The organism is Deinococcus ficus (genome assembly GCF_003444775.1).
Classification (GTDB): domain Bacteria; phylum Deinococcota; class Deinococci; order Deinococcales; family Deinococcaceae; genus Deinococcus; species Deinococcus ficus.
On record NZ_CP021081.1, the window covers coordinates 1,753,520 to 1,809,309 of the forward strand.

The following is a 55,790-nucleotide window of genomic DNA, read 5'->3' on the forward strand; positions in this document are numbered from 1 at the left end:
GCGGCAGCGACATGCACCCGGACGCCTGCCGGATGTGCGCGCAGGCGTGTGCGGCCTGCGCCGCCGAGTGCGAGCGGCACGCGCACCACCACGAGCACTGCCGGGTGTGCGCGGAAGCCTGCCGGGCGTGCGAGGCCGCCTGCCGGAAACTGGCGGCCTGAGCAGGCCCTGTGCTGTGTCCCCGGCGGCGGTCCGGGGCCAGCGGCTTTGGCGTCCTGTTGCGGGGGCAGCGCCTACACTGGGCGGCATGAGGACATGTCATGAGGGGCTGGACGCCCGTTCCGCTATCGCCTATACTTCCCCCAGGTTGTTATGTTGATAGCAGAAATCATCAGCGTGGGGACGGAACTGCTGCTCGGAGAAATCACCGACAGCAACGCCGCCTTTCTCGCACGTGAACTGGCGGCACGCGGCGTGGTCCTGCACCGCAAAACCGTCGTCGGCGACAACCTGCCCCGGCTTCAGGAAGCCATCCACACCGCCCTGTCCCGCGCGGACCTGGTGATCCTCGGCGGCGGCCTCGGCCCCACCGAGGACGACCTCACCCGCGAAGCCATCGCCGCCGCGCTGAACGAGACCCCCGCCGAAGACCCCGCGCTGCTCGCCTGGCTGGAAGGTCTGTACGCCAGCCGCGGCCGGCCCATGCCGGGCGTGAACCGCAAGCAGGCGTGGCTGATCCCCAGCGCCGAGGCGCTGCCCAACCCCAACGGCACTGCCCCCGGCTGGTTCGCCCGCAGCGGCGGGAAGTTCATAGTCGCGTTGCCCGGCCCGCCCCGCGAGATGCACCGCATGTGGCGTGAACAGGTGCTGCCGCGCCTGCCGCTGCCGGACCATGCGCTGCACACCACCACCATTCACACGCACGGCATCGGGGAGAGCAACGTCGCCGAGCTGCTGGGCGACCTGTGCCTCGCCGCGAACCCCAGCGTCGCCACGTACGCCCGCCGTACCGGCGTGGACGTCCGCGTGGCCGCGAGTGCCCCCGGCGAAGCCGAGGCGCGCACCCTGGCCGCCCCGGTGCTGGAACAGGTCCGCGCGAAACTCGTGCAGTGGACCTGGGGCGAGAACACCGACACCCTGGCCGGCAAACTGAACCAGATGCTGAACGGCCGCACCCTGGGCGTCATCGAGGCCGGCAGCGCCGGAACGCTGTGCACTCTGCTCGCCGACCAGCCGGCCTTCCTGGACGCGGCCGTGACCGTGGACCACCGCCGCCTGATCACCCTGGGCCTCACGCCCGTCACCCTGCGCGACCTGGGCCTGGTGAGCGAGCAGGCCGCGCGGGAACTGGCCGCCGGCGCGCGCGAGCACCTGGGCGCCGACATCGGGCTGGCGGTCGTGGTGCAGACCACCGGCGAGCACGCCGGGCAGGCCTATGCCGCCGTGGACGGGGACGGCAGCGCCCACACGGTCGCCGTGAACTGGGTGGGGGACGCCGCGCAGGCCCGCGACCGGGCCGCGGTGGCCGCGCTGGCCCTGGCGTACCGCGCCACCCGCCTGGGGGGGCAGAACGCATGACGAAAATCCGCCGCGCGAAAAAACCCACCCCCCGCCCCGACACCACGCCCTCCCCTGCTCCGGTCCAGGCGGCCCCGACTCCCGCCCGCTCCGCCCCGGCCAAAGCCAAGGCGCCGGCCCAGAAAGCCAAACCGAAGGCCGACGGCAAGGGCCAGCCCACGGACACCATCAAGGTGTACACCCGGCCCGGCCAGGGCACACGCCCGCAGAACGCCGGAAAGGGCGAGGCGCACACGCCCGGCACCCTGCGCCTCTTCTACGCCCTGAAGGTTCCGGTGAACATCGCCAACCCCCTCGCGGAGCGGCAGCGGCAGCTGCGCGGGAACTGGCGGGCGGTGCGCGCCGACCAGATGCACGTCACCCTGGCGTACCTGCCGAGCGTGCCGCCGGAGAAACTCGCGGACCTCAAGCGCCTCGGCACGCGCCTCACGGAGCACCTGCCGCCCATGGACGTGAAGCTGCGCGGCACCGGGTACTTCCCGAACGAGGGCAGCCCCCGCGTGTGGTTCGTGAAGGTGGAGGCCGAGGGCCTGACGGAACTGGCCGCCGAACTCCGCGCCGGCATTCAGGCGCTCGGCCTGGAGACCGACGAGCAGCCGTTCAAGGCGCACATCACCCTGGCGAGAAAGAAGGGTCCGGCGCCGCGCGTGCCGCCCCTGACCTTCGACGCCGGCTGGCAGGCGGGAGCCGCGGCCCTGTACCGCAGCATCCTCCGTAAGACCGGCCCCATCTACGAGCTGGAGAGCACCTTCCGGTTCCGTGGCACCCCCAGCACCCCCGACCCCGCCACCACACCAGGAACTGAGAAGACGTTGACCCTCGAGGTCACCCAGGAGAAAGCATGAGCAAGAACGACCCGAAGGAAGCCGTGAGTCACGTGACGGACGGCAAGGAACGCATGAAGGCCATCGAGACGGCCATGAGTCAGATCGAGAAGCAGTTCGGCAAGGGCAGCATCATGAAGCTCGGTGCCGAAAGCAAACTCGACGTGCAGGTCGTCTCCACCGGCAGCCTCAGCCTCGACCTCGCGCTCGGCGTGGGCGGCATTCCCCGCGGCCGCATCACCGAGATCTACGGCCCGGAATCCGGCGGTAAGACCACCCTGGCCCTCGCCATCGTCGCGCAGGCCCAGAAGGCCGGCGGCACCTGCGCCTTCATCGACGCCGAACACGCCCTGGACCCCGTGTACGCCCGCGCGCTCGGCGTGAACACCGACGAACTCCTCGTCTCCCAGCCCGACAACGGCGAGCAGGCGCTGGAAATCATGGAACTCCTGGTCCGCAGCGGCGCCATCGACGTGGTCGTCGTGGACAGCGTGGCCGCCCTGACGCCCCGCGCCGAAATCGAAGGGGAAATGGGCGACAGCCTCCCCGGCCTGCAGGCCCGCCTGATGAGCCAGGCGCTGCGCAAACTCACCGCGATCCTCTCTAAGACCGGCACCGCCGCCATCTTCATCAACCAGGTCCGCGAGAAGATCGGCGTGATGTACGGCAACCCGGAAACCACCACCGGCGGCCGCGCCCTGAAGTTCTACGCCAGCGTGCGCCTGGACGTCCGCAAGATCGGCCAGCCCGTGAAGATGGGCAACGACGCCGTGGGCAACACCGTGAAGGTCAAGACCGTGAAGAACAAGGTCGCCCCGCCCTTCAAGGAAGTCGAGTTGACCCTGATGTACGGCAAGGGTTTCGACCAGCTCAGCGACCTCGTGACCCTGGCGTCCGACATGGACATCGTGAAGAAGGCCGGCAGCTTCTACAGTTACGGCGACGAGCGCATCGGCCAGGGCAAGGAAAAAGCCATCGCCTACATCGCCGAACGCCCGGAGATGGAAGACGAGATCCGCCAGAAGGTCATGCAGGCCATCCGCGGCGGCACCGCCCCCGAGATCCCCAGCAACCCCGCCCTGGCGGAGTAATCCCAGAACGTGAAGCGGCCCCGGTCCATGTGTGACCGGGGCCGCTTCACGTTCTGGTGGTCAGTTGCCCGGGTGGCTGCCGGGGAAGGTGGCGACGTGGCCGATCATGTACACGCAGCCGTACATGAACAGCGTGACCACCGGCAGGAGGCGCAGGCCGGTGCGGCGGTCGATCAGGTGGCCCTTGATGAGCACCTCGATGACGTACAGGCTGAGCAGCGTGAACAGGACGTACATCCAGTGCATCTTGTCCTGGCTGGGGTCAGCCGGCAGGCCGTACTTGCTCTGACCGCCGCCCACGTCGATGGCGCTGGGAACCTTCGCGCCGCCGAGCGCGAGGAAGATGCCAGTCACGGCCGGGATCAGGAAGGCGGCCCAGGTAAGGCGCAGCCACACGAGGAACCCGAAGCGGACCTCGCCCTTGATGGCGGGGCCGAGGCTCCAGATGAAGAGGATCAGGCTGAAGAACGCCAGGGGGGTGGGGAAGGGGGATTTGACGGGCAGGAGGTTGGGGAGGACGACGTCGTGAATGGTGCGGAGGAGGTCCATGTGCCCTGTAGCGTAGTGCATGGGCCTCCCAGGCGTCCGGGCGGGGTCAGGGGCTGGTGAGGTGCAGGTCGGTGGGCGTGGCGGGCAGGTGCGTGCCGGGGGTGAGGGGCGCGTCGTCGCCAGGGCGGTACAGGGCGAGGGGGGGGCGGATTTCCACGATGAGGATGCGGGGGCCGCTGGTGCCGAGGCGCAGGCCGTGCAGGGCGGGGCTGCGCAGCGTCTCGCCGAGGTCGGTGACGCCGCCGGGGAGGGTCAGGGCGTGCTGCCCGTAGGGGCCTTTGAGGTGCACGGTGACGCCGTCCGCCTGAATGGTGAGGGGGAGGCCCAGGCCGGCGAGGTCGCCCAGGCTGGCGTGGGGCGCGCGCGCGCGCCGGGCGACGGCGAGGCCGAGGAGGGTGCCGGGCCGGACAATGTCGCCGGCGTGCAGGAGCCGGGCACCCTGGCTGACGTCCAGGTCCGTGGGGATGCGCTGGAGGTGCAGGCCGCCCTGGACCTGCTGCACGCGCAGGCCGCTGAGGTGCGGCACGCGGGCGAGGTGCCCGATGTCGAAGGGGCCGTCCAGGGGGGCGTGCAGGGTCATGCTTTCGCCCTGCGCGGTGACGAGGCTCAGGGCGCGGGTCTCGGTGTACTCCAGGCCCTCGATGGTGGGGGGCGGGGCGGGTGTGGGGCGGGGCGCGGTGCGGGCAGCCTGCCGGGCCTGCCACCAGCGCAGCAGGAAGGGCCGGGCGGCCACGGCAGCGCCGATCAGCGCGAGGGCGCCCAGCAACCAGGGGAGCCACGCGGGCAGGGTGGGGGCGTCCAGGGCGCGGTTGCTGGTGGGCGGGACGGTCAGGCGGGTGGGGCCGGCGTCCCGGCCGGCCGGGGTGACGCCGGGCGTGAGGACGGTGCCGGTGGGCGTGCCGCCGGTGAGGGTGGGCAGGGGCCGGCCCGGGGCTCGGGCAAAACTCAGGGTGCCGGTGGCGGTCTGGCCCTGCCTCAGGCCGGTGTTCTGAAGGCGGACGCTGAACTCCCGGCTGCCGGGCAGGCGCTCCAGGGTGGCGTGCACGCCGGCGGGCAGGCCGGTGACGCGCAGGTCGTCCAGGGCGACGCCGGGCGCGGCTCGGTACCGCAGGATGACGTGCTCGCCGCGGTTCAGGGTGAGGTCCGCGGCGGGGTTCAGCCAGGTCAGGCGGGGCGCCTCGCCGACGTTCAGGCGGACCAGGATGCGGCGGCTGCGGTCGCCCACCCCGCCGGGCAGGGCGGGCAGGTTCTCGGCGCACAGCAGCGCGGGGGTGCCGTATGGGACGCCGCGCAGTGTGAGGGCGGCCTGCGCGCCGCGCACGGTGGGCTGCGCGAGTTGCACGCCGGGGTGGGCGGCGTCCACGCTGAGGCGGGTGCCGTCGGGGAAGGTGACGGGAATGCGGGTCGGGTCGGTGACGGTCCGCACGCCGCCCTCCAGGCCGGCGCCGCTCAGGTCGGGGATGCGGCCCACCGGCAGGGTCAGGCCGTCGGCGAAGGTGGTGCCTTCCAGGGCGCGGCGGGCGTTCACGGGGATGTCGGTGCCCAGGGCGACGTAGTGCAGGCGGTCCAGCGGGCCACGGCCGGTGAAGGCGGCCAGGGCGCCCTGCGCGGTGTGCGTGCGGGGCGTTTCGTTGTCGATACCGTCGGTGAGGACGAATACGGTGGTGATGTACCCGTCGGCGGCGTTCAGGGGGCGCAGGGCGGCGTGCAGGCTGCGGTACAGGTGGGTGTTGCGGCCGTCGGCGCTGAGCGTGCGCAGGTGCGCGGTCCATTCGGGGTTGGTGGCGGGCGCGTCGAAGGTCTTCTGGCTGCGCACGCCGTTGTCGAAGGTGACGAGCACGGCCCGGTCGGGCTGCTGGGCGTGGACGTAGTCGTCGATGGTGGTCTTGACGGCCTGGAAGATGTTGGCCTTGCCGTCGCCGATGCCGCGCATGCTGCCACTGGTGTCCAGCAGGAACACAGCCCGGGTGCGTTCGGGCAGGGGGCCGGGGGGGAACTGGCAGGGGGCGGCGGTGGGGGTGGGTGTGCTGGCCTGCCCGTGCGCGGTGAGTGCCGGGGTGAGCAGGAGGGGGAGGAGAAGGGCCGCTGTGGGGCGCATGCGTGCCCTCCATTGTGCCGCGTGCGGGCAGGGTGCGGTGCGGGGGAAGGTGAGGGAAGCGGGCCGGGCCGTGGTCGCCCCTGGCCGATGTAAGACGGCAAGGCCGTCTGACACGCGGATTTCCGGAGAGGCGAGCCCGGCCTAAACATCTCGCTAGATTACGCAAATGACATAATTTATTTGACCGGTTTCGGCCAAAGGGGTATACTGACAGGGAGAAAAAAGCGCACCCTGCGCCCAAACACGCCACAATCCCCCACCCTCTCCCCTCCCCTGACCCGGCCCCCGCGGCCGGCCAGCGGACCGGAAGGGCGGGAGCCCCCAGGAGCCGCATGACTGACCTCGATCCCAAACCGCAGCCCGACACCGAAGACACCACCCAGACCCAGGAAATCGACGTGAACAGCACCCACGGCAAATCCGAATACACCGCCGCCGACATCCAGGTCCTCGAGGGCATGGACGCCGTGCGCAAACGCCCCGGCATGTACGTGCAGGGCGGCACGGGCATCGACGGCTACCACCAGCTTCTCACCGAGATCATCGACAACGGCATCGACGAGGGCCTCGCCGGCTTCGCCACCGCCGTCACGGTGGTCCTCCACGCCGACGGCAGCACCACTGTGACCGACAACGGCCGCGGCGTGCCCGTGGACATCATGAAAAGCAAGGGCCGCCCCGCCATCGAGGTCATCTACAGCGAGCTGCACGCCGGCGGCAAGTTCGGCGGCGGCGCGTACAAGGTCTCCGGTGGCCTGCACGGCGTGGGCTCCACCGTCGTGAACGCGCTCTCCACCTTCCTGGACGTCACCGTCAACAAGGGCGGCAAGCTGCATCACGTCCGCTTCGAGAAAGGCGTGCTGGTGCAGCCGCTGCAGGTGCTGGGCAGCACGCCCGCCGACGTGGACTGGGCCACCAAGGTCAGCTTCCAGCCCGACCCCACGGTCTTCAAGGAATTCGACAACCAGTTCGACTACACCCGCATCCGCAACCGCCTGCGCGAACTGGCGTACCTGACCGGCCTGAAGATCACCATCCGCGACGAACGCACCGAACTGCACGCCGGCGCCGTGAAGGAAGAGGTCTTCCACGAGAAGGGCGGCATCGCCAACTTCGCCCGCGCCCTGGTCACCGACGACAGCAAGCTGCTGTATGACCAGCCGATCCTGATGGTCGGGCAGCACAGCGGCGTGAACGTGAAAGTCGCCTTTATTCACGCGAACACCTACGCCAGCGACAACATCCTGACGTACGCCAACATGATCCGCACCCGCGACGGCGGCACGCCCCTGACCGGCTTCAAGACCGCGTACACCCGCATCCTGAACAAGTACGCCCGCGACAAGAACCTCATCAAGAACGGTAACCCCGTCCCCAGCGGCGACGACCTGCTCGAAGGCATCTACTGCGTCGTGAGCGTGGAGGTCGAGGACCCGCAGTTCGAATCCCAGGCGAAGGTCAAGCTGCTCAACAGCGAGGCCCAGACCGCCGTGAACGCCGTGGTCGGCGAGAAGTTCGCCGAGTTCCTGGAGGAAAACCCCAAGGTCGGCAAGACCATCGTGGAGAAGGCCGCCGAGGCCGCCCGCGCCCGCGAGGCCGCCCGCAAGGCCCGCGACATCGTCCGGCGCAGCAACCCCCTGGAAAACGACGAACTCCCGGGCAAACTCGCCGACTGCTCCAGCCAGGACCCCAGCGAGAGCGAGCTGTTCATCGTGGAAGGGATCTCCGCAGGCGGCAGCGCCAAGGGCGGCCGTGAACGCCGCTTCCAGGCGATCCTGCCCCTGCGCGGCAAGATCCTGAACGTCGAGAAGGCCGAGCTGAACAAGATCCTGAAAAACGCCGAGATCCGCGCATTGATCGGCGCCATCGGCGCGGGCGTCGAGGGCACCGGGGACCGCATGCACTTCGACCTCTCGAACCTGCGGTACCACAAGATCATCATCATGACCGACGCCGACATGGACGGCGGGCACATCGCCACCCTGCTGCTCACCTTCTTCTACCGCTACATGCGCCCCGTCGTCGAGGCCGGGTACCTGTACATCGCCCAGCCGCCGCTGTACCGCATCATGGTCGGCCGCGAGAAGAAGGGCACGTACCTGTACACCAACGAGGAGCTCAAGGAGCACGTCGCCCGCGCCACGAAGGAAGGCAAGAAGTACGAGATCCAGCGCTTCAAGGGCCTGGGCGAGATGAACGCCGACCAGCTGTGGGACACCACCATGAACCCCGAGACCCGCGCCCTCAAACGCGTGCAGATCGAGGACCTGATCGTCGCCAACGAGGTCTTCGAGGACCTGATGGGCAGCGAGGTTGCGCCCCGCAAGACCTTCATTCAGGAAAACGCCCGGTTCGCCGAAATCAGCGTGTAACACCAAGCTTCTTCATCTCAGGGGACAGGCGCAGGCCTGTCCTTTCTTCTGTTGCCGGGGTCCGGCCGGTGCCCTGTATGAAGGCTGGCTCAACGGCGCCGGTCGGTCCAGCGGTGCGGCTGCTGCATATGCCCTGAGAGGACGGCCGCCCCCACCGGGACCGGACCGGTCCCAGGAGGTCCCCCATGAAGCGAATCACCCTGCCCGCCCTGACCGTTATCGGCGCCCTCATCCTGGCCGCGTGCAGCCAGACGCTCCTCCCAGCCGCGCCCCTGGGCCAGCTCGCCTACGCCCTCAGCGGAGGCGGCACCCTCGCCGCGTTCGGCCTGGACAACGCCCAGGCCAGCCTGACCACGCGCGCCATCACCGGCCTGCCCGCCGGGGAAGCGCTGGTGGACCTGGACGTGCGCAACACCGACAACCGGCTGTACGGCATCAGCGCCACCGGCCGCGTGTACCGCCTGGACCCCGCCACCGGCGCAGCCACCGCCGACGGCAGCGCGGCCTCCCAGAGCGTGATCGCCATGGACTTCAACCCGGTCGCCAACCGCCTGCGCGTGCTGGGCAGCAGTGACCTGGACCTGAACGTCCGCCTGACCCTGAACGCCGCGCCGGTCCCGGCCACCTCCCCGGCCGGCACGCTGACCGCCGACGGCACCTTCACCTACGCGGCGGGCGGCACGAACCCGGAACTGGTGGCCGCCGCCTACACGAACTCCTTCGACAACAGCGCCGCCGGGGCCGTGAACACCGGCACGACCACCACCCTGTACTCCCTGGATGCCGGCACGGACCAGCTCGTGGTGCACAGCGCCGGACCGCAGTTCAGCACCCTGACCGCCGTCGGCGCCCTGGGCGTGGACATCATGGCGGGCCGGACCGGGTTCGACATCGTGGGAGCGTCCGGGGCGTACCTGAGCAGCAGCACGGGCGCCGGCACGAACGTCTACGCCCTGAACCTCACGACGGGGCAGGCCACCCTGAAAACCAGCCTGAGCGGCGTGGCCCTGACCGGCCTGGCGCTGCAACCCGCCGCGCAGTAAGGCGCCGGCCACCCGGGCAGGGCGGGTCCTACACTGGCGCGGTGACCGAAACGCGACGCCAGTTGCTAAGCCGCCTCGCGGCCCGGCTGGACGCACAGCCGGCGGCGCCCGTGCTGCGCGTCGCGGTGGACGGCGTGGACGGCGCCGGGAAGACGACCTTCGCGGACGAACTGTCAGACACCCTGCGTGCCCTGGGACGGGACGTTCTCCGCGCCTCCGTGGACGGCTTTCACCACCCCCGGGAGCGGCGCTACCGCCTGGGGCGGAACTCGCCGGAAGGGTTCTACCGCGACTCGTACGACCATGCGGCGCTGCAGCGGTTGCTGCTGGACCCGCTCGGGCCGGGCGGCAGCGGGCGGTACCGGACGGCGGTGTTCGACGTGGACCGGGACGTGCCGGTGCATGTCCCCGAGCGGCAGGCGCCGGCGGGCAGCGTCCTGATCGTGGACGGCCTGTTCCTGCACCGCCCGGAGCTGCGGGGCGCCTGGGACAATTCGGTCTTCCTGCGCGTCCCGTTCGAAGTGTCCGTGCCGCGCGGGGCCGCCCGCGGGCCGGGGTACGGCTCCCCGGACCCACAGGCGCCGTCCAACCGGCGGTACATCGGCGGGAACCGCCTGTACTTCAGCGAGGCCAACCCGGAACGGCAGGCGGGCGTGGTCGTGGACAACGCGGACCTCACGCGGCCGGTGATCGTCCGGGAGCGGCCGCTGGGCCCCTGACGGCGGGGGCACCTCGCCCCGGTCCGGCGTGCTTCACTGCCGTATGGCCACGAAAAACGGAGTGAACGAGTCGGGTGTGACCGCCGGACTGTACGCGCAGCTGCCCGTCCCGGCCGAGGCGACCACGTCCCGGGTGGTGGTGAGCAACCCGCTGCTGCGCGTGGTGAGTTTCGCCATGGACGCCGGGCAGGAACTCACCGACCACCAGTCGCCGCGGGCCGTGGTGGTGCAGGTGCTGGACGGCGGGCTGACGTTCACCATGGCGGGCCAGTCGTCGGACCTGTCGGCGGGGGACGTGGTGTACCTCGCCCCCGGTGAGCGGCACGCCGTGCTGGCCCGGACCGCCTGCCGGTTCTCGCTGGTGATGGTCGAACCGGGCGCCGCCGGGTAAGGCGCCTCAGGCGCCGGCCGGTCCGGGCGGGGGGTCGTCCCCGGCGGCGCCGTCGGTGGCCGGGTCGGCGCGGCGGCGTTTCTCGCGGGTGACCTCGGTGAGGATCTCGTCGTCCCCGCCGTCCCCGCCGAACAGCAGCGCGCGTTCCTCGGGCGTCAGGGCGGTCATCACGCGGCTCAGGACCACGTTCACGGCCTGATCGGCGCTCTCGTCCAGCGTCTGGCCGTTCAGGAGCGGCACGCCCTCCTGCCGAGCCAGGGTTTCCAGCTGGTCCTGCATGCGGCGGATCTCGTCGAAGTAACGCAGGTAGCGGTGCAGGGGGCGGGTGGCGGCGGTCTCGATGTCGCGGGACTCGAAGTGCCGGCGGTGCTCGTCCGCGCTGGGCAGCGTGACCAGCATGGGCACCACGATGGCGTTGCGGATGTCCCCGGGGCGGATGTACCCGGGCACCAGGTGCACGCCCTCGAGCAGCACGCTGGTGCCTTCCTCCACGCTGCGCTGCACGACCGCCTTGAGGCCCACGCTGACCTGCTGCACCTGATCGCGGAAGCCGGCCATCAGCTGGTCCAGGCTGGCGTGCTCCGGCAGGCGCTCGCCGGGGGGCACCAGGGCCTCCCAGGCGTTGAAGGTGCTGGCGTGCAGGGTGGGCAGCAGCGCCGGGGAGACCATGCTGCGCATCACCTCGCGGATGGAGTCGGTGCCGACCACGCGGGAGATGCCCAGGCGGTAGGCGACCTCGGCCGCCAGGAAGCTCTTGCCGGTGCCGCTCACGCCGCCCAGCAGGATCACCAGGGGGCGCGGGGGGTGGCGGATCACGCGCAGCAGGCGGTAACGGGCGCTGACGTCCGGCCCGACCTCGTCGCGCAGCAGCGCCTCGACCTTCTCGCGCACGTCGCTGCGGCGGACCACGCGGTCGTCCCGGCCGCGCAGGTCCCGCTGGGTGACGCGGGCCACCTTGCGGGCCACGTCCGGGTCCACGCCGGCGGCCAGCAGGGACTGCACGAGCACGCCCTTGCTGAACGGCACGGGCAGGCTGTAGTCGTCGCTGGCGACGCCCAGGCGGCCGCGGTTCAGGCGCACGTACTGGTAGGTGCGGCGCATGTGCTCGCCGTAACGGGCGGCCAGGGTGGCCTCGGTCAGCTGGTCCAGGTCCTCAGCTGTCAGGGTCTGGGTGCCGGCCTGGCGCATGCGGACGTCCACGGCGCTGGCGGTGGCGTACGCGTCGCGGGGCGAGAGCCCGGCGTCTTCCAGGGTGCGGGCCAGCACGCCGCGGCTGAACGGCAGGTGGCCCTTTTTCGCCACGACCAGGATGTCCATGAAGGCCGGGGTCTGTTCGGCCACGCGCGCGGCGACGTCCTCGCCGACGGCCGTGCGGGCGACCTCGGTGACCAGGGCGTGCAGGTCCTCCACGGGAATGTGGCGGCGTTTGCCGTGCCTCAGCTGCTGCTCCACGATGCGCCCGGCAGCGGCGGCCTCGGCGGCGCCCGCGCCGGCGTTCACCAGGGATTCCACGACCAGGCCGCGGCTGAACGGCCAGGCGTGGCGTCCGGTGCCGATCTTCACTTCTGGGATTGCCACGCCTTCACCTCCTGCGCGTTCATGCCCTGAAGTGTAGGCGACGGGGCCCCGGCCGTCCGTGCAGGGGGAACGGGGTGGTGGTCAGGGCCGCGCCGGTTCGCGCTTCAGGGCGCCTTCCAGCAGCAGGTTGAGCGCCAGGCGCATCTCCTCTTGCAGGGTGCGTTCGGTGCCGTAGGCGCTCCAGCGCAGCGCGACCATCAGGTACGTGTCGGCGATCAGGTTGCTGATGCGCTGCAGGCTCAGGTCGGCGCGCAGCTGCCCGGAGTGGTGCAGGGGCCGCAGGATCAGTTCGATCACCTTGCTCAGCGGCAGGGCCTGGTAGGCGGTGCGGGCGCGTTCCGGGTTGGGGTTCATGACCTCGTAGGCCAGCGGGGGGAACAGGTCGCGTTCGCGGGAGTTCTCCTCGGCGAGCATGTCCCACACCTCGAACAGCACGGTCAGGGGCGGGTGGCCGTCGCGCAGGCGGGCCTCGGCGTGGTCGCGCAGGCGGTCCATGACCTCGCTGCCGTAGTCGAGCAGGACGGCTTCCTTGTAGGGGTAGTAGTTGAAGAAGGTGCCGCGTGAGACGTTGCTGGCCCGCGCGATGTCGGTCGCCGTGGTCGCCTGGAACCCGCCGCGTTTGAACAGGTCGATCGCGACGTGGTAGATGCGGGCGCGCCGGCGTTCTTTCTGCCGTTCACGCAGGGAGGAAGAGTCCATGATGACCGTCAGGTTACCGCCCTGGAGTTCAAAATTACACCCCGTCCATCGGGGCGGGCGGGTGCGGCGGGGGCCCCGGATGCTCTAGGCTGCGGGGCATGACTGTGGTGCTGGGGATCGACATCGGCGGCAGCGGCATCAAGGGCGCGCCCGTGGACATCACGACCGGGCAGCTGGTCGGCGAGCGGCTGCGCATCCCCACCCCGGAGGGCGCCCGGCCGGACGAGGTGATCCGGGTGCTGCGGCAGCTGGCCGACCACTTCGGGCTGGACGGCCCGGTCGGCGTGACCTTTCCCGGCATCGTGCAGCACGGCCGGACCCTGAGCGCCGCGAACGTGGACGCCGCCTGGGTCGGCCTGGACGCCGACACCGAGTTCACCCGCGCCCTGGGCCGCGAGGTGCACCTCCTGAACGACGCCGACGCCGCCGGGCTAGCCGAGTCAAAATTCGGCGCGGGGCAGGGCGTGAGCGGCACGGTGCTGGTCCTGACCTTCGGCACCGGCATCGGCAGCGCCCTGATTCACGACGGGGTGCTGATCCCCAACACGGAACTGGGGCACCTGTGGCTGCGCGAACACCACGCCGAGACCTGGGCGTCCGACCGGGCCCGCGAACGCGACGACCTGAACTGGAAGCAGTGGGCCAAACGCGCCAGCGGGTACCTCCGGCACCTGGAACTGCTGTTCAGCCCGGACCTGTTCATCATCGGCGGGGGCGTGAGCAAGAAGGCCGACAAGTGGAGCGAGCACCTGAAACTGGACCGCAGCCGCTTCGTGCCGGCCGCCCTGCTGAACGACGCCGGGATCATCGGCGCGGCCATGAGCGCCGCGCAGCACGAGGACCTGGGCCTCGCGGCGCAGCCCACCCCGGCGGCCCAGCCGTCCCTGACCCTGGCCCGCGACCCCGGCAGCGCGCCCGCCCGCCGGGCCGACAAGACCGGCAAGAAGGCCCGGGCGGGCGGCCCGCCGCTGCCGGCCGGCGGGAAGGCCCGCCGCAAGAAACCCTGAGCCCCGGCCGTGGGGTCTAGCATGGCCGGCATGACTGCCCCCACGCCCGCCGACTCCTTCACGCCCCGCCTGCTGACCTGTGACCTGCTGTACACGGGCCTGGGCGGGGCGCAGTCGCCGGGCGGCGTGGTGGTCGTGGGGGACACGGTGGCCGCCACCGGGCACCCGGACGAGCTGCGGCGCGCGTACCCGCAGGCCCGCGAGACGGCGGTGGGCGGCGTGATCGCGCCGCCGCCCGTGAACGCGCACACGCACCTGGACATGAGCGCGTACGACTTCCGGGCGCTGCCGTACTTCCGCTGGATTCCGGAGGTGGTGGTGGGCCAGCGCGAGCGGCGCGGCGTGGCCGGCGCGCTGGCCGGCGCCCAGGAACTCGCGCGGCTGCGGGTGGGCGGCGTGGGGGACATCGTGTTCGCGCCGGACGTGATGGACGCCCTGCTGGACCGCGCGGACCTGACGGGCGTGCTGTACTTCGAGCTGTTTGCCCCGAAACCCGAACGGGCCGACGAGACCCTCGCGCGGCTGCGGGCCCTGGTGGCCGCGTGGCGCGGGCGGGAGCGGCCGGGCGGCCTGCGCCTGGGCGTGACGCCCCACACGCCGTTCACGGTCAGTGCCCGCCTGATGCGCCTCGCGGCCGAGTTCGCCGCCGGGGAGGGCCTGCCCATGCAGATTCACGTGGCCGAGCACCCCAGCGAGCGGGAGCTGTTCGCCACCGGCGCCGGGCCGCTGTGGGACAACCGCCTGAAGGCCCTGATGCCCGACACCTTCGCGGAGGTGATCGGCCGGGACCCCCATCCGGACCTGACACCGGTGCGTTACCTGGACGAACTGGGCGTGCTGGCCGCCAGGCCCACCCTGGTGCACATGGTGAACGTCACGCCGGACGACGTCGCCCGGGTGGCGCGGGCGGGCTGCGCGGTGGTGACCTGCCCGCGCAGCAACCACCACCTGGAGTGCGGCGTGTTCCCGTGGGCGGCGTTCGCGGCGGCCGGGGTGGAGGTCGCGCTGGGCACCGATTCGGTCGCCAGCGGCGAGAGCCTGGACGTGCGGGAGGAGGTGGCGTTCGCCCGCCAGCTGCACCCGGCCCTGGACCCGCGGGTGATCGTGCGGGCGGCCGTGAAGGGCGGGCACCGCGTGCTGGGCAGCCGCGCGCCCTTCATCCGCCGGGGCGAGGCGTGGCGCGACGAGTACGTCTGGGCGGGTTACGCCGGCGCCTGAGCGGTCACCGGCCGCGTTTCGGGTTCCCGGGCGGGCAGGACGACGTGGTGCACCCGGCAGCGGGCCTCGTAGCTTTCCTGCGCGCCCACCAGCACCACCGGGTCGTCGAAGCGGGCGGGTTCCCCGCCGATCAGCCGCTGCGAGCGGGTGGCGGGCGCGCCGCACTCGGTGCAGATCGCGGTGAGTTTCTCCACGCTCTCGGCGCGGGCGAGCAGGTCGGGCATGCACCCGAACGGCTCGGCGCGGAAGTCCAGGTCCAGGCCGGCCAGGATCACGCGCACGCCCGCGTCCGCGAGATGCAGGGCCAGCGGCACGATCTCCGGCCCGAAGAACTGCACTTCGTCGATGCCGACCACGTCCGGCAGTTCGGTCGGCGCCTCGCTGGCGGTCAGGAGAGGACCTTCCCCGGACAGGTGCGCGCGGATGCCGGCGACGTCCCGGACGGCCAGGGCGCCCACGGTCCGCCCGGCGTGGCTGGCGACGGCGGACTCGTGGTAGCGGTCGTCGATGGCGGGTTTGAACACCTGCACGCGCTGGCGGGCGATCACGGCGCGGGTGACGCGGCGGATCAGTTCCTCGCTTTTCCCGCTGAACATGGGGCCCACGATCACTTCCAGGTGGCCGCCGGAGTAGGGGGACTTGAGCACGTCCGGAAGTATGCCACCCCGCCCGGGGTGAGCGCCGGGACCAAAGAAGGCCGCCCCACCACGGGGGCGGGGCGGCGGAGCCTGACGGCCCTTACTTCTTCTTGGTGCGGTAGCTGTCGCCGAAGCGCTTGTTGAACTTGTCCACGCGGCCTTCGGTGTCCACGAAGCGCTCTTCGCCGGTCCAGAAGGGGTGCACGCCGCTCCAGACGTCCACGTGAATCTCGGGTTTGGTGCTCAGGGTCTCCATGACGACTTTGCCCTGGTAGATGATCTTGCAAGGAACGTTCTTGGGGTGGATGTCTTTCTTCATAGGTGCCTCCGCCGCCACGTCTGCTCCCGGGGTCAGGCACCAGGAATGTGCGTAGCGGACAACCGAGGAAGTGTATCACACCCCGGCCCGCCGCAGGGGGCTCAGGCCGGTGTGGGCAGGCAGGCCAGCAGGCCGGGCAGGTGCTGCGTGGCCGCCCAGTCGCGCTGCCAGCCGAGCCAGCTGTGCCCGATACGCAGGTCCGGCAGCAGGTGGCCGGGGACGCTCAGGCCGCGCGCGCCGAGAATGGCGCCGGTCACGCAGGCGACCGTGTCGCTGTCGTCGCCGAGCAGCACGGCCGGCTGCACGCCGTCCAGCCAGGACCCGGCGCGGGCGTGGGCCAGGGCGGCTTCCAGGGTGTCCAGCACGAACCCGCTCTGCGACGCGACGTGCCCGTCCAGGCCGGACTGCACGCGGGCGCGCACCTCGGCGCGGGCCGCGCGGTCGCGTTCGCGGAAGGCGGCGTTTGCCTCGATGCTGTCCACGCCCAGCAGGCCGGCGTCCAGCAGGGTCCGGCGCGCATCCAGCCGGTCCATCCGACTCATGGCCTGCCGGGCCGCGGCGTCCAGGCCCTCACCGCCCGCCAGCGCCTCCAGCAGGGCCGTGAGCACCACCGAGGCGTACACGCAGCGCGGATCGGCGTGGGTGAAGGCGGTCACGACCGCCGACTCACGGTCCAGCGCGTCCGCGCGGAACCCCGCCAGCCACACCGCCGCCACGCGCATCAGGCCGCCGTTCCCGGCGCTCTGAAACCCGCTGTCGGTCCAGGCCTGCACGCCGCCGTCCGGGGAGGAGTGCCGCAGGGCGGCGCGCGTCAGGCCGCCCACGTCGGGCGGGCCGGTCGCCAGCCAGTCCTGCAGGGCCGCCCACACGCCCGGTCTTCCCTCTCCCCGGGCATAGCCGATCAGGGTGGCCACGGTCATCTGGGTGTCGTCGGTCGCCTCGCCGGGCGCGAAGCCGAACACGCTGCCCGGCTGGTAGGTCGTGACGCTCTGGCCGTACCGGGCTTGGATCACCTCGGGCGTCTTGAATTCGGTGGCGGCGCCCAGGGCGTCGGCGGCCGCCAGGGACAGCAGCACGCTCAGGGGGGTGGGCGGGGAGGCTTCGGGCGTCGGCACGTTCCCGAGGGTAGCGCGGGGGCGTTCTCAGCGCCTGGGCGGGCCGGGGCATTACACTGGGGGCATGGTGCGTGGTGACCTGACCATCTTTCCGCTGCTGTCCGTCATGCAGATGCTGCTTGCCAGCGGCAAGGCCGGGAAACTCAGCGTGACGCACCCCCGCGGCGGCGACTTCTGGGTGGACGCCGGCGACATCGTGCACGCCCAGTACGGGCCCATGAAGGGCGAACCGGCCCTGCAGGTCCTGGCGAGCCTGGACGGCGGGATCTTCACGTTCGAGCCGAACGTCGCCGCGCCGGACCGCACCCTGAGCCTGCGGCGCGAGGTGGCGCTGACGCACATGCTGTTCGACCAGGACGGCTGGGCGGAGGTGCTGAAGGTCTTCCCGGAGTGGACCTCCACCCTGCGCTTCAGCGCCCGCTGGTCCGAGGCGCAGCCGGTCACGCAGCAGCAATACCGCGCGCTGCGCATGGTGACGCCCGGCGTGAGCATCCGCGGCATGCTCGAACGCCTCGCCTTCCGGCCCGCCGGGGACCCCTCGACCCTCAAACCCCGCGAGCTGCTGGACACCCTGCGGCCCTTCGTGCAGGCCGGGCTGGTCGAGGTCGTCCCGGCATGACCCGCGCGGCCCCGAAACGCCGGGGCGCCCCGGCTGGCATGATGGGCGTTCAGGCTGGCATGATGAACGGCCAGGAAGGAGGGTCGCATGAGCGCCATCACCCGCAGCACACCCACCCCGCGTGACACCCGCGACCCCGACGGCAGCGCCGCCCACACCCCCGCGTTCGGCCGCGAGAGCCTGAGCGCGCCCCTGCCCCGCCCGGACGCCCGGGTCGCGCCGCACGCCTCCTGGAAATTCCAGGACCGCTACGAACTGTGGGTGGACTGGCTGCAGCGCGACAGCGCCGGACGCTGGCTGCCATACGAGAACGTGCAGCAGCGCACCTTCCGCACCCGGGAAGACACCCTGCTGCACGCCGAGCGGCTCATCCAGCGCGGGGAATTCCCCATGCAGGGCGGCCGGGCCGCGCCGGTCACGCTGATCCGCAACCGCCGCGAGGCGCTGCTCAGCACCTTCCGGGAAGCCGAGGGGGACGGCGTGACCCTGATCCGCGAGGCGCTCTTCCCGGTCGGGGAGTACGCCCTGAGCCTGAAAGTCACCTGCGAACGCCTCGCCGACGAGATCCGCACGGCGTTCGGGCACGGCGGCAACCCGCTGCGCAGCCTGGCCGGGCAGCCCGTGAAACTCACCGTGCTGATCGAGCACCCCTACGACGTGCTGGGCCGCGCGCGGGGCCTGCTGGACTTCCACGACGGCACCCTGCGGCTGGACGGCGAGACCTTCAGCTTCCCGAACGGCGCGCCCGTGACCGGCGTGCCGTACCGCAACGCGACGGTGGCCGTGTCGCGCGGATTCATGAAACGCCCGAAACTGTACCGGTTCGAGATCGAGGAACCGGCCGGCGAGTAAGCGCCGGGCGTTACCGCCGGACCTCGCGCAGCAGGCTCAGGGGCAGGCTGCCCCGGTACAGCACTTGCGGCACGTCCGCCCACAGGAGGAGCGGCGCGCCCGGCGGCAGGGCCCGCAGGCGCGCCAGGGTGGCCGCGGGCGGCACGCACGCCCCGGCCAGGACATCCCGCGTGAACGGCTGAAGGTCGTCCGGGGAGTGCGGCTGGAACACCCCGCCGGGCCACGGGCGAGGCAGCAGCACCCGGGCGTGCTCGGGGTCCAGGGCGGCCGCCGGCAGGGTCCAGAACCGGACGGGTGCCGCCGCATGCCCGGCCGCCCGCAGGACGTCCAGCAGCGGGCCCGGGTCCACGGGACTGAGGAACAGCACGTCGCCCCAGCCGCACGCCAGGTCAGGCAGCACCGAGTCGCGCAGGGCCTCGCGGCCCTCGTACTTGCGCACCTCGCGCGCGTACACGTCCGGCCACGTCTCCCGCAGGGCGTTCAGGGGCAGCAGCCGGTCGCCGCGCACGTCGCGCCCGGCCCGGTGATACAGGGTGAATCCTTCAAGGTCAGGCATCCGCGCAGTGTGCGGCCTGGAGGGCAGAAAACACACCCGCCCGATGGGCGATGGCGCTTCGCGCCGCCGTCCGGTACAGTCCCGGTACCACGGGGTCGGGCCGGAAATTCCCGTGCCGGAATCCGGTGGCGGCCCGCGCGCCCGGCCCGCACAATGCCCGCATGAGTCTTTCCCGCCAGATCATGCTCCGGGAGATGCTGGCCGCGAACGCCGCCTTCGACGGGCGGTTCATCACGGGCGTGGTCAGCACCGGCATCTACTGCCTGCCGTCCTGCCGGGCGAAAAAACCGAAGCCGGAGAACGTGGTGTTTCACGCCACGCCCGCCTCCGCCCGGTCGGCGGGGCTGCGGCCATGCCTGCGCTGCCACCCGGACCACTACTACGCCGGCATTCACGCGGACGAGACGCGGGTGGCGGCCCTGGCCGACCTGCCGCCCGGGGACCTGCCGGACGTGCCGGCCCTGGCCCGCGCCGCCGGCCTGAGCGTGCGGGCGCTGCACGCGCTGCTGCGCGAGCACCTGGGGCTCACCCCGGCGGACTTCCTGGCCCGCGGCCGGATCGCGCAGGCGCGGCACCTGCTGCTGCACACGGACCGGCCGGTCACGGAGATCGCCTTCGAGGTGGGTTTCGCCAGCCTGTCGGCGTTCGGGGAGCAGTTCCGGAAGCAGGCGGGCCTGAGCGCGCAGGCGTACCGGGACCTGCGCGGCGCGCGGGCCTTCACGCTGCGGCTGCCCGCCGGGTACCCGCTGGCCGCGATGCTCCGCGACCTGGGCCGCGACCGCTGCCAGAGCACCGCCCGGGTGGAGGGCCACACGCTGCACACGGCGCTGCGGCTGCCGGGCGGCGTGCAGGTGGTGCACGTGGCCCTGCGCGCCGGGCAGGCCGAGGTCACCACTGCTGCGCCCCTGAGCCCGGCGGACGCGGCGGCCCTGCACGGCATGCTGCGGCGGATGCTGGGCCTGACCAGCGACCCGGCGCGGTTCGAGCGGCTGGCGCGGCAGGACGCGGCGTTCGGGCCGCTGGTGGCGGGCACGCCCGGGTACCGGGTGCCGCTCACGCCCACCCCGTTCGACGCGCTGGTGTGGGCGGTGGCCGGGCAGCAGGTCACGTTCGCGTTCGCCTGCACCCTGCGCCGCCGGCTGTGTGGCCGCCTGGGCGAGCCGGCCGGCGCGGGGCTTTACGCCCCGCCCAGCGCGGAGGGCATTGCCGCACTGTCCGTCCCCGATCTCACCGCGCTGGGCTTCACCCGGGCCCGCGCGGAGTTGCTCTCCCGCGTCGCGGGGCTGTGCGCCAGCGGCGCCCTGGACCTGGACGCCCTGGCCGGCGGGTCCGTGCGCGCCGCCGAACGCCAGCTGACCGCCGTGCCCGGCATCGGCCCCTGGACGGCACGGTACGTGCTGCTGCGCGGCCTGGGCGCCGCGGACGTGGTCCCGGTCGGGGACAGCGCCCTGGCCGCGGGCCTGCAACAGCTGCACGGCCTGCCCGGCCGGCCGGACGCCCGGCAGGTCACCGCCCTGCTCGCCCCCCTTGCCCCGTACCGCAGCCTCGCCACGCTGCACGTGTGGCGGCACCACGCCGCCCCGAAGGAGACCGCATGACCCCCAGCGAACCTCACCCGGCCTTCCACGCCCTGCACGCCCGGGGTTTTGCCCTCCCGAACGCCTGGGACGCCGCGAGCGCCCGGATCTTCCAGGCGGCAGGTTTCCCGGCCGTCGGCACGACCAGCGCCGGAATCGCGTACGCACGCGGCCTGCCGGACGGCCAGCGGCTCTCCCGCGCCGAGATGCTGGCCGAGATCGCGGTGATCCGCCGCGCGCTGAGCGTACCGCTGAACGCCGACATCGAGGCCGGGTACGGCGACGCGCCGGACGACGTGGCCCGCACAGTGCGGGAGGTCGCGGCCCTGGACGTGGCCGGCGTGAACCTGGAGGACGCCACCGGCCGCCCGGACGCGCCCCTGTACGCCCTGGACGAGCAGGTGCGCCGCGTGGAGGCGGCCCGCGGCGCGTCCGGCGTGTTCCTGAATGTCCGCACCGACACGTACCTGTGCGGGGTGGGCCGGAACGCGCAGGAGCGCCTGGAGGAGACGATCCGCCGCGGCCGGGCGTACCTGCAGGCCGGAGCGGACGGCATGTTCGTGCCGGGCGTGACCGACCCGGCGGTGATCCGCGTGCTGGCGGCCGAACTGCCCGGGCCGCTGAACGTGATGGCCGCGCCCGGCGCGCCGGCCGTGCCGGATCTGCTGGCGGCCGGGGCGCGGCGCGTGAGCCTGGGTCAGGGGGCGATGCTGGGCGCGCTGGGGCACGTGGCGCGCATCGCGGCCGAACTGCGCGGCCCGGGCACGTACGGGGCGATGAGCGAGTCCTTCTACGGCTTCGCTCAGGCCGAGGCGCTGTTCGCCTCCCCCTGAGCCCCGCCTTCTGGCGGATTGAAAGCGGGGCGGGGCGGCGCGTACACTGCGTGGGCGTTGACCGGGAAGAGTACCCGGGAACTGGCCCCGACAGGGAGCCCGGGCCGTGACTGAGAGCCCAGGCCGGAGTGCCGCCCGGAGAACGTCACCCGCGAGCACGGTGGAAGAACGGCCCACGCGGCCCAGTAGACCCGCCCGGGAGCGCCCGTCACAGCGCACCCAGAGCGCCCCGGCATGCAGCCAGGGAACCGCGGTGGTACCACGGGACTGCACGTTCACGTCTCGTCCGCACACGGAGCAATCCGGGCGGACGAGACGTTTTTTCGTGCGGCCCGGCAGGAGGTGACATGACCCAGTTCAGCGAACTTCAGGCCGCCCGCGCGCACGCCCGGGCCCACCGGCTGCGCGAGCGGGCGGTCTGCCAGATCACGCGCCCCGCCGGGCACGGCGCGGCCCTGCTCGTTTTCGACCACGTGCCCACCCAGGACGCCGGCGTGCAGGTCGTGGCCGGCGGGGTAGAGCCCGGAGAGACTCCCGCGCAGGCCGCACTCCGTGAGGCCGCCGAGGAAACCGGGCAGGCCGGCTTCACCCTGCGGGGTTACCTGGGCAGTGCCGAGTGGATCAGTGAGGCGCATGCCAAACGCGAGATGCGGCACTTCCATCACCTGCTGGCCCCGCCGGACCTGCCGGACACCTGGGAGCATGCCGCCGATGGTCACGTGTTCCGCTTCCACTGGGAGCCGCTGCCGGCCCCCCGCCTCGACTGGGACCTGGACCTGTTCCTGCCCTCCCCTGCCCTGACCGACCCTGGCCTGACCCCGCCGCCGATCCCCGGCGTTCCGCACGACAAGGAGACCCGCGCATGACCGACACCCCCGCCGACAGCAAGACCCTGGCCCCGCAATTCGATCCGCAGGCGGTGGAGCCGCAGTGGGCAAACCGCTGGCGCACCGAGCCCTTCCGCGCGGACGCCAGCAGCGGCCGTGAGCCGTTCACCATCGTGATCCCGCCGCCGAACGTGACCGGGAACCTGCACCTGGGGCACGCGCTGGACAACACCCTGATCGACACGCTGATCCGCTTCAAGCGCATGCAGGGCTTCGAGGCGCTGTACCTGCCAGGGATGGACCACGCCGGGATCTCCACGCAGGTGGTCGTGGAAAAGCAGCTGCGCGAGGCCGGTGTGTCGCGGCACGACCTGGGCCGCGAGGCGTTCCTGGAGCGGGTGTGGGCCTGGAAGGCCGAGTCGGGCGGCATGATCCTGAACCAGCTCTCGCGCCTGGGCGTGAGCGCGGACTGGACCCGCGAGCGCTTCACGATGGATGAGGGCCTGTCGCGCGCGGTCCGGCACCAGTTCGTGAAGCTGTACCACGAGGGCTTCGCGTACCGCGGCGAGCGGATCGTGAACTGGGACCCGGCCAGCCAGACCACCCTCAGCGAACTGGAGATCGACCGGGAAGTCCGCAAGGGCAAGATGACCACCCTGTCCTACAAGCTGGAGGACCCGAACGAGGCGGCCAGCAACGGCGAGCCCGGCGAGATCCGCATCGCGACGGTGCGCCCGGAGACGATCTTCGCGGACCAGGCGATCGCCGTGCACCCGGACGACGCGCGCTTCCGTCACCTGGTCGGGAAGAAGGCCCGCATTCCCCTCACGGACCGGCTGGTGCCGATCATCGCGGACGAGGCGGTGGAGATGGAGTTCGGGGTGGGCGCCCTGAAGATCACGCCCGCGCACGACCCCACCGACTTCGAGGTCGGTGAGCGGCACGGTCTGGCGCGGCCCAGCGTGATCGACCTGCACGGGAACCTCACGCAGGACGAGCTGGTGCCCGCCGAATTCCGCGGCATGGAGCGCTTCGCGGCCCGCAAGGCCGTGACCAAGGCCCTGACCGAGGGCGGGCACCTGATCGAGGAAAAGGACCACGACACCGCCATCGGCCTGTCCGAGCGCACGAAGGTGCCGGTGGAGCCCATCGTGAGCACGCAGTGGTTCGTGCGCATGAAACCCTTCGCGGACATGGCCCTGGACGGCCTGGAAAAAGGCGAGATGCGCCTCGTGCCGGACCGCTACGCCAAGGTGAACCGCGACTGGCTGGAGAACATCCGCGACTGGAACATCAGCCGGCAGCTGTGGTGGGGCCACCAGATTCCCGCGTGGTACGACGAGCAGGGCAACATCTACGTGCCTGACCCCGAGAACCCGGACCTGGACTGCGACCAGGACCCCCGCTACGCGCACCTGAACCTGCGCCGCGACCCGGACGTGTTCGACACGTGGTTTTCCAGCAACCTGTGGCCCTTCAGCACGCTGGGCTGGCCCGACACCGACAGCGAGGACTTCCGGAAGTTCTACCCCACCCAGGTCCTGGTGACCGGGTACGACATCCTGTTCTTCTGGGTGGCCCGCATGCAGATGGCCGCCTACGGCCTGACCGGGCAGGCACCGTTCAGCACGGTGATGCTGCACGGCCTGTACCTGGACGCCAAGGGCCAGAAGATGAGCAAGAGCAAGGGCAACGGCGTGGACCCGCTGGAGCTGTTCGAGCAGTACGGCGTGGACGCCGCCCGCTTCGCGTTCGCGTACCTCTCGACCGGCGGGCAGGACATCAAGCACGACCCGCGCCGTTTCGAGCAGGGCCGCAACTTCGCGAACAAACTCTGGAACGCCACCCGCTTCGCCCTGATGCGCCTGGGCGAGGCCGTCCCCCACCTGCAGGGCGACGACGACCTGACCGCGTACGTGCGCCGCGCCCTGATTCCCGGCGACCTGGACCTGCCCCGCAGCCAGGACGTGCTGGCCCTGCTGCGCGGCCGGGACGACCTGACCCTCGCCGACCGCTGGATCATCTCCCGCCTGAACGCCGTGACCGCCGAAGCCACCGCGCAGCTGGAGGCCTTCGACATCGGCGCCGCCACCCGCACGCTGTACTCCTTCACCTGGGACGAGTTCTGCGACTGGTACATCGAGGCCGCCAAACCCGCCCTGGCCGAAGGCAAACTGGGCACGCTGGCGACCCTGAAGGCGGTGCTGGAGCACATCCTGAAACTGCTGCACCCGGTCATGCCTTTCATCACCTCCGAGCTGTACGAGGCGCTCGGGCACCGCCGGCAGCTGGCCCTGCGCGTCTGGCCGGTGGCGAACGCCGACCTGCACGACGCGGAAGCCACCCACGCGTTCGACGCCCTGCGCGCCGCCGTGAACGCCGCCCGCAGCCTGAAGAACGAACTGGGCCTGAGCCCCCAGGACCGCCTGGGCGTGACCGTGGAAGGCGACCTGAGCGGCGTGGTCACCGAGAACGCCCGCGTGGTGGAAAGCATCGCCCGCGTGCAACTGGTGACCAGCCTGGAAGGCCGGACCCTGAGTGCCGTGGAACGCGGCGTGACCATCCGCGCGCCGCTGGAAGGCACCGTGGACCTCGCCGACTGGCTGGGCAAGCAGAAAAAACGCCTCGCGGAATTCGACAAGCAGATCAAACAGGCGCAGGGCAAGCTGGGCAACGAGGGCTTCGTCGCCCGCGCGCCCGCCGAGGTGATCGAGGAAGAGAAACGCCGCGTGGAGGACTTCACCCAGCAGAAAGACCGCCTGGAAGGCGTGCTGAAGCAGTTCGAGTAAGCAACCCCGTTCCTGGCGTCCCCGCGATCCCCATGATCCGGGGACGCCTTCTCTCCCTCTGGGCTGGAGTTCGTGGCGCTCCAGCCTGCCCGATACACTGGAACATGTGAGCAGGAAGCCGGGAAGCAACGTGCGGCGCCTGCCGCGCCTGCAGTTATGGAAAGCCATCAGGCTGCCTCGAGCCCGTGAAAGAAGCTGCCACACATGAAAACAGTCCTGAAATTCTACGGATGGGACGCCGTGAACCCCAGCCGGGAACGCGCCCGGCGCGTCGAGCAGCTCCTGACAGTTCTGGATAACGCGGGACTAGCACCAGATATCTTCCGCTTCGGCGATGGTCCAGAGGCAGATCCCTGTTCCCGGGAGGCGTTCCTGGTGCGGTTGGCGGAGGGCCGCCGCAGTGACCTGCCCACGCTGGGACGCCAAGCGAATCCCGCCTACGACGTGGGCATGGGAATCACTGGGGTTTCGGAGCAGGTGACGCGGCTGGTGTTCGCGGACGTGACGGCCGGGCGTCGGCCCGAGCTGTTCACTCTGGGCTCGGCTCTGGCCGGGGTCCTTCACCCGGCGTTCGGCGGGCTGGGTTACGGCGCGGAACCGGCGCCGCTGGACCGGATGCTGGCCATGACGGGCAGTGAGCTGCGCCGTCACGGCCTGGACGGCCTGGCGGTCCGCAGCTGGTTCGGGCCGGACCTGATGGCGGTTCTCGACCCGGGCCCGCTGGAGGCGGAGGGGGCTGTCCTGACCCCCACCGCCTGGGGTGGCCTGGAAGTGGACCTCGTCCCGGACCCCTGGCTGGCGGCCCCGGGTGTCCTGGCGGACGCGAAGACACAGCTGGATGGCGCGCTGCGCGCCCAGGAGCTGCTCGGCGAGTACGGCCACCCCCTGCTGAAGAAGGCGGCGCCGGGCTGGGACCGGGTCACCAGCCGCCTCTGACAGAAACGCCGGAAGCAAGCCCTTTGCTTGTTGCTCAGCCGACGAGGGCGCGGCTGGTGCGGTCGAGCGCGGCGTACGCGCCGCCCTGTTCGAGCAGCTTCGCAGGGGGGCCGTCTTCCACGATCCGGCCGTCCTGGATCACGAGGACCCGGTCGGCGCCGCGGGCGAGACTGAGGCGGTGCGTGACGATCAATGCGGTGCGGCCGCGCATCAGGTCGTCCAGCGCGGCGACGACCTGGGCCTCGCTTTCGGCGTCCACGGCGCTGGTGGGTTCGTCCAGCAGCAGGACGCGGGGCCGGGCGAGCAGGGTGCGGGCGATGCCGAGGCGCTGGCGCTGCCCGCCGCTGAGTTTCACGCCGCGTTCGCCGACCAGGGTGTCCAGGCCGTCCGGGAGGGCCTGCACGAAGTCGAGGGCGTGGGCGGCACGCAGGGCGTCCTGAATCTCGGTGGGGGTGGCGGCAGGGTGGGCGTAGGTGACGTTGGCGCGGACGGTGTCGTGGAAGAGGAAGGTGTCCTGCGGCATGGTGACCGCGGCGCGGCGCAGGCTGTGCAGGGTGAGGGTGCGGACGTCCAGGCCGTCGATCAGGACCTGTCCAGCCTGCGGGTCGTGGGCGCGGGTGACGAGGCCCAGCAGGGTGCTCTTGCCGGCGCCGGATTCGCCGAGCACGGCGACGCGCTGGCCGGCGGGCACGCGGAAGCTGACGTCGCGCAGCACGGGCCGGGCGGGGTCGTAGCCGTAGGTGACGTTGCGGAATTCGATCTCGCCGCGGGCGGGGTCGGGCAGGGGCCGGGCGTCCGGGTGGTCCTGCACGGTGACGGGCGCGTCGAGGACCTCGAAGACGCGGCGGCCGCTGGCCTCGGCGCGCTGGAGCAGGTCGGCGATGCCGACGAGGTCGTCCAGGGGGCCGTAGAAGTAGCGGCCGTACCCGCGGTAGGCGAGCAGGCCGCCGATGGTGAACTGGCCCTGCATGATCAGCCACGCGCCGCCGCCGAGCATGATGACGTTGCCCATGTTGCCCACGAAGCGCGCGAGCGGGAAGGAGCGGTTGCGCAGGGTGACGGCCCGGACCTGCACGTCGTACAGTTCGCGGCCGAGCGCCTCGACGCGCGCGGTTTCCTGCGCTTCGCGGGCGTGGGTCTGCACGACGCGCATGCCGCCCAGGCGGTCGGTGATCAGGGCGGTCAGGTCCCCCAGTCGGGTGCGGGCGGCGCGGTAGGTGGGCCGGACGGTGCGGGCGTAGCGCCACAGCAGCGCGCCCACGGCCAGCATGGGGAGGGTGGTGGCGGCGCCCAGGACGGGGTTCAGGGCGATGAAGATGCCGATCACGCCGATGAGGCGCAGGGCGTTGGCGAGCACGGAGTCGGTGCCGCGCACGAGAACGTCCTGAATGGCGTCCACGTCGCCGGTGACGCGGGCGATCAGGTCGCCGGTGCGCTGGCTTTCGAAGTAGTCGGCGGACTGCGCCTGGAGTTTGCGGTACACGGCGAGGCGCAGGTCCAGGGTGAGGCGCTGCCCGGCGCGCTCGAGCAGGATGCCGCGTGAGGCGGAGAGGAGCTGCTGTGCGCCGAACACCAGGACGAGCAGGGCGAGCTGCGTGGCGATGTACGGCCAGTCGCGCTGGGCGATGCCGTGGTCCACCACGCGGATCCACACCAGGGGGGGGTACAGTTCCGCGATGACGCTGAGGGTCAGGAGCAGCAGGCCCACGCCGACGGTGCGGCGGTAGGGGGTGAGCAGGCCGTACAGGCGCCGGGTGACGCCGGGGGTGGGGTGGGGCACCGCCGCAGCATACGTGGGGGTGGCGGGGAGGTCGGTGGGCTGGGCGGGGATGTGCGTCCTTGCAAAATCATGATAATGAGTTATCATTTTCAGCCATGCGGTTCCCCACCCTGCTCCTGACCCTGCTCCTGACCTCCCTGCCGGCCGCGGCCGCCGCGCCCCTGCCGGTCAGCGCGACCACCTCCCTGATCGCCGACTTCGTGCAGAACGTGGGCGGCACCCGCGTGAAGGTGAACGTCATCGTTCCCGCCGGCGCCGACAGCCACACCTTCCAGCCGTCCACCGCCGCCCTGCGCGGCCTGAGCGGCAGCCGCGCCCTGTTCGCCAACGGCGCCGGCCTGGAACCCTGGCTGCCGAAACTCAAGGCCGCCGCGCCGAAGGTCCCGGTCACCACCCTCACCACCGGCCTGAAGCTCCGCCCCGCGCCCGGTGATGACCACGATCACGGCCATGACCACGCCGAGTCCGACCCGCACGCCTGGTGGGACGCCGACCTCGCCACCGGGTACGTCCGCAACGCCCAGGCCACCCTCACCCGCCTCGACCCGGCCGGGAAGGCCACCTACGCGAAGAACGCTGCGGCATACATCACGAAGATCAAGGCGGCCGACGCCGCCGCGAAGAAACTCTTCGCCACGCTGCCCGCCGGCAAGCGCAAGGTCGTCACCAACCACGACTCCCTGCACTACCTCGCCTCCCGTTACGGCCTGACAGTGGTGGGCACCGTCCTGCCGGGCCTGAGCACCGAACGGGAACCCAGCGCCGGGGAGATCGCGGCCCTGATCCGCACGGTCAAGGCCACGGGCGCCCGGGTGATCTTCACGGAGAACGCCGCGAACCTGCGCCTGGCGCAGACCCTCGCGCGGGAAACCGGCGCGCGCGTCGCCCCGCCGCTGTACACCGACGCGCTCGGCCCGAAGGGGACCGCCGGGGACACCTTCCTGAAGGCCCTGAAGTACAACGCCGAGACGATGGTCAAGGCACTGAAGTAACGCCGGTGCGGCCCGCCCGCCTCCTTTCCGGGGGCGGGTATGCTTTTCCTCATGTCTGTCGTGACCCGTATCGCCCCGAGCCCCACCGGTGACCCGCACGTGGGCACCGCCTACATCGGGCTGTTTAACCGTACTCTTGCCCGTCAGGCGGGCGGAAAGTTCATCCTGCGGATCGAGGACACCGACCGGGGCCGCTACGTCGCCGACAGCGAGACCCGCATCTTCCAGATGATGCAGTGGCTGGGCCTGGAACCCGACGAGTCGCCTTTGCAGGGCGGCCCGAACGGCCCCTACCGGCAGTCCGAGCGCTTTGACCTGTACGGCGATTACGCCCGGCAGCTGGTGGAAAGCGGGCACGCCTACTACGCCTTCGAAACCCCGGAGGAGCTGACCGCCCTGCGCGAGCAGGCGCAGCAGGCGGGGCGCGTGATCGCCATTCCCAGCCGCGACCTGAGCGCCGGGGAAGCGCAGCGGCGCTTGGACGCCGGCGAGGCCGCCGTGATCCGCCTGAAGGTGGACCGCGAGGGCGAAACCGTGGTGAACGACCGCCTGCGCGACCCGATTCACTTCCAGAACCGCGAGATCGACGACAAGGTGCTGCTCAAGGCCGACGGCTTCCCTACCTACCACCTGGCGAACGTGGTGGACGACCGCCTGATGGGCGTGACGCACGTGGTCCGCGCCGAGGAGTGGATCACCAGCACGCCCATTCACGTGCTGCTGTACCGCGCGTTCGGGTGGCCGGAGCCGGTGTGGGCGCACATGCCGCTGCTGCGCAACAGCGACCGCTCCAAGATCAGCAAACGCAAGAACCCCACCAGCGTGGAGTGGTACCAGAAGCAGGGCTTCCTGCCCGAGGCGATGCTGAACTTCCTGGCGACCATGGGCTGGACGCACCCGGACGGCCAGGAGATCTTCGACCTGACCGAGTTCGAGCGCGTCTTCGATCTCTCGGACGTCACCCTGGGCGGCCCGGTGTTCAGCCTGGAGAAACTGCGCTGGTACAACGGCAAATACCTGCGCGAGGTGCTGTCGGAAGACGAGGTGGCCCGCCGCCTGCACGCCTTCCTGGCCGACCAGAAGGTGAGCCTGCCGCTGGACGACTACTTCCGCGCGGTGACGCGCCTGATGACGCCCCGCATCGAGGTGTTCGCGGACTTCATGGACAAGACCGCCTACTTCTGGTCGGAGGACTACCCCACCGACGAGAAGGCGCAGAAGGCGCTGGACGGCAGCCGCGACCTGCTGCCCGACCTGGCCGCCCGCCTGAAGAACCTGCCCACCTTCGACGCCGCCAGCATCAAGGCCGCCTTCCACGCCTACGCCGAGGAGAAGGGCCTGAAACTGGGCAAGGTCATGCCGCCCGTCCGCGCGGCCGTGGCGGGCACCATGGAAAGCCCGGACCTGCCGGACCTGCTGGCCGCCCTGGGCCGTGACCGCGTGGTGGCTCGCGTGGACCGGGTGGCCCGGTGAGCGTCCTGGCGGCCGTGCTGGTGGGCGCCGTTGCCCTGCTGCACGTGTACATCCTGGTGCTGGAGATGTTCCTGTGGACCACGCCCCGCGCCATAGAGGCCTTCGGCACCACCCCGGAACTCGCCGCGCAGACGCGCGTGATGGCCGGCAACCAGGGCCTGTACAACGGCTTCCTGGCGGCGGGCCTGTTCTGGGGCCTGCTGACGGGCGCGCAGGACGTGCAGCTGTTCTTCCTGGCGTGCGTGGCGGTCGCGGGATTGTACGGCGCGGCCACCGCGAACCGCCGGATCCTGTTCGCGCAGACGGTGCCGGCGGTCCTGGCGATCCTGGCCGTACTGCTGGCCTGAGAAAACAGCGTGCGGGGGAGGCCGAGTTCTGGCCTCCCCCACTGCCCTGCCCCGGATCAGGGCTGGCGGGTGAACTCCCAGACCTGCCCGTCCGCCTTCAGGGTCAGGGTCGCGCCCGCCTGGGTCAGGGTGGGGTTCAGCTCGAACAGCGAGAACAGGCGGGGGCCGTCCATGTCCGGGCACATCATCATGGTGCTCACCAGCTGGCCCACCTGCAGCACGCCGCCTTTCAGGGTGTACTGCCCGCCGTAACTGTTGCAGCCGTCGGTGCCGCCGATCTGGCCGTTCTCGAAGGTCATGCTGACCGGTTTGTTCAGCGCGGGGGCCGGCTGGCCGTTCAGGCGGGTCAGGACGAAGGTGCCGGTGGGGGCGGCGGGCGTGGCGACGGCCGGAACGTCCCGCAGCGTCACCTGTCCGGCGGCGCCGCGCCAGGTCTGCGTGTCGCCCTGCACGGTCACGGTGAGCGGCCCGCGCAGCAGGGCCAGGAAGGCGTTCTCGGCGGATGCGGCAGGGCACAGCATCCGGGTGGAGGCCAGGGCGGTCAGGCGCAGCGTGCTGCCGGTCAGCGTGCCCTGGCCGGTCAGGGTGTTGCAGTCCAGGCGGCCGGTGAGGACCACCTTGCCGGCCGTGGTGGTCAGGCGCAGCCGGGCGTCCGCGGGCACGGGCACAGCCTTGCCGTTCAGGGTGAGGGCGGTCACGCTGACCTCGCGGGGGGCGGGTGCCTGCGTCATGGGGCCTCCGGGTGGCACGGGCGTGGGTTTGACGGGGGCGGGCCGGCCCGGGGCCGGGATGGGGGTGGGCGCGGCCTGGAACACCAGCCGGCCGGTGCCGGCGCTCAGGGTGAGCGTGAGGCCCTGGAGCGCGTAGCGGGTGGTGCGGCGCAGCAGGTCCAGGTAGTCGCCGTGCAGGGACAGCTGGGCGTCCGGGCAGGCGCTGCCGCCCTGGCCCAGGCGCGGGAACTTCAGGATGGCGCCGCTGCGGGTCACGGGCACCGTCTGGGTGCCGCAGGCGGTGGTGATGGTGGCGGAGGTGCCGACCAGGCGCAGCGTGGGCCGCTCCAGGCCCGGGTTCAGGGTGATGGGGCCGCGGCCGGTGTCCAGCCGGACCAGCGTCCAGGTGGTGCCGGTCAGGGGCGGCGTGGAGGCCGGCACGGTCCGGGCGGGCGGCAGCTGGGCCATCGTGGTGGGGGGCTGGGCGGGCGCGGCGGCGCTGCTCAGGGCAAGGACGGCAAGCAGGGCGTACATGAGGGTGTTGTACCTCACGGTTCTGAACGGGGGCTGATGGCCAGGGGCCGGTGGGGCGCGCCGGCCGGACAGTGGACGTGCCGGTGCGGGCCGGGCGGGTAGAATGCGGCATCTGCCACCAAACGGTCGTTTGGTTCGTGAGGTGGTCAGCGTGTGCCGCTTCTCTCCCGCTTCGCCGTGCCCGGCGCGCCCGCTGTCTGTCCCGCCCCCGTCCGCCGCTCCGTTTGCCCAGTTCAGTTCAACCGCTCCCCGCCGGGGACGCGCAGGAGGAATGCAGTCATGGAAGATCGCCGTATCAGGGTCCTGATCGCCAAGCCCGGCATGGACGGCCACGACCGGGGCGCGAAGGTGGTGGCCCGCGCGCTGCGCGACGCCGGCATGGAAGTCATCTACACGGGCCTGCGCCAGACCGCCGACATGATCGTGAACGCCGCGCTGCAGGAGGACGTGGACGCCATCGGCCTGAGCGTGCTGTCCGGCGCGCACATGCACTACTTCCGCGAGGTCACGCAGCTCCTGAAGGACAAGGGCGCGTCGGACATCATTCTGTTCGGCGGCGGCATCATCCCGGACCAGGACCTGCCGGAACTGGAGGCGCTGGGTGTGGGGCGCGTGTTCACGCCCGGCGCGAGCACCCAGGACGCCGCCGAGTACCTGAAAGAAGCCGTGCAGCGCCGCTGGGAAGCGCTGGGCGACGCGTAAGCGCCGGCCCTGCCGCTGAATGGCCACTTCCGCTGAGTCCGTCACGGCCGCCGTGACCGAACGCGCCGCCCCGCTGGACGTGGGGCGGCTTCTGCCGCTGTACCTGGCGCAGGCCCTGGCGACCGGGTCCACGAACGTGAGCACCGTGCTGGCCAGCGTGATCATGAGCGGCCTGGGCCGCGAGAGCCTGACGGGCCTGCCCGCCACGGTGATCAGCCTGAGTGCCGCATTGAGTGCGGGGCTGTTCGGGGCGCTGATGCTGCGCCGCGGCCGGCGCCTGGGCCTGAGCGCGGCGTTCTCGCTGGGCGTGCTGGGGGCCGTGGTGGGCTTCCTGGGGGCGCGGGCGGGCAGCGTGCCGGCGTTCCTGCTGGGCGCGGGGCTGTTCGGCGCGGCGCAGGGCGGGTACCAGCAGGCGCGGTACGCCGCGGCCGAGAGCGTGCCCCAGGACCGGCGCGGCGCGGCCCTGGGCGTCCTGATGCTGATGAGCGTGTTGGGGTCTGTGGCGATGACCGCCACCTCCCACCAGATCGAGTGGCTGGCCGGGCGGGTGGGCGCCACGCCGGAAGTCACGGGCTGGCTGGTCGCGGCGGCGCTGATGCTCACGGCCGCGCTGCTGATGCGCGCGTGGACGCCGCTGCGCGCCCCGCAGGCCGCGACGCAGGACCGCCTGAGTCTGCGGGCGGCGTTCGCCATGCCCGGCGTGCGCAGCACCGCCCTGGCGATGGCGATCGGGCAGGGCCTGATGGTCACGCTGATGAGCCTCACGCCGCTGCGCGCGCACCATGCCGGGGTGGACCATGCCGGCGTGGCGGCCCTGATCACGGTGCACGTGGCGGGCATGTTCGCGTTCGGGTGGCTGACCGGGCCGCTGATCGACCGGCTGGGCGTGCGTTTCGGGTACGTCAGCGGCGCGCTGCTGCTGGTGGCCGCCGCCCTGACCGCCCCCCTGTCCGGGTCCTGGCTGGGGTTCAGCATGTTCCTGCTGGGCCTGGGCTGGAACCTCGTGAACATCGCCGGGAGCCGCGCCATGACCCGCTTCCCGGCGGCGCAGGGCGTCACGGACGCGCTCGGGTACGCGGCGTCGGCGTTCGGGACGCTGGCCGGCGGGCTCACCATCGCGCACGCGGGCTTCCCCACCCTGGCGTACGCCTGCGCGGCGCTGGGCTTCCTGCCGCTGTTCAGCGCGTGGCGGGCCGGGCGGCCGCGGCCCGCCGTGCATTCCGCCTGACACGCGCGGGCAACAGTGACATAGTGACCGGACCGCAACCCGCAGTCCGGTCCGTTTCCTGTCCCCCAGCCTGGAAGGAGTTCCGCATGACGCGCCTGGCCCCGCCTGCCCCTTCACCCAATCCGGCCCTGCCCGCCCTGGGGTTCTCCCCCACCGACCGCGTGGTGATCTTCCACGCCGACGACCTCGGCATGACCGAGGCGACCGTCTCCGCGTACCGCGACCTGATGGAGGTCGGGCTGCTGTCCTCGGCGAGCGTGATGCTGCCGTGCGCATGGAGCCCGGCGGCCGTGCAGGCCGCCCGGGACGTGCCGGGGTCGGACGTGGGCGTGCACCTCACCCTGACCAGCGAGTGGGACGCCTGCCGCTGGCGGCCCCTGCTCACCCCGGAGGACCCGCGCCTGGTGGACGGGGCCGGGTTCTTTCACCGCCGGGTGGAGGACGCGAGGCAGGCGGACCCGGGCACCGTGGGCCGGGAGTTGCGGGCGCAGGTGGACGCCGCGCTCGCCTGGGGGCTGGACGTCACGCACCTGGACGCGCACATGGGCGCCGCGGCCGACCCACGCTACGTGCGCGAGGTGGTCGAACTGGCGACCACGCGGGGCATTCCGCTGCTGTACCCGCGCTTCCCGGCGGCCGGGTGGCAGGCGGTGGGCCTGGACGCCGGGCAGGCCGCGCAGGCGGAGGGGCTGGGGCAGGTGCTGGAACAGCGCGGGTTCCCGCTGGTGGATCACCTGCGGATGCTGCCGCTGGACCAGGGCGGGGACCACGCGGCCCTCACGCTGGCGTGGCTGCGGGACCTGCCGGCCGGGATCACGCACTTCATCCTGCATCCGGCGCGGGACACCCCGGAGCTGCGCGCGGTGGCCTCCGACTGGGCGGGCCGGGTGGCGAACTACGAGGCGTTCCGGCGCCCGGAACTGCGGCGGGCGGTGGAGGGCCTGGGCGTGCAGGTGATCGGCTACGGGCCGCTGCGGGACCTGCTGCGCCGGAAGCTGGGGGGCGCGGCGTGACGGCCACGCTGCCGGCCGCCGTGGAGGCGGTCACGCCGGCCGGGGTGCGGTGGCGGTACGCGCTGATGAACCTGGGCATGGTGATTCCGGCGCAGGTGTCCAGCTTCTTCTTTCTGTACTACGTGGATCACCTGAAGGTGGACCCGGTGCGGTTCGCGGCCCTGATGTCGGCGTTCGCGCTGTACAACGCGATCGACAACCCGGTGATCGGGTACCTGTCGGACCGGACACGCAGCCGCTGGGGCCGCCGCCGGCCGTACCTGCTGTTCGCGACGCTGCCCACCATGCTGTTCCTGGCGCTGCTGTTCAACGCGCCCTTCGACGGGGTGAGCAGCCCCGGGGCGCTGCTGCTGTACTTCGGGGTGCTGTGGGTGCTGTGGGAGACGACCGGGACCATGATGGGCTCGGCGTACCTGAGCCTGCTGCCGGAGATGTTCCGCTCCTTTGCGGAGCGCACGGACGTGGCCGTGAAGATGAATGTGGTGCAGGTGGTGGGGCTGCTGATCGGGCTGGCGCTGCCTCCGGTGCTGGCCGCGCAGATCGGCTGGGGGCCGATGGGCCTCCTGTTCGCGCTGATCAGCGCGGCGGCGGTGTACGGCGGGGTGGGCCGGACCTTCGAGCAGCCCCGGCCTGAGCGGCCGGCGCAGGCGCTCGGCGCGGCGCTGCGGGCCACCTTCACCAACCGCAGCTTCCTGACCGTGGTGCTCGCGCAGACGATGCGGTTCGTGGCGACTGGCACGCTGGCGACCGGCATGGGGTTTTTCGTGAAGTACAGCCTGGGCCTGGACGGTGGCCTGAACACCACGGTCCTGCTTGCCACGGCGTTTGTGACGGCGGGCGTGTTCCTGTGGCCGTGGCGGCAGTTCGTCGCCCGGCGGTTCGGGGCGCGGACCACGCTGCTGCTGGCCTTCGCGCTGTGCGGCGTGGCGGTGCTGCCGCTGCTGGTCATTCAGACCTTCGCGGCGGCGCTGGCGACCACGGTGCTGTTCGGGGTGGGGCTGGCCGGCCTGATCCTGATGGGGGACGTGATCATGGGGGACGTGATCGATGAGGACGAGCTGCGCACCGGGGAGCGGCGCGAGGGCTCGTACTACGGCCTGGCGGGCCTGATCACCACGCTGAGCAGCGCCGTCGTGGCGGCCGCGTTCGGGTGGGTGTCCGCGCGGTACGGGTACGACCCGAAACTCAGCGTGCAGCCGGACTCGGTGGCGCAGGGGTTCCGGCTGTTCATGACGGTGCCGCCCCTGATCGGGTCGGCGCTGGCGGTGGGGCTGATGCTGCTGTACCCGCTGCACGGGCGCCGGCTGGCCGAGGTGCAGGCCGCCCTGGCGCGCAGGCGGGCCGAAGAACGCGCCTGAGCCCCCGCCACGCAGGGGGGATTCAGGCGCCGGGAGGGCTCAGCCCAGGCGGCCGACGGCGCGTTCGGCGAGCACGTCCACAAGGTGCGCGCGGTACTCGGCGCTGGCGTAGCGGTCCCCGAGCAGGTCGCCGGGGTCCACGAGGTCCTTGAACCGGTACTCGGCGCTGCGGATGCCGTCCTCCAGCTTCGTGAGGCGGTGGGCCTTCTCGGCGGCGCCGGTGTACGCCACGCGGATCTCACCGCCGGCGTGCCGGGCGGCGGCCACGCCCACGACGGCGTAGTGGCTGGCGGGGTGGCGGAACTTCTCGTAGGCGCTCGCCTGGATACCCCTCGGCACGCGGATGTGAGTGAGGAGCTCGCCGTGCTGCACGGCGCTCTCGAACATGCCCAGGAACATGTCGTCGGCCTGCACGGTGCGCTCTCCTCCGGGGCCGCGAATCACGAACTGCGCGCCTAGGGCCAGGGCGGCGGCGGGGTAGTCGGCGCTGGGGTCGGCGTGGGCGAGGGACCCGCCGATGGTGCCGCGGTTGCGGACCAGGGGGTCCCCGACCCACCCGGCGACCTCCGGGAACAGCGGCAGGGCGCTGCGCAGCACCTCGGCGTGGGTGGTCATGGCGCCCACCACGAAGAAGTCGCCGTCCTCGCGGATGCCCTTGAGTTCCGGCAGGTCCCAGATGTCGATCAGGGCGGGCGGCTGCGCGAGCCGGAGTTTCATGGCGGGCAGCAGCGAGTGGCCGCCGGCGATGACCTTCGTTTCAGGGTGCTCGGCGAGGGCCTGAAGGGCGTCCTCCACGCTCGTGGCCTTGCGGTAGTCGAAGCTGGCTGGGTACATCGTGTCCCTCCGCGGGCCGGCGCCCGCTGCAAACGAGTGCTCAGTCGTCGGCGGCCTGCGTGCCCGCCTGCCTGCCCCTGGCGTCCTGGATGGCCCGCCAGACCTTCTCGCTGGTGTACGGCATGTCCAGGTGCGTGATGCCGTACTCGTGCCACAGGGCGTCCATCACGGCGTTGGCGACGGCGGCGGTGCTGGCGATGGTGCCGGCCTCCCCGATGCCCTTCACGCCCAGGGGGTTGTGCGGGCTGGGGGTCACGGTGTGGCCGTTCTTGAAGAAGGGCACGTCGTCGGCGCGGGGCATGGCGTACTCCATGTACGTGCCGGACAGGAAGTTCCCCTCGTCGTCGTAGGCGGCTTCCTCCCACAGGGCCTGCCCGGCGCCCTGCACGACGCCGCCGTGCACCTGCCCGTGCACGATCAGGGGGTTGATGAGGGGCCCGCAGTCGTCCACGCTGCCGTACTCGCGCAGCTTCACCTTGCCGGTGTCGGTGTCGATCTCAACCACGGCGATGTGCGTGCCGAAGGGATACACGAAGTTCTTCGGGTCGTAGAAGGCGGTGGCTTCCAGACCGGGCTCCAGGTCCTCGGGGTAGTTGTGGGCCAGGTGGGCCATCAGGGCAATGTCGAAGAAGCTCTTGGCCTTGTCCGGGGCGCCCTTCACGCGGAACTGCCCGTCCTCGTGCTCGATGTCGTCCGGGGAGGCTTCGAGCAGGTGCGCGGCGATCTTCTTCATCTTCGCGGTGACCTTCTGAAGGGCGAGTTTCAGGGCGCTGCCGCCCACCGCTGCCGAGCGGCTGCCGTAGGTGCCCCAGCCGTACGGCATGCGGCCGGTGTCCCCGTGAATGAGTTCGATGTCGTCGATGGGAATCTGGAGCTCGTCCGCGGCGATCTGCGTGAAGGCCGTCTCGTGGCCCTGCCCGTGGCTGTGCGACCCGGTGTACAGCTCGACCTTCCCGGTGGGGTGCACGCGCACCAGGCTGCTCTCCCACTGCCCGGCCTGCGCGCCCAGCTGCCCGACCAGCGCGGACGGCGCCAGCCCGCAGGCTTCCAGGAAGCTGATCAGGCCCACGCCCAGGATGGTCTTTCCACCCTTCATGCGGGCCTGCTCTTCGCGCAACGCCCGGTAGTTCATCAGGCCCATCGCCTGGTCCAGGGCGGGTTCGTAGTTGCCGCTGTCGTACACCAGCGCCACCGGCGTCTGGTACGGGAACTCGTCCGGGCCGATGAAGTTCAGGCGGCGGAACTCGGCCGGGTCCAGGCCCAGTTCGTGGGCCATGACGTCCACGGTGCGTTCCACCAGGTACGTCGCCTCGGGGCGGCCGGCGCCGCGGTAGGCGTCCACCGGCACGGTGTTCGTCATGGCGCCCGTGACCTTCACGTGCACGGCCGGCATCTTATACACGCCGTTGCACAGCGTGCCGTACAGGTAGGTGGGCACAGCGGGCGCGAAGAGGGTCTGGTAGGCGCCCAGGTTGGCGACGGTGTTCACGCGGAAGCCCAGCATGCGGTTCTCGTCGTCCACGGCGAGTTCCACTTCGGTCTCGTGGTCGCGGCCCTGCGCGTCGCTGACGAAGGCCTCGCTGCGCCGGGCGCTCCACTTCACAGGGCGGCCCAGCAGGCGCGCGGCGAGCAGCACGATCACTTCCTCCTGGTACTGGAAGATCTTGGTGCCGAACCCCCCGCCCACGTCCGGACTGACGACCCGCAGCTTGTGTTCGGGGATGTTCATCACGAACGCCGCGAGAATCAGGCGGTGCACGTGCGGGTTCTGGGAGGTGGTGTACAGGGTGTACTCGCCGCTGGCCGGCGCGAACTGCGCCAGCGAGGCGCGCGGCTCGATGGGGTTGGCGACCAGCCGCTGGTTGCGCAGCTTGACCTTCACGGTGTGCTTGGCGCGTTTGAAGGCCTCGTTCAGCGCGGCCTCGTCCCCGATCTCCCAGTGGAAGGCGACGTTCCCGGGAATGTCGTCGTGTACCAGGGGCGCGCCCTCGGCCAGGGCGGCGCTGCCCAGCGCGACGGAGGGCAGGGCTTCGTAGTCCACGTCGAGCTGCGCGGCGGCGTCCTCGGCCTGGGTGCGGGTCTCGGCGATCACCACGGCCACGATGTCGCCCACGTGGTTCGCCTCGCCCTGCGCGATGGCCGGGTGTGCCGGGGTCTTCAGGTCCGGGAGCAGCCAGCCTACCGGGATGCTGCCGATGCCGGCCTCCTTCACGTCGTCGCCGGTCAGGACGCGGACCACGCCGGGCATGCCCTCCACGCTGGCCTTGTCGATGCTGCGGATGCGGGCGTGCGGGTACGGGCTGCGGACCATCGCGGCGTGCAGCGTGCCGTGCAGCTGGATGTCGTCGGTGTAGCGGCCGGTGCCGGTGATGAAGCGCGGGTCCTCGCGGCGCTTCAGGGCCCGCCCGACGTACTTGTCGGAGTTTGCCTCGGTCATGCCTCTTCCCCCTCCTGAGCTGGTGTCGGTCGGCGGTCGCTCGGTTCAGTCATCGGCGGCCTGCGTCTGCGCGCCCTGCTTCATGGCCTGCGCGGCGTGCTGCACGGCCTTCACGATGTTGTGGTAGCCGGTGCAGCGGCAGTAGTTGCCTTCCAGGTGATGGCGGATCTGGTCCTCGGTGGGGTCCGGGTGGTGCTTGAGCAGGTCGGCGGCGCTCATGATCATGCCGGGCGTGCAGTACCCGCACTGCAGGCCGTGCATTTCCCAGAAGCCCTGCTGGAGGGGGTGCAGCTCGGCGGGCGTGCCGAGGCCCTCAATGGTGGTGACCTGCTGGCCGTCGGCCTGCACGGCCAGGACCGTGCAGCTTTTCACGGCGTCGCCGTTGAGGTGCACGGTGCAGGCGCCGCACTGGCTGGTGTCGCAGCCCAGGTGCGTGCCGGTGAGCGCCAGGTCCTCGCGCAGGAAGTGCGCGAGCAGCATGCGGGGTTCGACCTCGCGGGTGTAGGGGGTGCCGTTCACGGTGACGGTGATGTTCATGCGGTCCTCCGTGCGGGACGCCAGGGGCGCGCGCTGGGGCGTGGGGATGAACGGGAGCCGCGCCCGGGCGGGAGCGCCTGGGGGGCCTGTGCACTGTGGAACTCCTGCATTCAATCACAGCCGGGGCCGGATGGCACGCGGTCGGGCCGGCCCGCCGAACGGTTGAACTCGGTTCAGGATTGTGTGGTTTTGCACGGCGAGTACCGCACAGGGAACACCCCTGGGGGTGCCTTGGTGTGTGGTGTACACTCTGGGGGAAGGCGGGAGAAATGTCCCGGGTTGCCTTCCGTTTCCCGGCCCCTGCCTGCCGCTCCCATGTGAATAGATTCACCTGAACCCGAGTCTTCTCACACCCGCCCCCGGATGACCCCCCCCAGGAACCGGCCCGGTTCCCACAGGAGCCACCCATGAACACCCTGATCCTCGGCGCCGGATACGCCGGACTGGCCACCGCCACCAGCCTCAAACCCGACCCGCGCATGACCACCCTGCTGGTCGAACAGAACAACTACCACACCTTCGAAACCCGCCTCCACGAAGCCGCCGCCCACAACACCCGCGTCACCGTGCCCCTGGTCCCGCTGCTGCGCGGCACCGGCGTGCACTGGGAACAGGCCGCCGTGAAAGACGTCAACGTCGACACCCGCGAAGTCACCCTCAAAGACGGCCGCGTGCTCACCTACGACACCCTGGTCGTCGCGCTCGGCAGCACCACCAACTTCTACCGCATCCCCGGCCTCGCCGAGAACGCCGTGGAACTCAAGGACATCCAGGACGCCGACGAGATCTTCCACTACGTCAACCGCGCCTACGCCAGCGACTACCAGGGCCACCGCGACATCGTCGTCGGCGGCGCTGGCCTGACCGGCGTGGAACTCGTCACCGAACTTGCCCGCCGCGCCGAGAAACTCACCAAGGCCCGCGGCCTGCCGCCCATGAACATCTACCTCGTGGAAGCCGGCCCCAAGATCCTCCCCGTCCTGGACGACGCCCTGCGCGCCAAAGCCCAGCGCACCCTCGACGAGTACGGCATCCACACCCTCACCGGGCACCGCCTGATGAAAGCCACCGCCGACAGCGTCACCGTGCAGACGCAGGGCGGCCAGCAGAAGGTCATTCCCGCCGGGAAGATCATCTGGACCGGCGGCATCCAGGCCCGCGACCTCGTCAAAGGCGACCGGCTGGAAAAAGGCCCCGGCGGGCGCATCGCCGTGGACGAATTCCTGCGCGCCCGCGGCTACCCCGAAGTCTTCGTGCTGGGCGACATGGGCCTCGCCCTGAACGAGGAAGGCCACCCCGTCCCCACCACCGCGCAGCACGCCGGACAGCAGGGCCGCGTCACCGCCGGCAACCTCCGCCGCCTCGCCCGCGGCGAAGCCCTCACCCCCTACGTGCCCAGCACCCTGGGGGAATTCGTGAGCCTGGGCGGCCTGATGGCCGTCGGCTGGATGAAACTCCCCTGGAACCAGAAACTCGCCATCACCGGCGGCATGGCCCACGTCATGAAACGCGCCAGCGAATGGAAGTGGCGCCAGAGCATCGACTGAACACGAAGGGAAAAGCGCGGGCCGGGGGAATCCTCCGGCCCGGCGCCTTTGCATTGCCATGAGCGCCAACACGTCTTGCGCTGGTGTGATCTCCCGGGTCAACGGGCCCTTATTCCCCTCAGCAATGATCTCTTCTCATTCCCCGAGGTGCCCGGCCCATTCTTCCAGGAGGTACTGGAGTCGGGTCTGGGCGTTTTCCTGACTGCCGTACACGCTGCGCAGCAGGTCCCCGCCGGGCGCGAAGGCCAGCCAGTGCGGGGTGCCTTCGGTGTGCCAGTGGCGGGCGAACTCGCCGTGCAGGTCCAGGGCGACGGGGAACGGCAGTTTCCCGAAGTCGCGGGCGAACTTCACCAGGGTGGGTTCCACGTCCTCCCGCGGAAGGCGGCGGTGGCCGTGGCTGGTGTGCATGGCGAGCAGGTGCACGCGGTCCCCGAATTCGGCGTGCAGGCGTTTGAGGAACGGGATGCCGCGCGTGACGCACGCGGCGCACTCCAGGTTGAAGGTCATGACCAGCCCGGGCCGGTCCCAGCCGGAGGGCGGCGTGAGGGGGGAGCCGTGCACGAAGTCGTCCGGGGCGGGCCAGTCCATGCCTGCACCGTACGGCACGGGCGGGGGGAGTGGATGGGTGGGCCTTCGCGGCTCGTTACGGGTGGGGCGGGTGCAGGGCGCGGGCGAGTCGCGCCAGGCCCTGCCGCAGCCGGGGGGGCGGGAGGTGCGCGAAGGCGAGCAGGAGGGTGTCTTCCTGGCCGTCCACGCCGCCGAGGGCCACGCCGCCTCGGGCGGCCCGGCCGATCACGTCCGCGGCGCTCTGGTCGGGCGGCAGGGTGACGTGCAGGTGCAGGCCGGCGCGGGCGGGCGTGACCTGCCAGTCCGGGAAGTGCGCGTGCAGGGCGTGGGTGGCTGCCTCGTGCCGTTCGGCGAGGACCGGGCGGGTGCGGCGCACGTGCCGGGCGTACGCGCCGGACCCCAGCAGGTCCGCGAGGGCCAGGGCGTCCAGGGTGCCCGGCGCGCGGTCGGTGAGGGGGCGCGTGCCGGCCAGCACCTGGATCACGGCGGGCGGGCCGGCCAGGAAGCCGCTGCGGGTTACGGGGGCCAGGCTCTTGCTGAAGCTGCCGAGCAGGATCACGCGCGCCGGGTCCAGGGCCTGCATCACGGCGGGGGCCCGGCCGCCCTGGCCGGTGCCGTGCACGAGGTCGGCGGCGTAGTCGTCTTCCAGGATCAGGGTGCCGCGCGGCGCGGCCCAGTCCAGCACCGCCTGCCGGCGCGCGGCGGGCAGGGTGGCGGTCGTGGGGTACTGGCAGGCGGGCGTGGCGTACAGCAGCGTGGCCTGCGCGGGCAGGTGTGCGGGAATCAGGCCGTGGTCGTCCACGGGAACGGGGTGCAGGGTCGCGCCGGTCGCGGAGAGCGCCGCGTGCGCCCCGGCGTACGTGGGCGTCTCGATCGCGGCGGTCCGGCCGGGTTCCAGGAATGCTCGGGCGAGGGCGTCCAGGGCGCCCTGCGTGCCGCCGGTGAGCATGACCATGTCCGGCGTGACCTGCGCGCCCCGTTCGGCGTTCAGGTACGCGGCCAGGGCGCGCCGGGTCTCCAGCGGGCCCAGCGGGTCGGGCAGGGCGTCCCCGGCGGCGTCCCGCCAGTGGTGCACGGCGGCGGCGCGGCGGGCGAGCGCCTGCGTCCACGCGGCCGGGTACAGGTCCGGAACGGGCTGCCCCGGGCGGAAGTCCACGGCGTACGTCCCGGCGACGTCCTGCACCTGCCCGGCCAGCGCGCGGCGCGCCCAGTCGCTCAGTGGCAGCGGGGGCGCGGCGCCCGGCTGTGGGCGGGCGGGCCGCACGACCCGTGTGCCGCTGCGCGGGGCGGCCTGCACGAAGCCCTCCCATGTGAGGGTGTCCAGGGCGTCCACCACGGTGTTGCGGGACACGCCCAGCTGCGCGGCGAGCGCGCGGTGGCCGGGCAGCCGGGTGCCGTCGGGCAGGGTGCCGCGCAGCACGGCGTCCCGCAGGGTGCGGGTCACGCGGGCGCCGACCGTCTCGCCCGGCAGGGCGGGCAGCAGGTCCGGCACGGTCACGCGGGTCAGCGGTCCAGTTCCCGGGTCAGCCACGCGCGGTCGCCGCCCTCCTGTTCCAGGGCCTGTCCGGCGAGGGTCACGTACCGGTCCCGCGCGGCCTGCGCCTCCCCGGGCGTCAGGCCGTACTTGTCGGGTTCGGCCAGCAGCGCGCGGATGAACGGGAACACCGGTTCGTTCGGGTGCACGCGGCCGTTCACGGTGATGTCCGCGGGCCACTTCAGCAGGTACTCCAGCGCGTACGGGCCGGGTTCCAGCACGCAGCCGCCCGGGTAAGGGATGCGTTTCGGGCCGGGGAAGGTCACGGCGGGTTCGGTGGTCATGCCTCAGGATGCCGCAACTCAAAAGGAAAAATGCAGGCGCGCCGGGGGACTGAACCCTGGCGCGCCTGCAAGTTGAAGACTCTCGGAGTTCAGCCGACGGCGGGTGTACCCAGCGCTTCCAGCACGGCGTGCGTGAAGGTGCGGGTGTCGGCCTTGCCGCCCAGGTCGCGGGTGGGGTGCTCGCGCAGCGCAATGGCCACGGCGCGGTCCACGTGGTTCGCGGCGTCCGGACGTTTCAGGCCGTGGCGCAGCAGCATGCCGGCGCTGAGGATCGCGGCGGCGGGGTTGGCGACGCCCTGCCCGGCGATGTCCGGGGCGCTGCCGTGGATGGGTTCGAACAGGCCCGCGCCGTCGCCGAGGGAGGCGCTGGGCATCACGCCCAGACTGCCGGGGATCACGGCAGCGAGGTCGGAGAGGATGTCGCCGAACAGGTTCTCGGTGAGGATCACGTCGTAGCGGCTGGGGTTGGCGACGACCAGCATGGCGACGCTGTCCACGTACTCGTGGTTCAGGTGGATGCTGCGGTAGTCGCGGTCGCGCAGGGCCTGCACGTCCCGGCGCCACAGTTCGGAGACTTCCAGCACGTTGGCCTTGTCCACGCTGGTCACGCGGCCACGGCGCTGCTCGGCCGCCCAGAAGGCCACCTTCGCCACGCGTTCCACCTCGGGGGTGGTGTAGCGCATGGTGTTGTAGGCGGTGTCCCCGTCGATCCTGCGGTCCTGGTCGAAGTAGATGCCGCCCAGGAGTTCACGCACGATCAGGATGTCCACGCCGCGGGCGATCTCGGCCTTCAGTGGCGAGAGGTGTTCCAGGCCCGGCAGGACCCGCACGGGCCGCAGGTTCGCGTAGCAGCCGAGTTCGCGGCGCAGCGCGAGCAGGCCGCTTTCGGGGCGCAGGTGGCGGGGCAGTTTGTTCCAGGCGCTATCGTGCGCGCCGCCGACCGTGCCGAGCAGCGCGGCATCGGCGTCTTTCAGGGCGTCGCGGGTGCGCTGCGGGAAGGGGTCGGCGTGGTCCTCGTAGGCGCCGCCGCCGATGGCGTGTTCCTCGATGGTCACGTCCGGCGCGACCTCGCGCAGCACCTCCACGGCAGCAGCGGTCACTTCAGGGCCGATTCCGTCTCCGGGCAGGGTCACGATCTTGGGCATGGGCGCACCTCCAGTGCGGGAATAGGGGGATGGTAGACGGTCGGCGGGTGGGCGCGGGGCGCGTCGTCTATGCGCGGGGCGTCAGATCTGCACGTGGGTTTTCATGTACTCCAGCCAGCCGCCGGCCTGCTGCACGTCCAGCGCGAACTGCGGGACCGGCACGAAGCGCAGTACCTGCCCGGTGCGGGTGTTGGTGATGGTGCCGCCCGGCAGGTCCAGGTCCGCCTCGTCGCCGTCCTGGAAGGCCTCGACGATGCCGTCGCATTCCAGGGCCAGGAAGCCGTTGTTGATGCTGTTGCGGTAGTAGATCCGCGCGAAGTTCGGCGCGATCACGGCCGACACGCCCGCGCCGCGCAGCGCCCACACGGCGTGCTCGCGGCTGGACCCGCACCCGAAGTCCGCGCCGGCCACGATGATGTCCCCCGGCTGCACGCGCTTCACGAAGCCTTTGTCGTAGTCCTCCATGGCGTACGGGGCGAGTTCGGCCTCCACGTCGGTGGTCAGGTGGCGGGCGGGAATGATCTCGTCGGTGTTGATGTGGTCGCGGGCAAACACGTGCACTTTCGGCATGGGGGCCTCCTTGGGGGGTCAGGGGTTCGGGGCTCCGGGCACAAAGCGCGGCGGGCGGGCCGGGGGGGCCGTTCCGGTCAGTTCGCGCCCTGCCCGGCGGCGTAGGGTTGCAGTTCTTCGGGGAGTTCCTCGCTGTACAGGTCGCGCCAGTCCTGGCCGTTGAAGGTCACCTCGGACTCCATGAACGTCTGCGCGAGGGGGTCCGGGTCGCCCAGGGCGTCTTTGGGAATGTCGAGTTTCACGGCGACCGGCACGGGCAGCGTCTCCCCTTCCGGCACCTCCAGTTCCCCGGCGAAGGTGTCGGTGAACAGGTGGGTCGTCCACTCTGCCCAGGCGGCCGCGTTCCCGGCGCCGGTGGACTGGGTCAGGTCGGCCTTCAGGCTGTCCTGGTGCTCCTCGGGGATGTCGCCATCGGCCCACTGCACGCGGCCGTCGGCGTGCACGGTGACGGTCACGGTGGCGATGTCCAGGAAGTTCTGCAGTTCGGCCATCAGGCCGTCCGGGGCGGGTTCGGCGTCCTCGCCGTCGCCGTAATTGAGCCAGTTCTCGCCGTCCAGGGAGTAGCTGGACTGCGCGGTCACCGGGTGGAATTCCACGTTCCCGCGCGTGGCGAACGCCAGGCTCAGCGGCGAGAGCAGCGGCGCCGGTCTGCGGAGTTCCAGCACCAGACGCCGCGCGACCGGCACGGGCAGGTCATCCTCGGGCTCCTCGCCGCCCTGTTCCAGCAGGCCCCGGTGCGAGTCCAGCCAGTCCTCCGGGGTCTCGCCGTGCCACTCGCGGGTCACGGACTCCAGCAGGTCCAGCAGTTCCTCGGGTGGGTCGGGTTCGATGTCGATGCGGCCCTCCGGCCAGTGCTCGGCGCGGAAGGTGGCGACCACCTCGCCCCGCTCCTGCACGGCCGGGTGCTGCATCAGGTACTCCAGCGCGCGGCGCGGGTCGGCGTTCGACGGGAAGCTCTCCCAGCGCTCCCCGTCGAAGGAGTGCTGCTGCTCACGCAGGCGCACGCTGCCGCCCGGCACGGGGAAGCTCACGCCGGCCGTTTCGGCGCCCGCCTTGCCCAGCACGAGGTCTCCCGCGAAGCGGCGGTGTGCCGGGACGGGAATGGCCTCCACGTCCGCGGCCGTCTCCAGGAACGCGTCGGGTCGGCCGGCCATCACGTAGTTCGTGCGGTACTCGCTGGCCCACGCTGGGCCGTACGGCTGCGAGAGCCGCAGGGCGTCCGTGATCTGTTCCCGCAGCCGGGCGTCTTCGGGCGCTCGGGTCAGGGTGATGCCCCCGTCCTCGGCCATGCGGGCCTCGAAGGGGTGGACGGTGGGCATCAGGCCCAGCTGCTTGCGGCGTTTCGCTTCTCCCATGATGCGTTCAGCTTACCCAGCCGGCGTGAAGGGCATCTCAGTCGGCCGCCTGGCCGGCGTCGTTGTACGCGCGGGGGTCGCTGATGAACCCGGCCACGGCACTGGCCGCCACGGTCGCCGGGCTCGCCAGGTAGATCTGCGCGCTCGGGTCGCCCATCCGGCCAACGAAGTTGCGGTTGCTGCTGGAAATGCACACGTCGTCCGGCCCCAGCACGCCACTGTGCATGCCCAGACACGCGCCGCAGCTCGGGTAGCTCACGCTCGCGCCGGCGTCCACGAACACCTCCAGCAGGCCCTCCTGCGCCGCCTGCTTCCAGATGGCCTGCGTGGCCGGCACCACGATCATCTGCACGCCGTCGGCGATCTTCCGCCCGCGCAGGATGCGCGCCACGTCCCGCAGGTCGCTGATGCGGCCGTTCGTGCAGCTCCCCACGTACGCGTGCGTCACCGCGACCCGGTCGCTGCCCGCCACGCGCCCGTTGCTGGGAATGTGCGGGTATGCCACCGTCGGCTGCACCTGAGAGGCGTCCACCTCGATGACCACCTTGTACGCCGCGTCGGCATCACTGGCGTACTCGGTGTACTCACCCGGCGCCACGCCCCGCTCGGCCAGGAACGCCCGGGTCACGTCGTCCACCGCCACGATCCCGGTCTTCCCGCCCGCCTCGATCGCCATGTTCGTCAGCGTAAAACGGCCCTCCATGTCCAGCGCGTCGATGTAGTCCCCGACCCACTCCATCACCATGTAGTTCGCGCCGTCCGCCCCGATCCGCCGGATCACCTCCAGCACGATGTCCTTCGGCGTCACCCCCGGCTGCGTGCGGCCCGTCACGCGGATCAGCATGGTTTCCGGCACCTTGAACCACACTTTCCCCGCGTAGATCGCGCCCGCCAGGTCGGTGCTCCCCACGCCCGTCGCGAACGCCCCCAGGGCCCCTGCGTTACAGGTGTGGCTGTCCCCGGACACCAGCGTCTGCCCCGGCTTGACCAGACCCGTGTTCTCCAGCACCACGTGCGCGATCCCGCCCCGGCCCACGTCGAAGAAATGCTCGATGCCCTGCTCCTGCACCCACGACTTGAGCTTCTGGTACATCTTCGCGGCCTTGATGTTCATCGCCGGCACGCTGTGGTCCGGCACCGCCACGATCCGCGAGGGGTCGAACACCCGGTTCATGCCGCGTTCCTCCAGCATCCTCAGGGCTGCCGGCGTGGTGATCTCATGGCACAGCACCCAGTCGGTCGCGCACTCGATCAACTGCCCCGGCACGACCCGCTCCTGCCCGCTGCGGGCCGCCAGAATCTTTTCCGCGATGGTCATTCCCATTCCACACGCCTCCCAGGGTGCCTGCGCCAAACGTTCGCCCCCCGGTCACCACTTGGGCTGCCGGGGGGCGAACGGAACGCAGGGACCGCGCTCAACGCCCCCAACGAAGAAGAAGGTCCTTCATGGACCCACCCGGTCGTGGCGGCGCGCTGAACATGCCGGCAGTGTAGAGGCACCGGGCGGCAGGCAGGAGACACAGGTGTAGACGGGTGACAAGGTGACATCCGGTTCAGATAAAGGAAATGTAATCCAATTCGGATCTGACGGGATCTTCATGAATGCCGACCTGGAAGTCATTTCTGCATGCAAAAACAAAACGAGCGAATTAGAATTCTGAGCTGACATGAAACGCTTTCCCCTGACCTCGGCCCTAATCGGCCTGACCGTCCTGCTGACCGCCTGCCCTCAACCTCAACCACCCACCCCTCCTGGGCCGGCGCCTGAGACCCCACAGCGTGACGGGGCGAAGGTCACCGGCCAGCTCAAGGACTACACCATGGGCGCTGCTATTCTCGCTGCCTACGACAACCTGAGTGAGGACTTCATCGCCACCGGTCCCCTCTCTGCAGACGGGGCATTCAACCTGACCCTGCCCAACCCGGCTCCGGCGGCGTCGCAGTTCATCATGGCGCCACAGGCCGGGTGCGCGGCGAATCCCACCGTGACCCCCGCCTCCTCCAAAATCGCAGTGATCGGCCTTTACGGCGTGATTCAGGGCTCCGACCTGATCGGGGCTGTTCAGGAAGTGGTGAGTCAGGGCGAAGTCAGCGGATTGAACCATGCCGTCGCCCTGCGCCTGTACGCCTCGACGAACACGACCATCACTGGGAAACTGGACTGCGGCAGTGGCGCCAGTACCTTCAACCTGAACTTGAAAGCCGGCTGGAATATCGTTCAGGAGAAGATCACCGCTGTGAGTAACGGCATGATCACTGGGCTCGACTACAGCATCGTATCGGCCTCCACGGTCATGACGCCCATCTTCGAGAAGGTCAAGGCCCCCGAGGTCCCGTTCACGGCCACGGTTCAGAATGCCTTCGTCACCGTGCAGCGGGGCGAGGCATTTGATCTCATCACGCACCTGACCGCACCGGACGGGTTAACCGGACCGGTCACGGTCTCCCTGGTGAACCCACCCCCCGGCTTCGTTCTGGAAACGCCGACCGTGTCTCTGGCCTCCGCATCCGGTACCACAGCCCAGAGCCTGAACTCCGGGTTCCGCGCGTCCCTGGCCGCCCGCGACCGTATGGCGGCGCTGGAGGCCGAGCACACCACAGGGGCTTCCCTGCGGCCGCAGGCGGTGAACAGCACCTCCACTGTCCGGATTCGCACGACCAGCGATGCACCGCGTTCCACGATGGCGCCGACTGGGCTGACGCTCCGGTTCACGCTGGGGGAAAGGACCTCCGACGTGCAGGTTCAGGTGCAGGTGAATGCCCCCGGCGTCGCTGTCGAGTTACGCGACGGTTACTACTCCGCCCAGGGGGTGACGCTCGGTGCAGGGGACACCAAGGAACTCACGGCGTTCATCACGCCACAGCACGGCCTGACGGGACCGGTGGATCTCAGCCTCGGCGCGTCCGCGTCCGGCATCACCGGGGCAGGTCACCTGGATAACCTGGGCACAGGAAGCAGCACGCCCTTTTCCGTGACCGTTCCCGCAAACCTGGCCCCCGGCACCTACCCTGTGGACGTCGTTGCGACGCACGCCGGGGGCACGGAGGTCGTGAATCGACTGAACGTAGTGGTCGCCGCTCCCACGGCCCGCATTACTGCGCAGAGCGTGACGGTGTATGGCGGTGAATCCGTTCTGCTGCCCGTCTCCATTCAGGGTGAGTACGGGTTCACTGGGCCCATCACCGTGACGGCCACCGACCTGCCGGCCGGTGTGACCGTCACGCCGGTCACCACGGACTACACTAAGAACGCTGCCGCAGCCGTGAACCTGACCCTGACGGGTGACGCTGCGCTCACCGCCCGGAGTGGGTTGGCCTTCAGGGTCCGCGTGACCGGCGCCAATGGTTCGGGGGAGTCGGGCGCCACCCTGAATCTCGCGCCTCGGCGGTTCTCTCTCGGGAAGGTCAATGTTCCTCGCGTGACCACCGCAGCTGGCACGGGCTTCTGGTCCATTCAGAATCCCACAGGGCAATACGGCAATTATCAACTGATGCGCTTTGACGGCCATCAGGAAACCACCGAGGTGGCCCTCCCTGGATTCACCAGTGAACCGCTACTGATGGCCGGCCCAGACGAAACTGCCTGGCTGGTGTCCTCCAGTCAGATCGCACGGTACGCGGCAGGTTCTCTCACGTCCTGGACCGTCTCGGGCGGCACGCCCACCGCCGGCGTGGTGGATGCCCAGGGGACCCTGTGGACGACTCAGTTCAGTACGGTGACCCGCTTCAACGCGGCGAACGGCACCATGCAGGAGATCTACAAATCCAGCGGCTACGGCAGCCTCGGGGTCATCAGCACCAGCGCCGACGGCACTCGGGTCTACGTGTACGACGGGAATGCTCAGGCCCTGAAAATCATTGACACGACCACCCTGCAGGTCGAGACGCAGGCCCTGGCCGGACTGCAGTTCGTTACGGCCGTGCGGACGGACGCAACCGGGCGCCTCTGGGTGTTCGGCACGAAACAGGGGGGGATCTACGGCGGCGTGTTGGCGCGCATCAACGCGGACGGCACCACCAGTCTCTTTACGCCTCCCGCCGAACTGGGTGGAGATCCCAGCCTCCGCGTGTTCGACTTTGATGCCCAGGGCCGCCTGTGGATCGCCACCCAGCAGTCCAGTAGCGTCGTGTCCTTCGACCCTGCACGAGGCACCTTCAACACGCCGCTGAATTTCACGACCGCGTGGCCTCACATGCTGCGTATGGCCGTCGAGGCCACCGGGGGCGTCTGGGTGGTGTGGGAGGAACTGAACGGTGCAGGGGCCTTCACGACACTCCTGAAGTAACCAGGAAGCCGCGACCTGCGGTGCCCTAAAACACAGAGAGGCTGGGGAATCTCCCCAGCCTCTTCCCGGTTCTTCCGCGGTCACTCCATTTTCAGGTCGATGACGGGCACGGCGTCCGTCGTTGCTTTGGCAGATTTCTTTGGTGTTTGCGTGGGCGCGGGCTGGAGGGTGGCCTGCTGGGCGGCGCCGATAATGACGTTGATTTCGGTGGGGGTGAGGAGGCCTTTGGCTTCGAGGGTACTCATGAGGCCGAGGATGAGGCGGCGGTGGTACTGGAGTTCTTCCTGGCGGGTCATGGTGGGTTTGGTGGGGGGCTGGGGGGTCATGGGGGGAGGGTAGCGGGCGGGTATGAGGCGGGTATGGGCTGGCTGGGCGGGACGGGTTCAGGCGTGCGTTTGGTGTGTGTTTTGGCGTGCGGTGTTATCTTTGATGGGTCTGTAAAGGTGGGGTGAAGTATGGCCCCCCGCCGCGACTGAAACGGACTTTCGAGGTGGTCGGGGCGGTCGTTGGACAGTTGAGGAGGCTTGACGGATGTACAAAGGCAGAGAGGGGCAGTGGGCGTTTTTGTTCCACCGCATTTCCGGGATGGCGATCCTGCTGTACCTGATGCTGCACGTGGTGAGCATCGGGTCGATGATTTTCGGTGAGCGGGCGTACATGCGCATTCACGAGACGTACGACCTGTGGCCGTTCCGCGTGGGCCTGATTGGCGTGGTGGCGGCGGTGGTGTACCACTCGTTCAATGGACTGCGGATCATCCTGATGGACTTCACGGGGTGGGGCGTGCGGCTGCAGCGTCAGCTGTGGTACGTGGTGCTGGCGATCACGGTGCTGGCCGTGGCGTACACCGCCTGGGTGAACATTCCGCGCATCCTGGGAGGGTACTGATGATTCGCGCTCGCACGCTCACGGACGCCCGCATGCAGGCGCACAGCAATGCTGAACTGAACTGGTGGATCTTCATGCGCCTGAGTGGTCTGGTGCTGATGTTCCTGGTGCTGGGGCACGTGTACATGACGTTCATCCAGGTGTCCGAGTCGGACGCGATTTACGACGCGGTCGTGGCGAAGCTGGGGAACCCGGCGTGGAAACTGTACGACTGGCTGATTCTGGCGCTGGGCCTGATGCACGGCGCGAACGGCGCGCGGTACGTGATCGAGGACTACATCCGGTCCCGGCCGGACCGCGCCTGGGTGAAGATGGCGTTTTTCAGTGTGATCGCGGCGCTGTTCGCGTTTGGGACGATCGGGCTGTTCGTCATCTGAACCGGCCTTTGCTGGCCGGTTTCGCTTCACCTGTTTTTCTGAGAGCAAAGAGGATACTTCATGCATCATCGTTATGACGTTCTGGTCGTCGGTGCGGGGGGCGCGGGGCTCATGGCCGCGCTGTACGCCGCGAAAGGTGGCGCTTCGGTCGCCTGCATCAGCAAGCTGTACCCCACGCGGTCGCACACGGGTGCCGCGCAGGGCGGGATCGGTGCGGCCCTCGGGAACGTGGCCGAGGACCACTGGGAATGGCACATGTTCGACACCGTCAAGGGCGGCGACTACCTGACCGACCAGGACGCCGCCGAGGTGTTCAGCAAGGACATCATCGACGCCGTGTACGAACTGGAGCACATGGGCCTGCCGTTTAGCCGCACACCGGACGGCAAGATCGCGCAGCGCAAGTTCGGGGGGCACACCCGGGACTTCGGGAAGGCGGCCGTGGAGCGCAGCTGTTACGCGAAGGACCGCACGGGTCACATGATCCTGCAGACCCTGTACCAACAGAACGTGAAGGCCGGGACGATGTTCTTCAACGAGTACCACGTCACGGACCTGCTGATCGAGAACGGCCGCTGCCGTGGACTGGTCGCGTACGACCTGGCCAGTGGGGAACTGCACACCTTCCACGCGAAGGCCGTGATCCTGGCGGCCGGCGGGTACGGGCGCGTGTTCAAGATCACCAGCAACGCCCTGACCCTGACGGGCGACCTGATGAGCATCTACTACCGCAAGGGCCTGCCGCTGGAGGACATGGAGTTCTATCAGTTCCACCCGACCGGCCTGGCGAAACTGGGCATCCTGGTCACGGAAGGCATCCGCGGTGAGGGCGGCATCCTGCGCAACAGCAGCGGGGAGCGTTTCATGGAGCGGTACGCGCCGACCATCAAGGACCTCGCGCCGCGTGACATCGTGGCCCGCAGCATGACCACCGAGATCCGTGAGGGCCGCGGCGTGGGGATCGACAAGGACGCCATCCACATCGACCTGACCCACCTGCCGCGCGAGGTCATTGAAGGGAAGCTCGCGGAGATCACGGACCTGGCCCGCACGTACCTGGGACAGGACCCGGTCAAGGACCTCGTGATGGTGCAGCCGACCGCGCACTACGCGATGGGCGGGATTCCCACCGACCTGAACGGCCTGTGCCTGACGGACGGCATGGGCGGCAGCGTGGAGGGCCTGTACGCGGCCGGGGAGCAGGCGTGTGTGTCGCTGCACGGCGCCAACCGCCTGGGTACGAACAGCCTGGGGGACCTCGTGGTGTTCGGCCGCCGCGCCGGGATGGCCGCCGCCGCGTACGCCAGGCAGGTGGAATTCCCCGACATGCCACTGGACCCCGAGCGTGAGAGCCGCGAGATGTTCGACGCGCTGCGCGCCAGCAAGGGCACCGACAACGCCGCCGCGATCCGCAAGGAGCTGCAGGAGTCGATGATGAACAACGTCGGCATCTTCCGCAACGGCCCGGACATGCAGAAGCAGGTCGGCATCATCCAGGAACTCAAGGCCCGCTACCAGAATGTGGGCGTCAGCGATCCCAGCCGCCGGTACAACAGCGAGCTGATCGAGGCGATGGAACTCGGCTTCCTGCTGGACTGCGCCGAGGCCATGGCGAGCAGCGCCGTGAACCGCACCGAGTCGCGCGGCGCGCACGACCGCGAGGACTACCCCGAGCGCGACGACACGAACTGGCTGAAGCACACCATGGCCTATCGTGACCTGAACAACCCCGGGAACGTCATTATCGGCTATAAGGATGTGTCCCTGAAGGGCTTCACGCGGTCCTTCGAGCCCAAGCCCCGCGTGTACTGACACCTCCCGGACCAAAGGAGCCTCCTCCATGACCCAGACCCAAGTCGAGCCCACGACCCCGACCCCGGAGCTGACCCAGGCCCCGGCCGGCGGCGTGCAGCTCGTGAAACTGAACGTAAAGATCCTGCGCTTCAATCCCGAAGTGGACAAGAAAGCCCACTGGGAAACGTACGCCGTGCAGGCCCAACCCACCGACCGCATCGTGGACGTCCTGAACGAGATCAAGTGGTACCAGGACACCGGCCTCACCTTCCGCCGCTCCTGCCAGCACGGCATCTGCGGCAGTGACGCCATGCTCATCAACGGCCGCAACCGCCTGGCGTGCAAGACGCTGGTGCGGGACGTGGCGAAAGCCGGCGGGACCATCACCGTGGAACCCATCCGCGGCCTGAAGGTCGAACGCGACCTGCTGGTGGACATGGAACCCTTCTTCGACTCGTACAAGGCGATCATGCCGTACTTCATCAACGAGTCGCCCGCCCCGGCCGCCGAGCGCTACCAGAGTGAAGCGGACGCGGAACTCATGGCGCACTCCAGCAACTGCATTCTGTGCGCGTGCTGCACCACGTCCTGCCCGATCTTCTGGGTGAACGGCAGCTACCTCGGCCCGGCCGCGATCGTGCAGGCGCACCGCTTCATCTTCGACAGCCGCGACGAGGCCACTCAGCAGCGCCTGAACATCATGAACCAGAACACCGGCGTGTGGCGCTGCCGCACCGCGTACAACTGCACCGAGGCCTGCCCCCGTGAAATTCCGATCACGGACCTGATCGAGCAGGTCAAGCGCGCCGTGATGTTCCAGCAGGCCTGACGAGCAGGTCAGCCGACGTCCATTGGTCAAGATGAGTGAGCGGCCGCCCGCGGACGAGTGGAGTCACCCCACGCGGGGTGCCGATCCAGCAGGTTCAGCCGTCTGATCAAGGAAAGGACCGCCCGCCGTCCTGGCTGGGCGGTCCTTCTTTTTACGCCGTTCCCGTGGTCAGGCTGCGGGCGGTTCTTCCAGCCACCGGATCGTCTTGCCGCGTGCTCGGGCGTAGGCGATTTCTGCCCGGGTGCTGGGGCCGGTGTAGCCCCCAGTGTTGATGACGAGGATCTCGTCGGCCAGGTCGATCCTGTGGCGGTGCAGCGCGGCGAGGTGATCGAGGGCCGCGGCCCGTTCAGCGTCGGTCAGGTGGGCGAGGGCGTCCTCATCCCTCTGGCGGTGGCTGCCCACGCTGAGGACGATGCGGCCGGCGAGAGTCTCGCGGAGGCTGGCCTGATCGAACGCCTCAAGGAAGCGGACGCTGCCGCACAGACAGACGATGGTGGGTCT

At 70.6% G+C, this 55,790-nt stretch carries 52 protein-coding genes (2 of these 52 running past the window's edge); 30 read left to right on the top strand and 22 right to left on the bottom strand.

What is annotated here, in order from left to right; genetic code table 11:
- The 4 genes from DFI_RS08550 to recA all read left to right on the top strand — a co-directional run.
- On the top strand, positions 1-161 hold the 3' end of the coding sequence (locus DFI_RS08550; protein ID WP_051307406.1) for a four-helix bundle copper-binding protein. 202 nt of this gene lie to the left of the window's left edge; 161 of the gene's 363 nt are visible here — the last part of the coding sequence; its start codon lies beyond the left edge, outside the window; the stop codon is at positions 159-161.
- 151 nt (positions 162-312) lie between these two features.
- The gene (locus DFI_RS08555) at positions 313-1,518 is read left to right on the top strand and encodes a CinA family nicotinamide mononucleotide deamidase-related protein (RefSeq protein WP_027461793.1); all 1,206 of its coding nucleotides are present in this window, start codon (positions 313-315) and stop codon (positions 1,516-1,518) included.
- A complete protein-coding gene (thpR, locus tag DFI_RS08560) occupies positions 1,515-2,363 on the top strand; it encodes an RNA 2',3'-cyclic phosphodiesterase (RefSeq protein ID WP_081425668.1) in 849 nt (282 codons plus the stop codon). The genes DFI_RS08555 and thpR overlap by 4 nt, the downstream gene beginning before the upstream one ends.
- Positions 2,360-3,433: a recombinase RecA gene (gene recA, locus DFI_RS08565; protein ID WP_022801718.1), complete on the top strand. Its 1,074-nt coding sequence runs from the start codon at positions 2,360-2,362 to the stop codon at positions 3,431-3,433. The genes thpR and recA overlap by 4 nt, the downstream gene beginning before the upstream one ends.
- 60 nt (positions 3,434-3,493) lie before the next feature.
- Here recA and DFI_RS08570 read toward each other — a convergent pair whose 3' ends face one another.
- Both DFI_RS08570 and DFI_RS20940 read right to left on the bottom strand, forming a co-directional pair.
- The gene (locus DFI_RS08570) at positions 3,494-3,982 is read right to left on the bottom strand and encodes a hypothetical protein (protein WP_022801717.1); all 489 of its coding nucleotides are present in this window, start codon (positions 3,980-3,982) and stop codon (positions 3,494-3,496) included.
- A gap of 46 nt (positions 3,983-4,028) precedes the next feature.
- The gene (locus tag DFI_RS20940) at positions 4,029-6,080 is read right to left on the bottom strand and encodes a vWA domain-containing protein (RefSeq protein ID WP_027461794.1); all 2,052 of its coding nucleotides are present in this window, start codon (positions 6,078-6,080) and stop codon (positions 4,029-4,031) included.
- Positions 6,081-6,538: 458 nt separating this feature from the next.
- On the opposite strand from DFI_RS20940, the gene DFI_RS08580 reads away from it, so the two are divergent.
- The 4 genes from DFI_RS08580 to DFI_RS08595 all read left to right on the top strand — a co-directional run bounded on the left by DFI_RS08580 (position 6,539) and on the right by DFI_RS08595 (position 10,605).
- A complete protein-coding gene (locus DFI_RS08580; RefSeq protein WP_244940362.1) occupies positions 6,539-8,452 on the top strand; it encodes a DNA gyrase subunit B in 1,914 nt (637 codons plus the stop codon).
- A gap of 185 nt (positions 8,453-8,637) precedes the next feature.
- Positions 8,638-9,495, top strand: coding sequence for a DUF4394 domain-containing protein (locus DFI_RS08585; protein ID WP_027461796.1), 858 nt, complete (start codon positions 8,638-8,640; stop codon positions 9,493-9,495).
- A 41-nt stretch (positions 9,496-9,536) separates the two neighbouring features.
- Positions 9,537-10,214, top strand: coding sequence for a nucleoside/nucleotide kinase family protein (locus DFI_RS08590; protein ID WP_027461797.1), 678 nt, complete (start codon positions 9,537-9,539; stop codon positions 10,212-10,214).
- Positions 10,215-10,257: 43 nt separating this feature from the next.
- Positions 10,258-10,605, top strand: coding sequence for a cupin domain-containing protein (locus DFI_RS08595; protein ID WP_027461798.1), 348 nt, complete (start codon positions 10,258-10,260; stop codon positions 10,603-10,605).
- 6 nt (positions 10,606-10,611) lie between these two features.
- Here the strand turns inward: DFI_RS08595 and DFI_RS08600 are convergent, their stop codons facing one another.
- The gene (locus tag DFI_RS08600; protein WP_081425669.1) at positions 10,612-12,183 is read right to left on the bottom strand and encodes an ATP cone domain-containing protein; all 1,572 of its coding nucleotides are present in this window, start codon (positions 12,181-12,183) and stop codon (positions 10,612-10,614) included.
- 81 nt (positions 12,184-12,264) lie between these two features.
- The gene (locus tag DFI_RS08605) at positions 12,265-12,882 is read right to left on the bottom strand and encodes a TetR/AcrR family transcriptional regulator (protein ID WP_022801710.1); all 618 of its coding nucleotides are present in this window, start codon (positions 12,880-12,882) and stop codon (positions 12,265-12,267) included.
- Between the two features lie 98 nt (positions 12,883-12,980).
- Here DFI_RS08605 and ppgK point away from each other — a divergent pair, with 98 nt between their 5' ends.
- The gene (gene ppgK, locus DFI_RS08610; RefSeq protein ID WP_118375860.1) at positions 12,981-13,889 is read left to right on the top strand and encodes a polyphosphate--glucose phosphotransferase; all 909 of its coding nucleotides are present in this window, start codon (positions 12,981-12,983) and stop codon (positions 13,887-13,889) included.
- A gap of 30 nt (positions 13,890-13,919) precedes the next feature.
- The gene (locus tag DFI_RS08615) at positions 13,920-15,107 is read left to right on the top strand and encodes an amidohydrolase family protein (RefSeq protein WP_043776708.1); all 1,188 of its coding nucleotides are present in this window, start codon (positions 13,920-13,922) and stop codon (positions 15,105-15,107) included.
- Here the strand turns inward: DFI_RS08615 and DFI_RS08620 are convergent.
- From DFI_RS08620 to DFI_RS08630, 3 genes are all read right to left on the bottom strand, one after another.
- Complete coding sequence (locus tag DFI_RS08620; RefSeq protein WP_051307408.1) at positions 15,092-15,754, bottom strand: thymidine kinase; 663 nt, start codon at positions 15,752-15,754, stop codon at positions 15,092-15,094. The genes DFI_RS08615 and DFI_RS08620 overlap by 16 nt on opposite strands.
- A 91-nt stretch (positions 15,755-15,845) precedes the next feature.
- Complete coding sequence (gene rpmE / locus DFI_RS08625; protein WP_022801706.1) at positions 15,846-16,064, bottom strand: 50S ribosomal protein L31; 219 nt, start codon at positions 16,062-16,064, stop codon at positions 15,846-15,848.
- 101 nt (positions 16,065-16,165) lie between these two features.
- A complete protein-coding gene (locus DFI_RS08630; protein WP_051307409.1) occupies positions 16,166-17,179 on the bottom strand; it encodes an ADP-ribosylglycohydrolase family protein in 1,014 nt (337 codons plus the stop codon).
- A gap of 64 nt (positions 17,180-17,243) precedes the next feature.
- Between DFI_RS08630 and DFI_RS08635 the strand changes: the two genes are divergently transcribed.
- Together DFI_RS08635 and DFI_RS08640 are read left to right on the top strand one after the other, a co-directional pair.
- Positions 17,244-17,798: a DUF4388 domain-containing protein gene (locus DFI_RS08635; RefSeq protein WP_022801704.1), complete on the top strand. Its 555-nt coding sequence runs from the start codon at positions 17,244-17,246 to the stop codon at positions 17,796-17,798.
- Between the two features lie 87 nt (positions 17,799-17,885).
- Positions 17,886-18,650, top strand: coding sequence for a hypothetical protein (locus DFI_RS08640; protein WP_244940255.1), 765 nt, complete (start codon positions 17,886-17,888; stop codon positions 18,648-18,650).
- Between the two features lie 10 nt (positions 18,651-18,660).
- Here DFI_RS08640 and DFI_RS08645 read toward each other — a convergent pair whose 3' ends face one another.
- Positions 18,661-19,206, bottom strand: coding sequence for a hypothetical protein (locus DFI_RS08645; RefSeq protein ID WP_051307410.1), 546 nt, complete (start codon positions 19,204-19,206; stop codon positions 18,661-18,663).
- Between the two features lie 161 nt (positions 19,207-19,367).
- On the opposite strand from DFI_RS08645, the gene DFI_RS08650 reads away from it, so the two are divergent.
- The 5 genes from DFI_RS08650 (at position 19,368) to DFI_RS08670 (ending at position 26,168) form a co-directional block, all read left to right on the top strand.
- Entirely contained in the window at positions 19,368-20,804 is a 1,437-nt protein-coding gene (locus DFI_RS08650; RefSeq protein ID WP_051307411.1) for a DNA-3-methyladenine glycosylase 2 family protein, read from the top strand.
- Entirely contained in the window at positions 20,801-21,616 is an 816-nt protein-coding gene (locus DFI_RS08655; RefSeq protein WP_027461803.1) for an isocitrate lyase/PEP mutase family protein, read from the top strand. Before DFI_RS08650 ends, DFI_RS08655 begins: the two co-directional genes overlap by 4 nt.
- 347 nt (positions 21,617-21,963) lie before the next feature.
- Positions 21,964-22,482 (top strand): NUDIX hydrolase, encoded by a 519-nt coding sequence (locus DFI_RS08660; protein ID WP_051307412.1) that lies wholly within the window; start codon positions 21,964-21,966, stop codon positions 22,480-22,482.
- Complete coding sequence (locus tag DFI_RS08665) at positions 22,479-25,232, top strand: valine--tRNA ligase (protein ID WP_027461804.1); 2,754 nt, start codon at positions 22,479-22,481, stop codon at positions 25,230-25,232. Before DFI_RS08660 ends, DFI_RS08665 begins: the two co-directional genes overlap by 4 nt.
- A gap of 204 nt (positions 25,233-25,436) precedes the next feature.
- Positions 25,437-26,168, top strand: coding sequence for a hypothetical protein (locus tag DFI_RS08670; protein ID WP_155864495.1), 732 nt, complete (start codon positions 25,437-25,439; stop codon positions 26,166-26,168).
- Between the two features lie 34 nt (positions 26,169-26,202).
- Here the strand turns inward: DFI_RS08670 and DFI_RS08675 are convergent, their stop codons facing one another.
- The gene (locus DFI_RS08675; protein WP_027461806.1) at positions 26,203-27,948 is read right to left on the bottom strand and encodes an ABC transporter ATP-binding protein; all 1,746 of its coding nucleotides are present in this window, start codon (positions 27,946-27,948) and stop codon (positions 26,203-26,205) included.
- A 95-nt stretch (positions 27,949-28,043) separates the two neighbouring features.
- Between DFI_RS08675 and DFI_RS08680 the strand changes: the two genes are divergently transcribed.
- Genes DFI_RS08680 through DFI_RS08690 form a run of 3 tightly spaced genes read left to right on the top strand, consistent with a single transcriptional unit; the run spans position 28,044 to position 30,760 of the window.
- Positions 28,044-28,940, top strand: coding sequence for a metal ABC transporter solute-binding protein, Zn/Mn family (locus tag DFI_RS08680; RefSeq protein ID WP_043776711.1), 897 nt, complete (start codon positions 28,044-28,046; stop codon positions 28,938-28,940).
- Positions 28,941-28,991: 51 nt separating this feature from the next.
- Positions 28,992-30,413, top strand: a complete 1,422-nt coding sequence (gltX, locus tag DFI_RS08685; RefSeq protein WP_027461808.1) for a glutamate--tRNA ligase — start codon at positions 28,992-28,994, stop codon at positions 30,411-30,413.
- The gene (locus DFI_RS08690) at positions 30,410-30,760 is read left to right on the top strand and encodes a DUF1304 domain-containing protein (protein WP_027461809.1); all 351 of its coding nucleotides are present in this window, start codon (positions 30,410-30,412) and stop codon (positions 30,758-30,760) included. Before gltX ends, DFI_RS08690 begins: the two co-directional genes overlap by 4 nt.
- 56 nt (positions 30,761-30,816) lie before the next feature.
- Here DFI_RS08690 and DFI_RS08695 read toward each other — a convergent pair whose 3' ends face one another.
- Positions 30,817-32,004: an META domain-containing protein gene (locus DFI_RS08695; protein ID WP_051307413.1), complete on the bottom strand. Its 1,188-nt coding sequence runs from the start codon at positions 32,002-32,004 to the stop codon at positions 30,817-30,819.
- Positions 32,005-32,283: 279 nt separating this feature from the next.
- Between DFI_RS08695 and DFI_RS08700 the strand changes: the two genes are divergently transcribed.
- The 4 genes from DFI_RS08700 to DFI_RS08715 all read left to right on the top strand — a co-directional run bounded on the left by DFI_RS08700 (position 32,284) and on the right by DFI_RS08715 (position 36,305).
- Complete coding sequence (locus tag DFI_RS08700) at positions 32,284-32,706, top strand: cobalamin B12-binding domain-containing protein (protein WP_022801691.1); 423 nt, start codon at positions 32,284-32,286, stop codon at positions 32,704-32,706.
- Positions 32,707-32,725: 19 nt separating this feature from the next.
- Positions 32,726-33,934, top strand: coding sequence for an MFS transporter (locus DFI_RS08705; RefSeq protein WP_043776713.1), 1,209 nt, complete (start codon positions 32,726-32,728; stop codon positions 33,932-33,934).
- Positions 33,935-34,020: 86 nt separating this feature from the next.
- Positions 34,021-34,947, top strand: a complete 927-nt coding sequence (locus tag DFI_RS08710; protein WP_043776714.1) for a polysaccharide deacetylase family protein — start codon at positions 34,021-34,023, stop codon at positions 34,945-34,947.
- Positions 34,944-36,305, top strand: a complete 1,362-nt coding sequence (locus DFI_RS08715; protein WP_051307414.1) for an MFS transporter — start codon at positions 34,944-34,946, stop codon at positions 36,303-36,305. The genes DFI_RS08710 and DFI_RS08715 overlap by 4 nt, the downstream gene beginning before the upstream one ends.
- Before the next feature lie 39 nt (positions 36,306-36,344).
- Here the strand turns inward: DFI_RS08715 and DFI_RS08720 are convergent, their stop codons facing one another.
- From DFI_RS08720 to DFI_RS08730, 3 genes are read right to left on the bottom strand one after another with little or no spacing between them, the layout of a single operon-like run.
- The gene (locus DFI_RS08720) at positions 36,345-37,139 is read right to left on the bottom strand and encodes an FAD binding domain-containing protein (protein WP_027461813.1); all 795 of its coding nucleotides are present in this window, start codon (positions 37,137-37,139) and stop codon (positions 36,345-36,347) included.
- A 40-nt stretch (positions 37,140-37,179) separates the two neighbouring features.
- Positions 37,180-39,576, bottom strand: a complete 2,397-nt coding sequence (locus tag DFI_RS08725) for a xanthine dehydrogenase family protein molybdopterin-binding subunit (RefSeq protein WP_027461814.1) — start codon at positions 39,574-39,576, stop codon at positions 37,180-37,182.
- Positions 39,577-39,621: 45 nt separating this feature from the next.
- Complete coding sequence (locus DFI_RS08730) at positions 39,622-40,113, bottom strand: (2Fe-2S)-binding protein (RefSeq protein WP_022801685.1); 492 nt, start codon at positions 40,111-40,113, stop codon at positions 39,622-39,624.
- Between the two features lie 407 nt (positions 40,114-40,520).
- Here DFI_RS08730 and DFI_RS08735 point away from each other — a divergent pair, with 407 nt between their 5' ends.
- Complete coding sequence (locus tag DFI_RS08735) at positions 40,521-41,660, top strand: NAD(P)/FAD-dependent oxidoreductase (RefSeq protein ID WP_022801684.1); 1,140 nt, start codon at positions 40,521-40,523, stop codon at positions 41,658-41,660.
- A gap of 135 nt (positions 41,661-41,795) precedes the next feature.
- Here the strand turns inward: DFI_RS08735 and DFI_RS08740 are convergent, their stop codons facing one another.
- The 7 genes from DFI_RS08740 to DFI_RS08770 all read right to left on the bottom strand — a co-directional run bounded on the left by DFI_RS08740 (position 41,796) and on the right by DFI_RS08770 (position 48,439).
- Entirely contained in the window at positions 41,796-42,248 is a 453-nt protein-coding gene (locus DFI_RS08740) for a TlpA family protein disulfide reductase (protein ID WP_043776715.1), read from the bottom strand.
- Between the two features lie 55 nt (positions 42,249-42,303).
- Positions 42,304-43,758: an aminotransferase-like domain-containing protein gene (locus DFI_RS08745; protein WP_051307415.1), complete on the bottom strand. Its 1,455-nt coding sequence runs from the start codon at positions 43,756-43,758 to the stop codon at positions 42,304-42,306.
- Positions 43,731-44,045, bottom strand: coding sequence for a hypothetical protein (locus DFI_RS08750; protein WP_027461817.1), 315 nt, complete (start codon positions 44,043-44,045; stop codon positions 43,731-43,733). The genes DFI_RS08745 and DFI_RS08750 overlap by 28 nt, the downstream gene beginning before the upstream one ends.
- A gap of 89 nt (positions 44,046-44,134) precedes the next feature.
- Entirely contained in the window at positions 44,135-45,190 is a 1,056-nt protein-coding gene (gene leuB, locus DFI_RS08755; protein WP_022801680.1) for a 3-isopropylmalate dehydrogenase, read from the bottom strand.
- Positions 45,191-45,271: 81 nt separating this feature from the next.
- The gene (locus tag DFI_RS08760; RefSeq protein WP_043776717.1) at positions 45,272-45,760 is read right to left on the bottom strand and encodes a 3-isopropylmalate dehydratase small subunit; all 489 of its coding nucleotides are present in this window, start codon (positions 45,758-45,760) and stop codon (positions 45,272-45,274) included.
- 77 nt (positions 45,761-45,837) lie between these two features.
- Entirely contained in the window at positions 45,838-47,115 is a 1,278-nt protein-coding gene (locus tag DFI_RS08765) for a hypothetical protein (protein WP_027461818.1), read from the bottom strand.
- A 37-nt stretch (positions 47,116-47,152) separates the two neighbouring features.
- Positions 47,153-48,439, bottom strand: a complete 1,287-nt coding sequence (locus tag DFI_RS08770) for a 3-isopropylmalate dehydratase large subunit (protein ID WP_027461819.1) — start codon at positions 48,437-48,439, stop codon at positions 47,153-47,155.
- Between the two features lie 343 nt (positions 48,440-48,782).
- Here DFI_RS08770 and DFI_RS08775 point away from each other — a divergent pair, with 343 nt between their 5' ends.
- Positions 48,783-51,401, top strand: coding sequence for an NHL repeat-containing protein (locus tag DFI_RS08775; protein WP_027461820.1), 2,619 nt, complete (start codon positions 48,783-48,785; stop codon positions 51,399-51,401).
- Positions 51,402-51,481: 80 nt separating this feature from the next.
- Here DFI_RS08775 and DFI_RS08780 read toward each other — a convergent pair whose 3' ends face one another.
- Entirely contained in the window at positions 51,482-51,727 is a 246-nt protein-coding gene (locus DFI_RS08780) for a hypothetical protein (protein ID WP_027461821.1), read from the bottom strand.
- A gap of 205 nt (positions 51,728-51,932) precedes the next feature.
- Between DFI_RS08780 and sdhC the strand changes: the two genes are divergently transcribed.
- The 4 genes from sdhC to DFI_RS08800 are packed head-to-tail and all read left to right on the top strand — an operon-like array spanning position 51,933 to position 55,289.
- Complete coding sequence (gene sdhC, locus DFI_RS08785) at positions 51,933-52,289, top strand: succinate dehydrogenase, cytochrome b556 subunit (RefSeq protein WP_022801673.1); 357 nt, start codon at positions 51,933-51,935, stop codon at positions 52,287-52,289.
- The gene (locus DFI_RS08790; RefSeq protein WP_022801672.1) at positions 52,289-52,666 is read left to right on the top strand and encodes a succinate dehydrogenase hydrophobic membrane anchor subunit; all 378 of its coding nucleotides are present in this window, start codon (positions 52,289-52,291) and stop codon (positions 52,664-52,666) included. Before sdhC ends, DFI_RS08790 begins: the two co-directional genes overlap by 1 nt.
- Positions 52,667-52,726: 60 nt before the next feature.
- A complete protein-coding gene (gene sdhA / locus DFI_RS08795) occupies positions 52,727-54,478 on the top strand; it encodes a succinate dehydrogenase flavoprotein subunit (RefSeq protein WP_022801671.1) in 1,752 nt (583 codons plus the stop codon).
- Between the two features lie 28 nt (positions 54,479-54,506).
- Positions 54,507-55,289: a succinate dehydrogenase iron-sulfur subunit gene (locus DFI_RS08800; protein WP_081425672.1), complete on the top strand. Its 783-nt coding sequence runs from the start codon at positions 54,507-54,509 to the stop codon at positions 55,287-55,289.
- 168 nt (positions 55,290-55,457) lie between these two features.
- Here DFI_RS08800 and DFI_RS08805 read toward each other — a convergent pair whose 3' ends face one another.
- Positions 55,458-55,790, bottom strand: the 3' portion of a protein-coding gene (locus DFI_RS08805) for a hypothetical protein (protein WP_051307437.1). It continues 39 nt past the right edge of the window; 333 of the gene's 372 nt are visible here — the last part of the coding sequence; the start codon falls outside the window, past its right edge; its stop codon occupies positions 55,458-55,460.

Coding starts and splice junctions, on each gene's coding strand:
- leuB (WP_022801680.1), bottom strand. CDS start 45,190: ATGCCCAAGATCGTGACCCTGCCCGGAGACGGAATCGGCCCTGAAGTG.
- DFI_RS08730 (WP_022801685.1), bottom strand. CDS start 40,113: ATGAACATCACCGTCACCGTGAACGGCACCCCCTACACCCGCGAGGTC.
- DFI_RS08800 (WP_081425672.1), top strand. CDS start 54,507: ATGACCCAGACCCAAGTCGAGCCCACGACCCCGACCCCGGAGCTGACC.
- DFI_RS08695 (WP_051307413.1), bottom strand. CDS start 32,004: ATGTACGCCCTGCTTGCCGTCCTTGCCCTGAGCAGCGCCGCCGCGCCC.
- DFI_RS08710 (WP_043776714.1), top strand. CDS start 34,021: ATGACGCGCCTGGCCCCGCCTGCCCCTTCACCCAATCCGGCCCTGCCC.
- sdhA (WP_022801671.1), top strand. CDS start 52,727: ATGCATCATCGTTATGACGTTCTGGTCGTCGGTGCGGGGGGCGCGGGG.
- sdhC (WP_022801673.1), top strand. CDS start 51,933: ATGTACAAAGGCAGAGAGGGGCAGTGGGCGTTTTTGTTCCACCGCATT.
- DFI_RS08650 (WP_051307411.1), top strand. CDS start 19,368: ATGAGTCTTTCCCGCCAGATCATGCTCCGGGAGATGCTGGCCGCGAAC.
- DFI_RS08615 (WP_043776708.1), top strand. CDS start 13,920: ATGACTGCCCCCACGCCCGCCGACTCCTTCACGCCCCGCCTGCTGACC.
- DFI_RS08790 (WP_022801672.1), top strand. CDS start 52,289: ATGATTCGCGCTCGCACGCTCACGGACGCCCGCATGCAGGCGCACAGC.
- DFI_RS08720 (WP_027461813.1), bottom strand. CDS start 37,139: ATGTACCCAGCCAGCTTCGACTACCGCAAGGCCACGAGCGTGGAGGAC.
- DFI_RS08580 (WP_244940362.1), top strand. CDS start 6,539: ATGGACGCCGTGCGCAAACGCCCCGGCATGTACGTGCAGGGCGGCACG.
- ppgK (WP_118375860.1), top strand. CDS start 12,981: ATGACTGTGGTGCTGGGGATCGACATCGGCGGCAGCGGCATCAAGGGC.
- DFI_RS08740 (WP_043776715.1), bottom strand. CDS start 42,248: ATGGACTGGCCCGCCCCGGACGACTTCGTGCACGGCTCCCCCCTCACG.
- DFI_RS20940 (WP_027461794.1), bottom strand. CDS start 6,080: ATGCGCCCCACAGCGGCCCTTCTCCTCCCCCTCCTGCTCACCCCGGCA.
- DFI_RS08775 (WP_027461820.1), top strand. CDS start 48,783: ATGAAACGCTTTCCCCTGACCTCGGCCCTAATCGGCCTGACCGTCCTG.
- DFI_RS08735 (WP_022801684.1), top strand. CDS start 40,521: ATGAACACCCTGATCCTCGGCGCCGGATACGCCGGACTGGCCACCGCC.
- DFI_RS08585 (WP_027461796.1), top strand. CDS start 8,638: ATGAAGCGAATCACCCTGCCCGCCCTGACCGTTATCGGCGCCCTCATC.
- DFI_RS08680 (WP_043776711.1), top strand. CDS start 28,044: ATGCGGTTCCCCACCCTGCTCCTGACCCTGCTCCTGACCTCCCTGCCG.
- gltX (WP_027461808.1), top strand. CDS start 28,992: ATGTCTGTCGTGACCCGTATCGCCCCGAGCCCCACCGGTGACCCGCAC.
- DFI_RS08595 (WP_027461798.1), top strand. CDS start 10,258: ATGGCCACGAAAAACGGAGTGAACGAGTCGGGTGTGACCGCCGGACTG.
- DFI_RS08705 (WP_043776713.1), top strand. CDS start 32,726: ATGGCCACTTCCGCTGAGTCCGTCACGGCCGCCGTGACCGAACGCGCC.
- DFI_RS08670 (WP_155864495.1), top strand. CDS start 25,437: ATGAAAACAGTCCTGAAATTCTACGGATGGGACGCCGTGAACCCCAGC.
- DFI_RS08765 (WP_027461818.1), bottom strand. CDS start 47,115: ATGGGAGAAGCGAAACGCCGCAAGCAGCTGGGCCTGATGCCCACCGTC.
- DFI_RS08760 (WP_043776717.1), bottom strand. CDS start 45,760: ATGCCGAAAGTGCACGTGTTTGCCCGCGACCACATCAACACCGACGAG.
- recA (WP_022801718.1), top strand. CDS start 2,360: ATGAGCAAGAACGACCCGAAGGAAGCCGTGAGTCACGTGACGGACGGC.
- rpmE (WP_022801706.1), bottom strand. CDS start 16,064: ATGAAGAAAGACATCCACCCCAAGAACGTTCCTTGCAAGATCATCTAC.
- thpR (WP_081425668.1), top strand. CDS start 1,515: ATGACGAAAATCCGCCGCGCGAAAAAACCCACCCCCCGCCCCGACACC.
- DFI_RS08660 (WP_051307412.1), top strand. CDS start 21,964: ATGACCCAGTTCAGCGAACTTCAGGCCGCCCGCGCGCACGCCCGGGCC.
- DFI_RS08725 (WP_027461814.1), bottom strand. CDS start 39,576: ATGACCGAGGCAAACTCCGACAAGTACGTCGGGCGGGCCCTGAAGCGC.
- DFI_RS08770 (WP_027461819.1), bottom strand. CDS start 48,439: ATGGGAATGACCATCGCGGAAAAGATTCTGGCGGCCCGCAGCGGGCAG.
- DFI_RS08570 (WP_022801717.1), bottom strand. CDS start 3,982: ATGGACCTCCTCCGCACCATTCACGACGTCGTCCTCCCCAACCTCCTG.
- DFI_RS08780 (WP_027461821.1), bottom strand. CDS start 51,727: ATGACCCCCCAGCCCCCCACCAAACCCACCATGACCCGCCAGGAAGAA.
- DFI_RS08635 (WP_022801704.1), top strand. CDS start 17,244: ATGGTGCGTGGTGACCTGACCATCTTTCCGCTGCTGTCCGTCATGCAG.
- DFI_RS08640 (WP_244940255.1), top strand. CDS start 17,886: ATGAGCGCCATCACCCGCAGCACACCCACCCCGCGTGACACCCGCGAC.
- DFI_RS08665 (WP_027461804.1), top strand. CDS start 22,479: ATGACCGACACCCCCGCCGACAGCAAGACCCTGGCCCCGCAATTCGAT.
- DFI_RS08555 (WP_027461793.1), top strand. CDS start 313: ATGTTGATAGCAGAAATCATCAGCGTGGGGACGGAACTGCTGCTCGGA.
- DFI_RS08700 (WP_022801691.1), top strand. CDS start 32,284: ATGGAAGATCGCCGTATCAGGGTCCTGATCGCCAAGCCCGGCATGGAC.
- DFI_RS08645 (WP_051307410.1), bottom strand. CDS start 19,206: ATGCCTGACCTTGAAGGATTCACCCTGTATCACCGGGCCGGGCGCGAC.
- DFI_RS08750 (WP_027461817.1), bottom strand. CDS start 44,045: ATGACCACCGAACCCGCCGTGACCTTCCCCGGCCCGAAACGCATCCCT.
- DFI_RS08605 (WP_022801710.1), bottom strand. CDS start 12,882: ATGGACTCTTCCTCCCTGCGTGAACGGCAGAAAGAACGCCGGCGCGCC.
- DFI_RS08655 (WP_027461803.1), top strand. CDS start 20,801: ATGACCCCCAGCGAACCTCACCCGGCCTTCCACGCCCTGCACGCCCGG.